Annotated in this window: 58 protein-coding genes (1 of these 58 running past the window's edge); 20 read left to right on the top strand and 38 right to left on the bottom strand. The window is 55.1% G+C overall.

The window, feature by feature from the left end; genetic code table 11:
* Positions 1 to 1,064, bottom strand: the 5' portion of a protein-coding gene (locus tag L977_RS16055) for an MFS transporter (protein ID WP_023337314.1). It extends 355 nt beyond the left edge of the window; 1,064 of the gene's 1,419 nt are visible here — the first part of the coding sequence; the start codon lies at positions 1,062 to 1,064; its stop codon lies beyond the left edge, outside the window.
* A 118-nt stretch (positions 1,065 to 1,182) separates the two neighbouring features.
* On the opposite strand from L977_RS16055, the gene L977_RS16050 reads away from it, so the two are divergent.
* Positions 1,183 to 2,088, top strand: a complete 906-nt coding sequence (locus L977_RS16050) for a LysR family transcriptional regulator (protein ID WP_047626195.1) — start codon at positions 1,183 to 1,185, stop codon at positions 2,086 to 2,088.
* 4 nt (positions 2,089 to 2,092) lie between these two features.
* Here L977_RS16050 and L977_RS16045 read toward each other — a convergent pair whose 3' ends face one another.
* Positions 2,093 to 3,547, bottom strand: a complete 1,455-nt coding sequence (locus L977_RS16045) for a Cu(+)/Ag(+) sensor histidine kinase (RefSeq protein WP_047626194.1) — start codon at positions 3,545 to 3,547, stop codon at positions 2,093 to 2,095.
* A complete protein-coding gene (locus tag L977_RS16040) occupies positions 3,537 to 4,220 on the bottom strand; it encodes a copper/silver response regulator transcription factor (RefSeq protein ID WP_047626193.1) in 684 nt (227 codons plus the stop codon). Before L977_RS16040 ends, L977_RS16045 begins: the two co-directional genes overlap by 11 nt.
* Positions 4,221 to 4,382: 162 nt before the next feature.
* Between L977_RS16040 and L977_RS16035 the strand changes: the two genes are divergently transcribed.
* From L977_RS16035 to silA, 4 genes are read left to right on the top strand one after another with little or no spacing between them, the layout of a single operon-like run.
* Complete coding sequence (locus tag L977_RS16035; protein WP_047626191.1) at positions 4,383 to 5,768, top strand: efflux transporter outer membrane subunit; 1,386 nt, start codon at positions 4,383 to 4,385, stop codon at positions 5,766 to 5,768.
* A gap of 28 nt (positions 5,769 to 5,796) precedes the next feature.
* Positions 5,797 to 6,138 (top strand): cation efflux system protein CusF, encoded by a 342-nt coding sequence (cusF, locus tag L977_RS16030; RefSeq protein ID WP_047626189.1) that lies wholly within the window; start codon positions 5,797 to 5,799, stop codon positions 6,136 to 6,138.
* An 11-nt stretch (positions 6,139 to 6,149) separates the two neighbouring features.
* Positions 6,150 to 7,400, top strand: coding sequence for an efflux RND transporter periplasmic adaptor subunit (locus L977_RS16025; RefSeq protein WP_047626187.1), 1,251 nt, complete (start codon positions 6,150 to 6,152; stop codon positions 7,398 to 7,400).
* Positions 7,401 to 7,410: 10 nt separating this feature from the next.
* Entirely contained in the window at positions 7,411 to 10,551 is a 3,141-nt protein-coding gene (gene silA / locus L977_RS16020) for a Cu(+)/Ag(+) efflux RND transporter permease subunit SilA (RefSeq protein WP_047626186.1), read from the top strand.
* Between the two features lie 42 nt (positions 10,552 to 10,593).
* Here the strand turns inward: silA and L977_RS16015 are convergent, their stop codons facing one another.
* Positions 10,594 to 11,163: a hypothetical protein gene (locus L977_RS16015; protein WP_047626185.1), complete on the bottom strand. Its 570-nt coding sequence runs from the start codon at positions 11,161 to 11,163 to the stop codon at positions 10,594 to 10,596.
* A gap of 382 nt (positions 11,164 to 11,545) precedes the next feature.
* Between L977_RS16015 and L977_RS16010 the strand changes: the two genes are divergently transcribed.
* Positions 11,546 to 11,989 (top strand): PACE efflux transporter, encoded by a 444-nt coding sequence (locus tag L977_RS16010; RefSeq protein WP_014883852.1) that lies wholly within the window; start codon positions 11,546 to 11,548, stop codon positions 11,987 to 11,989.
* A 149-nt stretch (positions 11,990 to 12,138) separates the two neighbouring features.
* Entirely contained in the window at positions 12,139 to 12,501 is a 363-nt protein-coding gene (locus L977_RS16005) for a DUF4406 domain-containing protein (RefSeq protein WP_023330429.1), read from the top strand.
* A 32-nt stretch (positions 12,502 to 12,533) separates the two neighbouring features.
* On the opposite strand, the gene L977_RS16000 is transcribed toward L977_RS16005, so the two are convergent.
* Complete coding sequence (locus tag L977_RS16000; RefSeq protein WP_014883850.1) at positions 12,534 to 13,295, bottom strand: DeoR/GlpR family DNA-binding transcription regulator; 762 nt, start codon at positions 13,293 to 13,295, stop codon at positions 12,534 to 12,536.
* A gap of 86 nt (positions 13,296 to 13,381) precedes the next feature.
* Here L977_RS16000 and L977_RS15995 point away from each other — a divergent pair, with 86 nt between their 5' ends.
* Both L977_RS15995 and tam read left to right on the top strand, forming a co-directional pair.
* Positions 13,382 to 13,966, top strand: a complete 585-nt coding sequence (locus tag L977_RS15995) for a GDP-mannose pyrophosphatase nudK (RefSeq protein ID WP_014883849.1) — start codon at positions 13,382 to 13,384, stop codon at positions 13,964 to 13,966.
* 83 nt (positions 13,967 to 14,049) lie between these two features.
* A complete protein-coding gene (gene tam, locus L977_RS15990; RefSeq protein ID WP_047626184.1) occupies positions 14,050 to 14,808 on the top strand; it encodes a trans-aconitate 2-methyltransferase in 759 nt (252 codons plus the stop codon).
* A gap of 8 nt (positions 14,809 to 14,816) precedes the next feature.
* Here tam and L977_RS15985 read toward each other — a convergent pair whose 3' ends face one another.
* The 7 genes from L977_RS15985 to L977_RS15955 all read right to left on the bottom strand — a co-directional run bounded on the left by L977_RS15985 (position 14,817) and on the right by L977_RS15955 (position 21,404).
* Positions 14,817 to 16,007: a cytochrome c biogenesis protein/redoxin gene (locus L977_RS15985; protein WP_047626183.1), complete on the bottom strand. Its 1,191-nt coding sequence runs from the start codon at positions 16,005 to 16,007 to the stop codon at positions 14,817 to 14,819.
* A 135-nt stretch (positions 16,008 to 16,142) separates the two neighbouring features.
* Entirely contained in the window at positions 16,143 to 17,441 is a 1,299-nt protein-coding gene (locus tag L977_RS15980) for an ATP-binding protein (protein WP_047626182.1), read from the bottom strand.
* Positions 17,438 to 18,178 carry a response regulator gene (locus L977_RS15975; protein ID WP_014883845.1) on the bottom strand — a complete coding sequence of 247 codons (741 nt, stop codon included), beginning with the start codon at positions 18,176 to 18,178 and terminating at the stop codon, positions 17,438 to 17,440. The genes L977_RS15980 and L977_RS15975 overlap by 4 nt, the downstream gene beginning before the upstream one ends.
* Positions 18,179 to 18,222: 44 nt before the next feature.
* Positions 18,223 to 19,218, bottom strand: a complete 996-nt coding sequence (locus L977_RS15970) for an alpha/beta fold hydrolase (protein WP_023330426.1) — start codon at positions 19,216 to 19,218, stop codon at positions 18,223 to 18,225.
* A gap of 146 nt (positions 19,219 to 19,364) precedes the next feature.
* Positions 19,365 to 19,805 (bottom strand): GNAT family N-acetyltransferase, encoded by a 441-nt coding sequence (locus tag L977_RS15965; protein ID WP_047626180.1) that lies wholly within the window; start codon positions 19,803 to 19,805, stop codon positions 19,365 to 19,367.
* Positions 19,806 to 19,857: 52 nt separating this feature from the next.
* Complete coding sequence (locus tag L977_RS15960; RefSeq protein WP_047626179.1) at positions 19,858 to 20,442, bottom strand: hypothetical protein; 585 nt, start codon at positions 20,440 to 20,442, stop codon at positions 19,858 to 19,860.
* Positions 20,442 to 21,404 carry a hypothetical protein gene (locus tag L977_RS15955; protein WP_047626177.1) on the bottom strand — a complete coding sequence of 321 codons (963 nt, stop codon included), beginning with the start codon at positions 21,402 to 21,404 and terminating at the stop codon, positions 20,442 to 20,444. The genes L977_RS15960 and L977_RS15955 overlap by 1 nt, the downstream gene beginning before the upstream one ends.
* Before the next feature lie 177 nt (positions 21,405 to 21,581).
* Between L977_RS15955 and L977_RS15950 the strand changes: the two genes are divergently transcribed.
* The gene (locus tag L977_RS15950) at positions 21,582 to 22,130 is read left to right on the top strand and encodes a GNAT family N-acetyltransferase (protein ID WP_014883841.1); all 549 of its coding nucleotides are present in this window, start codon (positions 21,582 to 21,584) and stop codon (positions 22,128 to 22,130) included.
* On the opposite strand, the gene L977_RS15945 is transcribed toward L977_RS15950, so the two are convergent.
* The 9 genes from L977_RS15945 to sad form a co-directional block, all read right to left on the bottom strand.
* Complete coding sequence (locus tag L977_RS15945) at positions 22,118 to 23,032, bottom strand: bestrophin family protein (RefSeq protein ID WP_023337298.1); 915 nt, start codon at positions 23,030 to 23,032, stop codon at positions 22,118 to 22,120. The two genes, L977_RS15950 and L977_RS15945, sit on opposite strands and share 13 nt — an antisense overlap.
* A 201-nt stretch (positions 23,033 to 23,233) precedes the next feature.
* On the bottom strand, positions 23,234 to 24,685 hold the full coding sequence (locus L977_RS15940) for a tagaturonate reductase (protein ID WP_047626176.1): 1,452 nt from the start codon (positions 24,683 to 24,685) through the stop codon (positions 23,234 to 23,236).
* Positions 24,686 to 24,801: 116 nt separating this feature from the next.
* The gene (locus L977_RS15935) at positions 24,802 to 25,329 is read right to left on the bottom strand and encodes a GNAT family N-acetyltransferase (RefSeq protein ID WP_047626174.1); all 528 of its coding nucleotides are present in this window, start codon (positions 25,327 to 25,329) and stop codon (positions 24,802 to 24,804) included.
* An 82-nt stretch (positions 25,330 to 25,411) separates the two neighbouring features.
* Positions 25,412 to 26,377 (bottom strand): sensor domain-containing diguanylate cyclase, encoded by a 966-nt coding sequence (locus L977_RS15930; RefSeq protein WP_047626172.1) that lies wholly within the window; start codon positions 26,375 to 26,377, stop codon positions 25,412 to 25,414.
* Positions 26,378 to 26,488: 111 nt separating this feature from the next.
* Entirely contained in the window at positions 26,489 to 27,937 is a 1,449-nt protein-coding gene (locus L977_RS15925; RefSeq protein ID WP_045282105.1) for a GGDEF domain-containing protein, read from the bottom strand.
* Positions 27,938 to 28,044: 107 nt separating this feature from the next.
* On the bottom strand, positions 28,045 to 28,407 hold the full coding sequence (locus tag L977_RS15920; RefSeq protein ID WP_047626171.1) for a DUF4186 domain-containing protein: 363 nt from the start codon (positions 28,405 to 28,407) through the stop codon (positions 28,045 to 28,047).
* The gene (gene glsB, locus L977_RS15915) at positions 28,407 to 29,333 is read right to left on the bottom strand and encodes a glutaminase B (RefSeq protein ID WP_047626169.1); all 927 of its coding nucleotides are present in this window, start codon (positions 29,331 to 29,333) and stop codon (positions 28,407 to 28,409) included. Before glsB ends, L977_RS15920 begins: the two co-directional genes overlap by 1 nt.
* Positions 29,334 to 29,395: 62 nt before the next feature.
* Entirely contained in the window at positions 29,396 to 30,985 is a 1,590-nt protein-coding gene (locus tag L977_RS15910; protein WP_047626167.1) for a methyl-accepting chemotaxis protein, read from the bottom strand.
* A gap of 112 nt (positions 30,986 to 31,097) precedes the next feature.
* Complete coding sequence (gene sad / locus L977_RS15905) at positions 31,098 to 32,486, bottom strand: succinate-semialdehyde dehydrogenase (RefSeq protein WP_023330416.1); 1,389 nt, start codon at positions 32,484 to 32,486, stop codon at positions 31,098 to 31,100.
* A 98-nt stretch (positions 32,487 to 32,584) separates the two neighbouring features.
* Between sad and ptrR the strand changes: the two genes are divergently transcribed.
* A complete protein-coding gene (ptrR, locus tag L977_RS15900) occupies positions 32,585 to 33,463 on the top strand; it encodes a putrescine utilization regulator PtrR (protein ID WP_014883831.1) in 879 nt (292 codons plus the stop codon).
* On the opposite strand, the gene L977_RS15895 is transcribed toward ptrR, so the two are convergent.
* The 3 genes from L977_RS15895 to L977_RS15885 all read right to left on the bottom strand — a co-directional run bounded on the left by L977_RS15895 (position 33,417) and on the right by L977_RS15885 (position 35,589).
* A complete protein-coding gene (locus L977_RS15895) occupies positions 33,417 to 33,899 on the bottom strand; it encodes a GNAT family N-acetyltransferase (RefSeq protein WP_047626166.1) in 483 nt (160 codons plus the stop codon). The genes ptrR and L977_RS15895 overlap by 47 nt on opposite strands.
* Before the next feature lie 82 nt (positions 33,900 to 33,981).
* Positions 33,982 to 34,773, bottom strand: coding sequence for a PhzF family phenazine biosynthesis protein (locus L977_RS15890; RefSeq protein WP_047626164.1), 792 nt, complete (start codon positions 34,771 to 34,773; stop codon positions 33,982 to 33,984).
* Positions 34,774 to 34,800: 27 nt separating this feature from the next.
* On the bottom strand, positions 34,801 to 35,589 hold the full coding sequence (locus L977_RS15885; RefSeq protein WP_023337288.1) for a PhzF family phenazine biosynthesis protein: 789 nt from the start codon (positions 35,587 to 35,589) through the stop codon (positions 34,801 to 34,803).
* Between the two features lie 177 nt (positions 35,590 to 35,766).
* Here L977_RS15885 and L977_RS15880 point away from each other — a divergent pair, with 177 nt between their 5' ends.
* Positions 35,767 to 36,963 carry a sugar transporter gene (locus L977_RS15880; RefSeq protein WP_047626162.1) on the top strand — a complete coding sequence of 399 codons (1,197 nt, stop codon included), beginning with the start codon at positions 35,767 to 35,769 and terminating at the stop codon, positions 36,961 to 36,963.
* Positions 36,964 to 37,056: 93 nt separating this feature from the next.
* Here L977_RS15880 and L977_RS15875 read toward each other — a convergent pair whose 3' ends face one another.
* The gene (locus tag L977_RS15875; protein WP_014883826.1) at positions 37,057 to 37,722 is read right to left on the bottom strand and encodes a MarC family NAAT transporter; all 666 of its coding nucleotides are present in this window, start codon (positions 37,720 to 37,722) and stop codon (positions 37,057 to 37,059) included.
* Positions 37,723 to 37,978: 256 nt separating this feature from the next.
* Here L977_RS15875 and marR point away from each other — a divergent pair, with 256 nt between their 5' ends.
* The 3 genes from marR to marB are packed head-to-tail and all read left to right on the top strand — an operon-like array spanning position 37,979 to position 39,065.
* Positions 37,979 to 38,413, top strand: coding sequence for a multiple antibiotic resistance transcriptional regulator MarR (gene marR / locus L977_RS15870; protein WP_014883825.1), 435 nt, complete (start codon positions 37,979 to 37,981; stop codon positions 38,411 to 38,413).
* 19 nt (positions 38,414 to 38,432) lie between these two features.
* Positions 38,433 to 38,813, top strand: coding sequence for an MDR efflux pump AcrAB transcriptional activator MarA (gene marA / locus L977_RS15865; RefSeq protein ID WP_008502237.1), 381 nt, complete (start codon positions 38,433 to 38,435; stop codon positions 38,811 to 38,813).
* 33 nt (positions 38,814 to 38,846) lie between these two features.
* Positions 38,847 to 39,065: a multiple antibiotic resistance protein MarB gene (marB, locus tag L977_RS15860; protein WP_014883824.1), complete on the top strand. Its 219-nt coding sequence runs from the start codon at positions 38,847 to 38,849 to the stop codon at positions 39,063 to 39,065.
* Positions 39,066 to 39,103: 38 nt separating this feature from the next.
* Here the strand turns inward: marB and eamA are convergent, their stop codons facing one another.
* On the bottom strand, positions 39,104 to 40,003 hold the full coding sequence (eamA, locus tag L977_RS15855; protein WP_047626159.1) for an O-acetylserine/cysteine exporter: 900 nt from the start codon (positions 40,001 to 40,003) through the stop codon (positions 39,104 to 39,106).
* Positions 40,004 to 40,197: 194 nt separating this feature from the next.
* Between eamA and ydeE the strand changes: the two genes are divergently transcribed.
* Positions 40,198 to 41,391, top strand: a complete 1,194-nt coding sequence (gene ydeE, locus L977_RS15850; RefSeq protein ID WP_014883822.1) for an efflux MFS transporter YdeE — start codon at positions 40,198 to 40,200, stop codon at positions 41,389 to 41,391.
* A gap of 47 nt (positions 41,392 to 41,438) precedes the next feature.
* On the opposite strand, the gene zinT is transcribed toward ydeE, so the two are convergent.
* The 8 genes from zinT to L977_RS15810 form a co-directional block, all read right to left on the bottom strand.
* The gene (gene zinT, locus L977_RS15845; protein ID WP_014883821.1) at positions 41,439 to 42,080 is read right to left on the bottom strand and encodes a metal-binding protein ZinT; all 642 of its coding nucleotides are present in this window, start codon (positions 42,078 to 42,080) and stop codon (positions 41,439 to 41,441) included.
* Positions 42,081 to 42,132: 52 nt separating this feature from the next.
* Positions 42,133 to 42,831 carry an urea ABC transporter ATP-binding subunit UrtE gene (urtE, locus tag L977_RS15840; protein WP_014883820.1) on the bottom strand — a complete coding sequence of 233 codons (699 nt, stop codon included), beginning with the start codon at positions 42,829 to 42,831 and terminating at the stop codon, positions 42,133 to 42,135.
* A 9-nt stretch (positions 42,832 to 42,840) separates the two neighbouring features.
* Positions 42,841 to 43,638, bottom strand: coding sequence for an urea ABC transporter ATP-binding protein UrtD (urtD, locus tag L977_RS15835; protein WP_023330407.1), 798 nt, complete (start codon positions 43,636 to 43,638; stop codon positions 42,841 to 42,843).
* Entirely contained in the window at positions 43,638 to 44,711 is a 1,074-nt protein-coding gene (gene urtC / locus L977_RS15830) for an urea ABC transporter permease subunit UrtC (protein ID WP_047626157.1), read from the bottom strand. Before urtC ends, urtD begins: the two co-directional genes overlap by 1 nt.
* On the bottom strand, positions 44,711 to 46,285 hold the full coding sequence (gene urtB, locus L977_RS15825) for an urea ABC transporter permease subunit UrtB (protein WP_045268138.1): 1,575 nt from the start codon (positions 46,283 to 46,285) through the stop codon (positions 44,711 to 44,713). Before urtB ends, urtC begins: the two co-directional genes overlap by 1 nt.
* 24 nt (positions 46,286 to 46,309) lie before the next feature.
* A complete protein-coding gene (gene urtA, locus L977_RS15820) occupies positions 46,310 to 47,581 on the bottom strand; it encodes an urea ABC transporter substrate-binding protein (RefSeq protein ID WP_014883816.1) in 1,272 nt (423 codons plus the stop codon).
* A 203-nt stretch (positions 47,582 to 47,784) separates the two neighbouring features.
* Complete coding sequence (locus L977_RS15815) at positions 47,785 to 48,888, bottom strand: cobalamin-independent methionine synthase II family protein (protein ID WP_014883815.1); 1,104 nt, start codon at positions 48,886 to 48,888, stop codon at positions 47,785 to 47,787.
* A gap of 156 nt (positions 48,889 to 49,044) precedes the next feature.
* Positions 49,045 to 49,458, bottom strand: a complete 414-nt coding sequence (locus L977_RS15810; protein WP_014883814.1) for a rhodanese-like domain-containing protein — start codon at positions 49,456 to 49,458, stop codon at positions 49,045 to 49,047.
* A 73-nt stretch (positions 49,459 to 49,531) separates the two neighbouring features.
* Between L977_RS15810 and ftrA the strand changes: the two genes are divergently transcribed.
* The gene (ftrA, locus tag L977_RS15805) at positions 49,532 to 50,539 is read left to right on the top strand and encodes a transcriptional regulator FtrA (RefSeq protein ID WP_047626154.1); all 1,008 of its coding nucleotides are present in this window, start codon (positions 49,532 to 49,534) and stop codon (positions 50,537 to 50,539) included.
* A 228-nt stretch (positions 50,540 to 50,767) separates the two neighbouring features.
* Here the strand turns inward: ftrA and L977_RS15800 are convergent, their stop codons facing one another.
* Positions 50,768 to 51,130, bottom strand: a complete 363-nt coding sequence (locus tag L977_RS15800) for a hypothetical protein (protein WP_014883812.1) — start codon at positions 51,128 to 51,130, stop codon at positions 50,768 to 50,770.
* A 243-nt stretch (positions 51,131 to 51,373) separates the two neighbouring features.
* On the opposite strand from L977_RS15800, the gene L977_RS15795 reads away from it, so the two are divergent.
* Positions 51,374 to 51,604: a DUF2554 family protein gene (locus L977_RS15795; RefSeq protein ID WP_014883811.1), complete on the top strand. Its 231-nt coding sequence runs from the start codon at positions 51,374 to 51,376 to the stop codon at positions 51,602 to 51,604.
* Here L977_RS15795 and L977_RS15790 read toward each other — a convergent pair whose 3' ends face one another.
* Together L977_RS15790 and L977_RS15785 are read right to left on the bottom strand one after the other, a co-directional pair.
* The gene (locus L977_RS15790) at positions 51,605 to 53,569 is read right to left on the bottom strand and encodes a peptidase U32 family protein (RefSeq protein ID WP_023330399.1); all 1,965 of its coding nucleotides are present in this window, start codon (positions 53,567 to 53,569) and stop codon (positions 51,605 to 51,607) included.
* 80 nt (positions 53,570 to 53,649) lie between these two features.
* A complete protein-coding gene (locus L977_RS15785; protein WP_014883809.1) occupies positions 53,650 to 54,177 on the bottom strand; it encodes a helix-turn-helix domain-containing protein in 528 nt (175 codons plus the stop codon).
* Between the two features lie 92 nt (positions 54,178 to 54,269).
* Here L977_RS15785 and L977_RS15780 point away from each other — a divergent pair, with 92 nt between their 5' ends.
* Positions 54,270 to 55,526: a benzoate/H(+) symporter BenE family transporter gene (locus L977_RS15780; protein ID WP_023330397.1), complete on the top strand. Its 1,257-nt coding sequence runs from the start codon at positions 54,270 to 54,272 to the stop codon at positions 55,524 to 55,526.
* Here L977_RS15780 and L977_RS15775 read toward each other — a convergent pair.
* Entirely contained in the window at positions 55,416 to 56,288 is an 873-nt protein-coding gene (locus L977_RS15775; protein WP_047626152.1) for a helix-turn-helix transcriptional regulator, read from the bottom strand. The two genes, L977_RS15780 and L977_RS15775, sit on opposite strands and share 111 nt — an antisense overlap.
* A 174-nt stretch (positions 56,289 to 56,462) precedes the next feature.
* Here L977_RS15775 and L977_RS15770 point away from each other — a divergent pair.
* A partial coding sequence (locus tag L977_RS15770) for an EamA family transporter (protein WP_047626150.1) occupies positions 56,463 to 56,807 on the top strand: 345 nt, incomplete at its 3' end.

The following is a 56,807-nucleotide window of genomic DNA, read 5'->3' as shown; positions in this document are numbered from 1 at the left end:
AGAACCAACCCACCGACAAATATCATCAGCCCAAGGGTCGAAATCAGCGGCGCGGAAATCGTATCAGCCCAACGCCCCGCGTGCGGCGCAATCAGCACAATACCTATCGGCCACGGGGTAAAGAGCAGCGCAGAAACCACCGGACTGTAGCCATACACGCTCTGAAACAGGAACGGCAGCGCGACAAAGGTGATGCCCTGGCTCACAAACGAGGCCAGCGAGGTTAGCGCAGCGAGGGTAAAGCGTCCGTTTTGGAATATGACGGGCGGAAATAAAGGGTGACTTGCCCGCCGAATCCGCCAGATAAAGGCGAGGGCGCTCATCAGCGCGAGAAGTCCCCAGCCGATGGCTTCGTGATTAATGTGCTGCGTGACGCGCTGAAGACTGTTGGCCGTCATGATCGTGGCTCCCAGAAATGTTGCGGAGAGCACCGCGCCTGGCGCATCAAAGGAGGATTTATCACCCGCTGATTCCTTCGGTAAAGCGTGCCATGCCAGCAGCAGGGCGATGCAGCCTGGAATAAGGTTAATGGCGAACAGCCATTGCCAGCTCAGCGCGTTCAGAATCGTTCCGCCCAGCACCGGGGCTATCGCCGTGCTGGAGGCGATGAGCAGGGCGTGCAGCCCCAGAACGCGGCCAAGCAGTCTGCCGGGAAAAACGGATCGCAGGATTGCCGGGGCGATGCTCAGGGTGGCCGCGCCGCCGATGCCCTGCAGAATACGCATTCCGATCAGCACATCCGGGGTCTTCGCCAGCGCGCAGCCGAGAGAGGTAAGCGTAAAGGTAGCAAGCCCGGCCAGAAACACCGGGCGATAGCCCACGCGCGCCGCCAGCGCGGCAAAGATGGCGAGGGTCATGGCCGCTGACAGCAAATAACCGTTGGCGAACCAGACAGCAACATTGGCAGGAACCTGCATTGCGCTTGCCATGGAGGGGAGCGCGATGTTGATCATCGTCCCGTCAAAGACCCCCATCAGCGTGGTGGTCATCACGGCGGCCAGGACCCGGGCGCGCTCATGCCCGGATAAACCTTCATCGCCGGGCAGGTTTGAAAATAGCGTCATCGTCGTTACTCCAGAAAAAGAATAGTAATGACGAAACTATAATCATCAGGTATACAGGGCGGAAGACGCAGCATTTGCACTAAATCGTTGCATATAACGCCTTATCTGAGGATTCCTCGTGACCGATCCTGACTTTAATCTGCTTGTCGCGCTCGATGTCCTGCTGGCCGAAGCCAGCGTGGCGGGCGCGGCGCGACGCTTAAACCTGAGCACCTCCGCCATGAGCCGAACCCTGAGCAGGCTGCGGGAGGTCACCGGCGATCCTATTCTGGTTCGGGCGGGTCGTCAGATGGTGCTGACCCCCTGGGCGGAAGCCACACGGGATCGCGCCCGCAACGCCGTACACGAGGCGAGGGCGGTGCTCCAGCCCTCCAGCGATACGCTGAAGGTCGAGAATCTGGCGCGCCTGTTCACCATCAGAGCCAACGACGGTTTTGTGGTGGCGTTTGGGCCATTGCTTATTGCCGCAGTCGCGAGTGTTGCCCCCGACGTTTGTATCCGTTTCTCCCCGAAACCTGAAAAAACATCGCGCTATCTGCGAGAGGGGCTTGTCGATCTGGAAATCGGCGTGCAGAGCAATATGGGGCCTGAAATACGTCTGCAACGGCTGTTTCAGGACAGGTTTGTTGGCGCAGTGCGCCAGGGGCATCCACTGGCTTCGCGCCCGTCAGTTAGCCTGCAGGATTATATCTCCTGGGGGCATGTGGTGGCCTCGCCCGACGGATCGTTACACGGTTTTGTCGATGACGCGCTGGCGGAACGCGGGATGAAACGTAACGTCGCCAGCGTTGTGCCTGGTTTCCCGACGGCGTTATCCGTGGCGCTGGCCTCCGATCTGATTGCCATGGTCCCGGCGCTGTATTTGCTCAATCAGCCCATGTCAGAACGCGTACACGTCTTTGAACTGCCGTTTAAAACCCGGAGCATTACCGTCTCACAGATGTGGCATCCGCGCATGGAAAAGGATCCCGCGCACCGGTGGCTCAGGGAGAAGGTGCTGGAAGTGTGTCAGCCGGTTCGCTGACCGCTTAAACGGTTTTCTTCGGCACGGAAAGTATAAAGCGCGTCGATACCGCATCGGATTCCACACGGATTTTTCCGTGATGGGCGCTGACGATGGATTTCACGATGGCAAGGCCGATGCCGCTGCCTTCGCCTTTACGCTGTCTTGATGGATCCACCCGGTAAAAGCGGTCAAACAGCCTTGGCAGATGTTCTTCCGGGATCGGCGCGCCGGGGTTGGCAACCACCAGTTCAACATTGTTTTCCTGCTCTCGGAGTGAGACGGTCACCGCTTTTCCTTCAGGCGTATAGCGCAGGGCATTGGATAACAGATTGTTAATCGCCCTTCTGAACATCTGCGGATCGCCTTCTGTCAGGCAGGGCATTCCGTTAAATTTCAGCGTGACGTTACGTTCTTCCGCCCAGGCTTCGAAGAAATCGAACACTTTCATGACTTCAGCGCGCAAATCAAAGATCGCCCGGTCCGGGATGAGCTGATTATTATCCGCCTGCGCCAGGAACAGCATGTCGCTGACCATCCGGGTCATTCGGTTGTACTCTTCGAGACTGGAATACAGCACATCTTCCAGCTCCTTCTGAGAACGGTTCTGGCTCAGCGCAATTTCCGTTTGCGTCACCAGATTGGTAACAGGCGTTCTGATCTCATGCGCGATATCGGCGGAAAAATTGGCCTGGCGGGTAAAGACATCTTCAATTTTTTCAATCATATGGTTGAAAGAGATCACCAGCTGTTCCAGCTCAACGGGCACGCGGGACGGTTCAAGTCGCGCGTCGAGATTCTCTGAGGTGATATTTTTAATGGCGGTGCTGACGTTACGCAGAGGCAGATGGCCCTGGCGTACCGCAATACGAATGACAACAATAATCAGCAGACTGATTGCCGCGGCAATCGCGAAGAGATTCTTCTTCAGGGCATCCAGGTAGTGGAGATGAAAATTAATGGAGAGGCCAATCAGCATCACGTATTCCTGCGATTTGCCCTGCAATGTCGCCGTGCCTGACGAGGCGATAATCCGGTACGTATCCATTTTCATGTCGGGCCCCGCGTGCATGGGAGCAGCAGAGTCCTCCACCGTCCAGAGAAAGACATCCTGGGCGCGACGGTGCTCGTTAAAATCCGGTGTATTCATCGCAGGGCGTAATGCTGCCCCGTGTGCCGAGCTGAACAGGGTATTTCCCTGCGGATCCACAAGCAGAACGGCAACGTTGCGGTAACTGGCGATCGACTCGTTGAGTTTACTGATTTTCTTCCGCTCGGGTTCGGCAGGAGATTGGAGGATACGGTGCATCGCGGTGCTGATTTGCTGCAGATCGCTGATGTCCTGCTCAGCAAAGTGCTTTTCAACGGAATGCACCATAAACCACGTGAAGGCGAAAAACGCCAGGATCGTGGAGAGACTGATAAAAAAGGTCAGCCGAAGAGCCAGCGAAAAAGGGCGTCTGAAAGGCTTAATGCGCATCCGGCGCCTCCAGCATATAGCCCACACCTCGCACCGTCTGGATCAACTTGTGTTCATAATCGTTATCGATTTTTGCCCGAAGCCGTTTTACCGCCACATCAATGGCGTTCGTATCGCTGTCAAAGTTCATGTCCCACACCTGAGAGGCAATCAGGGAGCGGGGCAGCACTTCTCCCTGATGACGCAGGAAAAACTCCAGCAGGCTGAATTCCTTACTGGTTAACAGGATGCGATTCCCCGCCCGGCTCACTTTTCTCGACACGAGGTCAACCGTCAGGTCAGCCACCTTAAGTTGGCTTTCCGCAATCACCGTATTTCCGCGCCTCAGCAGCGTTCTTACCCGGGCGAGAAGTTCAGCAAAGGCAAAAGGCTTAATCAGATAATCATCCGCACCCAGCTCAAGCCCTTTGACCCGGTGTTCAATGGTGCCGAGCGCCGTGAGGAGCAGTATGGGCATTCCTTTCCCGGCCGAACGCAGCATGCGGACAATATCCCAGCCGTTCACGTCGGGAAGCATAATATCCAGAATCAGCAGATCGTATTCCGCAGTCATGGCGAGATGGTAACCGTTGAGGCCATTGTCAGCGTGGTCCACGATAAACCCCGCTTCAGTCAGCCCTTTGCTGAGGTATTCACCGGTTTTCATTTCGTCTTCGACGATCAGTATTTTCATCTTGCTCCCCTGACTGGCTGCTGACGACATTCTATTGTGCTCGCGGCCGTTAACAATGACTTACGTTAAAAATGACAACATTGTCATTATCCTGTCACCCGTCAAACAGGATGCGTTCAGTAGAGTGACCCTAAAAATACTCTGGACTTCATTTGAACCATTATGTTCCTGTTAAAACGACTTAGCATCAGTACGGTATTTTTCCTGGCAGGCTGCGTCTCGCTGGCGCCTGAGTACCAGCGACCCGCGTCACCGGTACCCCAGCAGTTTTCGTTATCCCGAAATGGCCTGACACCTGCGGTGGCGGGGTATCAGGATACCGGCTGGCGTCACTTTTTTGTCGACCCCCAGGTCGTTGGGCTGATCAGCGAAGCCCTGGAAAACAACCGCGATTTAAAAATGGCCGCCCTGAAGGTTGAAGAAGCCCGGGCGCAGTTCACGGTGACGGATGCGGATCGTTATCCTCAGCTGAATGCCTCCTCGGGTATCACCTATAGCGGCGGTCTGAAAAGTGACAAACCTGCCTCGCAGCAATACGACGCAGGTCTTGCAGTAAGCTATGAACTCGATTTCTTCGGCAGGCTCAGGAACATGAGCGAGGCTGACAGACAAAACTTTTTTGCCAGCGAAGAAGCCCGTCGTGCGGTGCATATTCTGCTCATTTCTAACGTGTCGCAGAGCTATTTCAACCAGCAGCTGGCCTATAAACAACGCCGTATTGCGCAGGAGACGCTGAAGAATTACCAGCAGTCTTACGCGTTCGTTGAGCAACAGCTGGTGACCGGCAGTACAAACGTCCTGGCGCTGGAGCAGGCCCGGGGGCAGATTGAAAGCACTCAGGCAGAGATAGCCAAAAGAGAGGGTGAACTGGCGCAGGCCAATAATGCCCTGCAGCTGGTCCTCGGAACGTATCGCGCACTGCCGGGCAACAGCGGCATGAACGCCAGCGATATTGCGCCGGTCAGGCTGCCGCCTCATCTTTCATCAGCGATACTGCTGCAGCGCCCGGATATTATGGAGGCGGAGTATCAGCTTAAAGCGGCCGATGCGAATATCGGTGCGGCACGTGCTGCCTTTTTCCCGTCCATTTCACTGACCAGCGGACTTTCAACGGGCAGCACGGAACTCTCCAGCCTTTTCACAACGGGCAGTGGGATGTGGAATTTTATCCCTAAAATTGATATCCCCCTGTTTAATGCAGGCAGAAATAAAGCCAACCTGAAGCTGGCTGAAATTCGCCAGCAGCAGTCGGTTGTGAATTACGAACAAAAAATTCAGTCCGCCTTTAAACAGGTTGCTGACGCGCTCGCGCTGCGGGAAAGTATTAACCAGCAAATTAATGCCCAGCAGCGGTATCTTGATTCGCTAAATATCACCCTGCAACGTGCCAGAGGGTTATATTCCAGCGGTGCGGTGAGCTATATCGAAGTGCTTGATGCAGAACGTTCTCTGTTCTCCACGCAGCAAACTCTTCTCGACCTTATTTATGCCCGTCAGGTGAATGAAATAACGCTCTTCACCGCACTGGGTGGCGGTTGGGTCGAATAAATTCATTTAATTAAACAGGAAAGTAAAAATGCGTAATTCACTTAAAACCGTTGTCCTCGGTGCGATCGCCGTAATGTTTTCTGCCAGCCTTCAGGCCGAGGTTCATCAGCACGCAGGAATGAATGTTGCCAGTGACGGAACCTCAGAGCAGATTATTAAGGGGACCGGCATTATCAAGGATATTGATCTCACGAGTAAAAAAGTCACTATTGCCCATGATGCTATCCCGGCGGTGGGCTGGCCCGCGATGATGATGCGCTTCACCTTTCTTCAGGCTGACGAGAGTATTTCGGCCCTGAAAGTCGGTAGCCACGTTGATTTTTCGTTTGTCCAGCAGGGCAATATCTCTTTACTGAAGAGCATTAAATAGCGAGAAGTAGCATGGCATCTTTAAAAATAAAATACGCTGCCATGATAGTCAGCAGCCTTATTGCAGGAGGGCTGATATCCGTCACGGCATGGCAGCATATTCACGCCTCTGCAAAACCTGAAAATCAGGTTTCTGAAAGAAAGGTACTTTTCTGGTATGACCCGATGAAGCCAGACGTTAAATTCGATAAACCTGGCAAATCACCGTTTATGGATATGGATCTGGTGCCAAAATATGCGGATGAAAATGATGATAAAAGCGGTGCCGGAATACGCATTGACCCCACGCAGGTCCAGAACCTGGGGTTAAAAACGCAAAAAGTCACTCGCGGAACGCTGAATTATAGCCAGACGATCCCTGCCAATGTCAGTTATAACGACTATCAGTTTGTTATTGTGCAGGCGCGGGCGGAAGGTTTCGTTGAGAAAGTATACCCGTTGACGACCGGCGACCATGTCAGGAAAGGCACGCCGCTGATTGATATCACCATTCCGGACTGGGTAGAGGCGCAGAGTGAGTTTTTGCTGTTATCCGGTACCGGTGGAACGCCTGTGCAAATCAAAGGCGTACTTGAACGTCTTCGGCTGGCCGGGATGCCGGATGAAGATATTCAGAAGCTACGGTCGACCCGAACTATCCAGACCCGATTTACCATCAAGGCTCCCATTGACGGGGTGATCACGGCGTTTGACCTGCGCACCGGCATGAATATTTCAAAAGATAAGGTGGTCGCTCAAATTCAGGGGATGGATCCGGTCTGGATCGGCGCGGCGGTTCCTGAGTCTATTGCTTATCTGCTGAAAGACACGTCGCAGTTTGAGATTTCAGTACCCGCTTACCCTGATAAATCCTTCCCGGTTGAAAAATGGAACCTTCTGCCGAGCGTGGATCCCAGCACCCGTACGCTGCAGGTGCGCCTGCAGGTCTCCAACAAAGACGAGCGTCTGAAACCGGGCATGAATGCGTATCTCAAACTGAATACGCAAAGTCCGGAGATGCTGTTGATCCCGTCCCAGGCCGTTATTGATACCGGCAAGGAACAGCGCGTGATTACCGTCGATGAAGAGGGGCATTTTGTGCCGAAACCGATCCACGTTCTGCATGAATCTCAGCAGCAGTCCGGTATTGGTTCAGGCCTCAACGAAGGGGAGACGGTGGTGGTTAGCGGTCTGTTCCTGATTGACTCCGAGGCCAATATTACCGGCGCGCTGGAGCGCATGCGTCACGCTGAAACAGCAGACAACACGCATTCAGGTCATTAAGGGGACGATGATGATTGAATGGATTATCCGGCGGTCCGTCGCCAACCGTTTCCTGGTGATGATGGGGGCGCTGTTTCTTAGCATCTGGGGCGCATGGACCATCATCAACACACCGGTCGATGCCTTGCCCGACCTGTCTGACGTTCAGGTGATTATCAAAACCAGCTATCCTGGCCAGGCCCCGCAGATAGTTGAAAATCAGGTGACCTATCCGCTCACTACCACCATGCTGTCGGTACCCGGTGCCAAAACCGTGCGCGGTTTTTCTCAGTTTGGTGATTCGTATGTGTATGTCATTTTTGAAGACGGTACTGATTTGTACTGGGCCCGGTCGCGCGTACTGGAGTACCTGAACCAGGTTCAGGGCAAACTGCCTGCTGGTGTGAGTTCAGAAATCGGCCCGGATGCCACGGGGGTGGGCTGGATATTTGAATATGCGCTGGTCGATCGTTCCGGTAAGCACGATCTCGCAGAATTGCGTTCTCTGCAGGACTGGTTCCTGAAATTTGAGTTAAAAACCATCCCCAACGTGGCTGAAGTGGCATCGGTTGGCGGCGTGGTTAAGCAGTATCAGATCCAGGTCAATCCGTTAAAACTGGCCCAGTACGGCATAAGCCTGCCGGAGGTTAAGCAGGCCCTTGCGTCGTCGAACCAGGAAGCAGGGGGATCGTCGGTTGAAATGGCGGAAGCAGAGTATATGGTCCGGGCCAGCGGCTACCTACAGACGATAGACGATTTCAATAATATCGTGCTGAAAACCGGTGCGAACGGTGTCCCGATTTACCTGCGCGATGTTGCTCGCGTACAAACGGGGCCGGAAATGCGCCGCGGTATTGCTGAGCTGAACGGGCAGGGGGAAGTGGCGGGTGGCGTGGTGATCCTGCGCTCGGGCAAAAATGCGCGTGAAGTCATTACGGCGGTGAAGGATAAGCTGGAGACGTTGAAGGCCAGCCTGCCGGAAGGCGTCGAGATTGTGACGACCTACGATCGCAGCCAGTTAATCGACAGAGCTATCGATAACCTGAGCGGCAAGCTGATTGAAGAGTTTATCGTGGTGGCCATCGTCTGTGCGCTGTTCCTCTGGCATGTCCGCTCTGCGCTGGTGGCGATTGTCTCTCTGCCGCTCGGCCTGTGTATTGCCTTTATTGTGATGCATTTTCAGGGACTGAACGCCAACATCATGTCGCTGGGGGGCATTGCCATTGCCGTCGGTGCGATGGTGGATGCGGCCATTGTGATGATTGAAAACGCGCACAAACGGCTGGAAGAGTGGGATCATCAGCATCCGGAAGAGCAGATCGACAACGCCACCCGCTGGAAGGTGATCACCAATGCCTCTGTGGAAGTGGGGCCCGCACTGTTTATCAGCCTGCTGATCATCACCTTATCGTTTATTCCCATCTTTACCCTTGAGGGACAGGAAGGGCGACTGTTTGGTCCACTGGCCTTCACGAAAACGTACTCCATGGCGGGGGCGGCCATGCTCGCCATCATCGTTATCCCCATCCTGATGGGCTTCTGGATCCGCGGAAAAATCCCCGCAGAGAACAGTAACCCGCTGAACCGGCTGCTGATTAACGCCTATCATCCGCTGCTGATCAGGGTTCTCCACTGGCCAAAAGCCACCCTGTTGGTTGCAGCCTTATCTATCTTCACGGTTATCTGGCCGCTGAGCCAGGTGGGCGGTGAGTTTTTACCGAAGATCAACGAAGGCGACCTGCTGTATATGCCCTCGACCTTGCCCGGTGTGTCTCCGGCAGAAACGGCGGCGCTCCTGCAAACCACGGACAAACTCATCAAAACGGTGCCTGAAGTGGCGTCTGTTTTCGGCAAGACAGGTAAGGCAGAAACGGCAACGGATTCCGCACCGCTTGAAATGGTGGAAACCACGATTCAGCTCAAACCAGAGGATCAGTGGCGGCCCGGCATGACGATTGACAAGATTATTGACGAACTGGATAACACCGTTCGTTTGCCTGGCCTGGCTAACCTGTGGGTTCCGCCTATTCGTAACCGCATTGATATGCTCTCCACCGGGATCAAAAGCCCGATAGGTATCAAAGTGTCCGGTACCGTTCTGTCTGATATCGACACCACGGCGCAGCGCATCGAGGCGGTCGCCAAAACGGTGCCCGGCGTGGTGTCTGCTCTGGCGGAACGCCTGGAGGGCGGGCGTTACATTGATGTGGATATTAACCGGGAAAAAGCCGCCCGCTACGGAATGACGGTGGGCGATGTGCAGCTGTTTGTCTCTTCGGCCATTGGCGGCGCAACGGTAGGTGAAACGGTGGAAGGCGTCGCCCGCTACCCGATCAATATTCGTTATTCTCAGGACTACCGGAGCAGCCCGAATGCGTTAAAACAGATGCCTATCCTGACGCCGATGAAACAGCAGATCACGCTGGTCGATGTGGCTGATATTAAGGTTGTTTCCGGCCCCACGATGTTGAAAACGGAGAATGCCCGGCCAGCCAGCTGGATTTACATCGATGCACGGGGCAGGGATATGGTATCGGTGGTGAACGACATTAAGACGGCCATCAGTCAGAACGTGAAGCTGATGCCAGGTACCAGCGTGTCTTTCTCCGGACAATTTGAGCTTCTCGAACATGCCAATAAGAAGCTGAAACTGATGGTACCGATGACGGTGATGATCATCTTCATTTTACTGTACCTGGCGTTCCGTCGCGTGGATGAAGCAATGCTGATCCTGATGAGTCTGCCGTTCGCCCTGGTCGGTGGAATATGGTTTCTCTACTGGCAGGGTTTCCATATGTCAGTCGCAACCGGAACCGGATTTATCGCCCTGGCCGGGGTCGCAGCGGAATTTGGGGTCGTTATGCTGATGTATTTACGTCATGCCATTGAAGCGCAACCGGAACTGTCCCGTCGGGAAACGTTCACAGAACAAGGGCTTGATGAAGCACTTTATCATGGTGCCGTGCTCCGTGTGCGGCCAAAGGCAATGACCGTCGCGGTGATCATTGCGGGCCTGCTGCCAATACTTTGGGGGACCGGTGCCGGTTCGGAAGTCATGAGCCGGATAGCGGCGCCCATGATCGGCGGGATGATCACAGCGCCGCTGTTATCGCTGTTTATCATTCCTGCGGCTTACAAGTTGATTTGGTTGCGCAGGCATAAAAAGCCATAAAAAAATCCCGCTGTAATGGCGGGATTTTTGCGAGATGAATGCTTAACGCGCCTGGCTGATAAGCTTGCGCCAGGCTCTGTTATGCAGAGTAAACAGCAGCATCTTATAAAAGGCGGTGGAAAAAATACAGCTGCCGCTAAGCAGTAACATGACGATACTCACTAGCGCCGCGGTCAGACTGACGCCCGGAGAAGTACTCTCGATCAGCGCGGCAAGCAGATAAGCTGCTGTTAACAAAAGGCTTATCACCGCCAGCGTAAAATGTAACCGCACAGCGCGCATGCTGCCTTTGCCAATCATAAACATCGTCACACCGTTAAGGCCAGCGAACAGCAGGGCGACCAGCACAACCCACACGAATACGCGCTCGGCTGGCTGGTCGAGTGCGGTAAGTATGCCGTAACCCAGCCACAGCTGCGGAATGGCGAAACTGACAATCACCCCGAGCGTACTGACCGCCGCCGGAATACCCATGGTATGTAGGCCTACAGGCTTACCCATTTCTTCGGCCAGCTGCGTCTTGATCTGTTGCAGCTGCGTCGGGGCGGCATTGTTTATGTTGACGGCCACCTTGTTACAGTGTTGCAGTCGACGGGATAAAACATTAAACATTTGAATACTCAGCGATTAGGCACACATGTTGATTTATATGATCGTATGGAAAAGATTCCGCTCAAGAGCATCACGGCATTTTTTAATAAGTATCTCGATAAGCGATAGTAGAAGGGAAGGCAACTATGAAGCTTTTGTTGGCTTCATTACGGGCCTCATACTCAATTTAACATAATATACATTATGCGTACTTGCATTAAGTAAGGCGAAATCTGGCGTTTCATGGCTACGTTGACCTGAATGCTGATACCCTCTGAAAGCGTCTCCGTTGACCATCTCACAGTGCCTTCCGCTTTTGCTCAGAGTTTCAATCCTGCATGTTTAGAAAGAGTTGAACGATGCCTGATATACTTCAGCTTTTGGAAAACGCAGCCCTGAGCAAATGGAAATTGAATTAAATAAAAGCGTTAAAGAACGAATCTTCCATGCTGTCATTTTTGAAGTCATAGCTAACGTTATCATCGCGCTGTCGCTTGCCTGGTTGATGAACGTTTCGATACTCCAGTCTGGATCGCTGTCCGTGATATCTGCACTGACCGCGACGGCATGGAATTTTGTTTTTAATAAACTCTTTGACTCGCTGCAGAAAAAATACCGCTTTCAACGAACCTTCCTTGTTCGTGCTATCCATGCGGTGGGTTTTGAAACAGGACTGATCATCACCTTAATCCCCGTTGCGATGGTTATGCTGGATTTACCCATCACTGAGGCATTTTTCGTTGAGATTGGGCTGGTGCTGTTTTTCCTGCCATACACAATGCTGTTTAACTGGCTATACGATTACCTGCGTTGGATGTTCGTTGGACGGAGGCGTTCGGCTTCATAACAATAGCCCTTCTGTCTAAGTGATCAAATGCTCTGCCATGCATGTTTTTGCACGAAAATGCACGAAATACTTTCAAAACGCGGCGGTAATTTCGTAAGATATCGTCTACAAACGTGCAACTTCATGCAATCACACTGACAGAGGTATCTATGACACAACAGCTCATTTTAATTGCCGGTCCCTATCGAAGCGGCACCGATGGCCTTCAGGCGCGCATTGATGAGAATCTTGCGCGTCTCGAAAACGCCGCATTAGCCGTATACCAGCGTGGTCACGTTCCGGTCATTGGCGAATGGCTGGCTCTGCCACTGGCGAAGGCCGCAGGCTCGACATCGTTGGGAGATGACATCGCAGAATCAATGCTTTACCCCGTAGCTCACCGGCTCATCGCAAAATGCGATGCGATTTATCGGATTGCCGGTGCGTCTAAGGGGGCGGATATGGACATTGAAGTGGCCAGGGAACTTGGCCTCACGATTTATACTACGCTGGAGAGCATTCCTCAGGCTTAACGATGACCGTGCCAGTCAGTCATCTGACTGGCTCATGAGGAAGCCAGTACGACCGATACCCCTTTTTCGGATAGCGTATGCACCCAGCCACGATCGGTATCGTCTTCGACGACAAGCGTATTCGCTAAGGATACGTCGCCAATCACAAACGATGACGCCGTATTGATTTTTTCCGGTGAAGCCAGAACAACCGTCTCGGCCGCTCTGCCGGAAAATGCACGTTTGATGCACGCCTCTTCGAAATCGCCCGTGGTCAGCCCTGCTTCCGGATGGATCCCGGTCACGCCCATAAAGAACAGATCGGCATGAATGTTTTCGATACCTTCGATGGCCGCCGCGCCGACTGCAACAATTGAGTGTTTATACAAACGGCCGCCAATCAGAATCACTTCAATAGCGGGATGATTAACCAGCCCCAGAGCAATGCTCGGACTGTGCGTCACCACGGTAATACGCAAATCAGGCGGTAAGAAAGTAATCAGTTCAGAGGTGGTCGTTCCACCGTCAATGATCACTACCTGGCCCGAAGAAATCAGCTGCGCGCCCTTCTGCGCCACCTTTCTTTTGGCATCCATTTTAACGGACTGACGCTCTGCAAAAGGCACAATAGCGGAAGACGACGGCAGCGCACCGCCGTGAACACGCTGTAAACGCCCTTCTGCCGCCAGCTCGCGTAAATCACGCCGGATGGTGTCCTCAGAGACATCAAAGAGAATGCTGAGCGCTTTAGACTGGACCTGGCCTTCGGCGCCGAGCTTCTCAAGTATCAATTGTTTTCGCTGACTGGTGAGCATTCTGGATTCCTGATATTGCATGATAAATCTTGAAACTGCACGTTAATGCTGTTATTAATCGTTACTCTACGTAAGGAGGACAAAACGTGCAATCGAAACGTGCAGATGTGCGCATCATTAACGATGAAATATTGTCAGATAACTGGTACTTACTCAAAAAATATACCTTTGACCATCAACGACGCGATGGCGAATGGCAGCGACAAACCCGTGAAGTTTATGACCGGGGGAATGGCGCGACTATTCTGCTCTACAACCGTGATAAAAAAACGGTGATTCTGACTCGCCAGTTCCGTTTCCCGGTCTTTATCAATGGTCATCAGGGTGATCTGATCGAGGCTGCTGCGGGCCTGCTCGACAATATGGATCCAGAGAGCCGAATAAAGGCAGAAGCGGAAGAAGAGACCGGGTTTAAGGTGTCGAGCGTGCAGAAAATCTTTGAAGCCTATATGAGCCCGGGTTCCGTTACGGAGAAACTCTACTTCTACCTTGCCGAATATCAGCCAAAGGATAAAACCAGCGCAGGCGGCGGTATCAAAGCGGAGGGTGAGGATATCGACGTGCTGGAGCTCCCCTTTGAGGACGCTTTGCGGGGCATTGAAACGGGCATGATTGTCGACGGGAAAACCATCATGCTGCTCTATCATGTTGCACTGAAAGGCATTCTGTAATGTGACCTTGTTGCGGCACCTGTCCCGGTGCAGGTGCCGGCCTGTGCTATCCTTGCTGGTACACGCAAAAAGGAGATCTAAAGATGGCCGACTGGAACCCTTCTCTTTATCTGCAATACGGTGCTGAACGCACGCGTCCTGCCGCTGAGCTACTCGCCAGAATCCCACTGGATGACGTCGCCACCCTCGCCGATTTGGGCTGTGGTCCGGGAAACAGCACGGCGCTGTTGCGCCATCGCTGGCCGAACGCACAGATTACCGGGGTCGATAACTCGCCTGCCATGCTGGAAGAGGCGCGCAGTGCGCTGCAGGGCTGCCGATTTGTTGAGTCCGATATCCGCCAGTATAAGCCGGACCAGGCGCTGAATTTGATTTATGCCAATGCGTCATTGCAATGGGTTCCAGACCATTACGATCTTCTGCCTCACCTTGTTTCTCTCCTCGCGCTTAATGGCGTCCTGGCGATCCAGATGCCGGACAACTGGCTTGAGCCTACTCACGTAGCCATGCGCGAAGTGGCCCTGGAGCAAGACTATCCTGACCGCGGTAGAGAACCGCTGCCTGGGGTCCATGCCTACTATGACATTTTGTCCGAAGCCGGGTGTGAGGTGGATATCTGGCGGACGACCTATTTCCATAAAATGCGCTCGCATCAGGCCATCATTGACTGGGTCAGCGCCACCGGGTTACGCCCATGGCTCCAGGAACTGAACGAGCACGAACAGAAACGTTTCCTGAAACGCTACCATGAACTACTGGAAGAGCAGTATCCGCTCCAGGAAAACGGGCAGATACTGCTGGCTTTTCCTCGGTTGTTTATGGTTGCTCAGCGTCAACCCTGAGGCGGTAATCAGGAACGGGCTTCTTTCAGCAGCTGTTGAATCACCTGTTCCTGTTTATCGTAATTTCCCTCCCCAAAGGAGGTGTAGCGCAGCTGCCCTTTAGCATCAAAGTAATAATGCGCTGGCCAGTACTGGTTGCCGAAAACATTCCAGATTTGGTAATTATTATCCGTCACAACCCGATACGGCAGCTGCCATTTATTCACCGCATTTTTTACCGACGAAATCGGTTTCTCCCACGGATATTCCGGGGTATGAACCCCAATCACGACCAGACCTTGCGACTGATACTTTGTGGCCCAGTCGCGCACATGCGGAAGCGTATGCTGGCAATTAATGCAGTCCCAGGTCCAGAAATCAATCAGGACCACCTTCCCGCGCAGTGATTCAGACGTGACAGTGTCACCGTTTATCCACCCTGTTCCACCGCTCAACGACGGCAGCTGGCTACTCGGCTCGGTCATCACCACCGGCTGGAGCTTCACCGCTTGTGTAGCGGGTTTTGCCAGATTCAGCAGCGTGGTTTCAAGACGGTCCGCCACCCCATTTGCGCCTTTCAGAACAGACGTCATTCCGGTCGCGTTAAAGACGACAGCCGCTAACATCACCACGCCAGCCCCCTGGCGAAGCTTCGCCATCAGCGCCGATTTTGCTCTCAGAGGTGCCATCAGCGTGCGGCCTCCGAGAACGAGTAAACCCAGCATTAACGCGCATCCACTGCCGTAGGCGGCAAGTAACGCCCCTGTCGCGATGGCTGAATGTCCCGCAATATTAAGGCTGAATATCGCCCCCAGAATGGGACCTGCGCAGGGGGACCAGAGCAACCCGACCGCCAGCCCGGCCAGAAAAGCAGATGCCATGCCGCGTGTTTGTCCGCTTCGGGTGTTCAGGACGTTTCCCGCGCTGACTGCTGGCCCGGCAATTCGCTGGGCAAAGGAGGGAAAAATTAACGCCAGCGCGGCCGTAGCCAGAATGATAAGCGCGATCCAGCGTCCAACGACGGTGGCTTCAGCTATCCACTCGCTGGCGACGGTGACAACCATCGCAACCAGGGTGAACATCACGATCATCCCCGCGAGCAGTGCCATAATATGTCGTCTTTGCCCCTGAAAACCGGCAAACAGGAGGGGAATAACCGGGAGCGTACATGGACTGAGCAGGCTTATCATCCCGCCCAGAAAAGCAATTATCAAAAACATAGAGACCTCACGATACAAGTCCTGCGACGCTGCAGTGAGGCTATTTCATCGTGCGGATGTGTTCAGGATATGTGTAAAAGCGCGGGTTTTGTCTGGCTCTGTATCTTCCCGGAAGGCAGATACAAAGCCATACAATTAACGTCGTGGGAGCGTAACGGAGACATCCAGCCCGCCCTCGGCGCGGTTCGCCAGCTTCAGCTTGCCGTCCAGCTGTGCGGTCAGTTGCGCAGCAATTGCCAGACCCAGTCCGGTTCCACCGGTATCACGGTTGCGCGATGTTTCAACCCGATAAAACGGCTGCAATACGGCCTCCAGTTCGGCATCGGGTATTCCCGGGCCGCCATCTATAATGTGGATCACCACCTCACTGGCGGATGAATCATCAATGACAATGTTGGCGCGCTCGCCAAATTTCAGGGCGTTATCCAGCAGGTTGGTCATCACCCGGCGAAGCGCCTGCGGACGCGTCACAATCGGCAAACGGGATTCGCCCGCCTGAAATTGCACGTGTTTACCGATGTCCTGATAATCACAGGCGATGCTGTTTATCCAGGCATTAAGTTCCAGCTTCAGCGATGTCTCTTCCAGTGATTCTGATGACCGGGCATAGGCAATCCCCTCGCGCACCAGACGCGACATATTATCAAGGTCATCCATTAGCTTGTCGCGCAGTTCAGGTTGTTCCGCCATTTCGACCCGCAGCTTCATGCGGGTAATCGGCGTCTGGAGATCGTGCGAAATGGAGGCCAGAATCTGCGCACGTTCCCGGAGATAAGACTGAATACGTGCCTGCATGGCGTTGAAGGCATGGGCAGCCCGTTGTACCTCAAGCGGCCCTTTCTCGGTCATTGGCGTATTGGCCGCCGGTTCCAGGGCGTCAACCGCGCGGGTAAACTGTGAAAAAGGCCGCACAACCTGCCGCACGGCAAACCAGGAGCAGGCCGCGAGCAGCAACAGTTGCAGGATAAGAACAACGGGCAGCCAGCTGGCGACCGGTGGCATGCGCGGGATCAGATCAATGGTCAACGGCGCACCGTCGTGTAACGTAAGATGTGCCTGGATATGTGAAATGGCGCCAGGAACAGCCGTAAAGCTGAGCGGGTATTGTGCTGCCAGTGTCGCTTTTAAGGTACGGATGGCATCCTGGGAACGCTTATCCGTCGGTGCGTTGCCCGGCTCACCCGGACCGAGGATATAACGATAGTTACCCCGCTCAAGGCGCGGCAGCCACGCCGCCCGTTCAGTGGCCGGTAAGCGGTCTAAAATGGCCACGCTGGTCGCGACATCGTATTCCAGGTTACCGAGCATCACCGTGCGGGCGCTGTGCATTCGTTCTATCATGACCAGCGTCAGGCTCAGGGCGTTGGCCAGCAACAGGCCGGGAAGCACAATGATCAGCAAACGGGCCAACAGTGAGCGTGGCCAGAACCTCATTCGTTCGCCTCTTTGATCGTGACCGGCATGGTAAACACATAGCCCTCGCTGCGCACGGTTTTAATATAGGCGGGTGTACGCGCATCTTCATTCAGGCGTTGACGTACCCGGCTGACCAGCAGATCGATAGAACGTTCAAACAGTTCGGCGTCGCGCCCCTGCGTCAGGTTGAGCAGCTGATCGCGAGTCAACACGCGCTGAGGATGATCGAGGAAAACGCGCAGCAGGCGATACTCCGCCCCGCTGAGCGCCACAATCACCCCTTCCGGGTCTATCAGGTGGCGGGCAACGGTATCGAGCTCCCATTCACCAAACGTCACCAGTCGCCCTGCTTCTGTTACCTGTAAATTGGGCGGCATTGTACGAAAACGGCGTAAAATCGCTTTGATTCGCGCCAGCAATTCGCGCGCAACAAAAGGCTTCACAACGTAATCATCCGCCCCCATCTCCAGCCCCAGGATCCTGTCCGTCTCCTCATTACGCGCCGTCAGCATCAGGATAGGCAGATCTTTATGTTTGCCGACACGCAGTTGCCGACACAGCGTAAGACCGTCATCGCCGGGCATCATGACGTCCAGCACCACCAGGTCGATATGCTGTTTATCCAGCACGGCGCGCATCTCCTTGCCGTTGGCCGCGCCGGAGGCGCGATAACCGGACTTAACGAGATAGTCGACAATCAGTTCACGAATATCCCTATCGTCATCGACGACAAGGATATGGTCAATATGCTCCACCGAAATCTCCAGACTGAAGGGTAACGTATTGAAAATAGCACATTTCAGAGTTTATCTGCGTCGACCACAGCGTTAACGAAATCCTGCGGATCTTCCTGAGGCGGATTGTGACCCACTGTCGCCCCAAAGGTGCGGTGTTCATACTTACCGGTAAATTTACCCGCGTAGGCCTGTGGTGCCGGATGCGGTGCCCCGTTATTTCCGCCTTCGATGGTGATCGTTGGTACGGTGATATTCGGCAGCGCGGCCAGTTTTTGCTCGTAGCTGTCGTATTTGCGCTCACCTTTTTCCAGCCCTAAGCGCCAGCGGTAATTGCTGAGCGTCACCGCGACGTGATCCGGATTATCGAGCGATTTGGCGCTGGCGTTGAAGGTTGCATCGCTAAATTTCCAGTCCGGTGAGGCCTGCGACCAGATCAAACGGGCAAAGTCATGCGTGTTTTTAGCGTAGCCTTCCGCACCGCGCTCGGTGGCGAAGTAAAACTGATACCACCACTGCTGCTCTGCTTTTGGCGGCAACGGTTGTTTGCCAATCTGCTGGCTGCTGATGAGATACCCACTCACCGAAACGAGCGACTTAACGCGTTCTGGCCACAGCGCCGCAACGATATCCGCGGTGCGGGCACCCCAGTCGTAGCCTGCAAATACGGCCTGTTTAATATTCAGGGCGTCCATCAGATTAACAATATCTTTCGCCATCGCAGACGGCTGGCCGTTGCGCGGGGTTTTAGCTGACAGGAAGCGAGTGGTACCGTAGCCGCGCAGAGAAGGCACAATGACACGGTAACCTTTTGCCGCGAGTGCGGGAGCGACTTCAGCATAGCTGTGAATATCGTAGGGCCAGCCGTGTAATAAAATGACCGGTTGACCGTCTTTCGGGCCGATGTCGACATACCCGACGTTAAGGTCGCCGGCGTTAATTTGCTGCGGGTGGTCAAAGGCTGCCGTGAAGCTGGTGCCGGTGACTTCGGCCTGACAGGACATCACGGTGCCAAGAGAAACGGTCAGAGCAAGGGTCGAGTAAGCGAGTTTGCTGAACATATTTGGTATCTCCGATTAAGTTCAATTCACGGGGATATAACAACACCTCAATGTATAGCGGATATGTGCGAAAGCGGGTTTATTGCAAGCCTGTGTATGTATCAGGAAAACAGATACAGTGTGATACAAACACAGGCGTTTTAGCCTTAAAGGGAAAGGCGATAGCGAACGTAATCGTCGGCCTCACCGTATTGATCGTAGAGTTTACGCGCCGGGTTATTCTCCCGGGTGACCCAGTACAGTTTTGACCACCCATCACGCTTACCTTCTGCAATCAGGGCATCTATAAGCGCTTTGCCCGCCCCCGCGCCGCGTTCGACAGCATCAACAAACAGATCTTCCAGGTAGCAAATGGGCGCTGTTGACCAGGTTCCTTCGTGCAGAATACACATTGCGAAACCGATCACTTTTTCGTCCTTCTCTACCACGCGGCAGAACATCGACGATTGCGCTGAGAGCGCCCTCTCCCAGGTTGATGCGGTAACGGATTCCTCAAGATAGCACTCATAGAAATGGGTATAGCCATCCCACAGCGGTCGCCATTGAGAATAATCATCTTCGCGTAGCGGTCTTACCGTAACTGCCATGTGTTCCTCGCAATACCTGTTAATTGCCATAGTGAAACAGCGTAGGGTCGTATCACCTTTTTAATCGCATTTTGCGGGCCAGACGGGCAAGACGCTGCGTACGGCAGTAGAGCGTAAAGAGCACGAACCCTCTTCCATTCATCACCACTCTGCAAAGTACCAACGCGAAGAAGGCAATGACCAGTGGCCAACTACTTCCGTGATGGGCAAGCAAGAGATATACCGCCTGAACGACGGTTATTATCAGCAAAATAAAGAACAGCGCCAGAAATCCCGCTAACCCTGACGTTAATCCCCGAGCCAGAAGTACGCTTGTGATGATGAGCGCGCCAATCATGACCAATGACGGAAAGAAAAAGCTCAGTGCATGGTGTAAAGGTGATAAGCCCGGAAACGCATGGAGAAAAGGCAGAAGATTAAATGCAAAAGCCACTAAAAACAGAGGAAGCAGCACCGCTACCGGATAAGGGTTTTGACGTGGAAGCTCATTGAGTGGCCGGGAAAAATAACGTTCAAGCTCGGGAGTGGAATGGTTCAATAGATGGATATCATGATGAGAAATAGCCTCTTCTAACTCCCTTCCATGCTGCAGAAGATCCTGGAAAACTTTCCCGGTCAAAAAAGTAAGAAATCTCATCAGAATACCGCCAACGACTGAATGGTACCGATAATGTATTTACCCGTACGTGGTATGTTATCGGGCGCGGCAACAACACCGCTTACAGCACTTCCTGCCAGCGCCGCGGCGCTTGTAACCACTTGTCCAAGTTGACGTGTAAGTTCTACCTGTACTGGTCCGGTTGGAAAGCGTTTCGGGTAAAGACCCGCGCGAATGAGAGCCTTAATTTCTTTGTTACTTATTCCTGGGTTCTGCGCTCGAATTATCAGCTCTGTCAATCGCGCACGATCCTGCCGGGGATAGCTTTTTAACCACTCAGTGGCTTTTAAGGAGGAGACAGATTTCATTGCTCGCCATGTAGTAACGGCTTCTTTTAAAGCGCCGCCAGCACTTGCCAACGAAATGATATCCAGGGAAGTCGAGGTAGCAACGTACCATTCTTGTGAATCGAGCCAGGCAACATTTCCGCCACCGTTTTCAACCAAATCATAGATACGATATAGGCCGTTAACGCATTGCAACCCGGTCGCCATGGTGCCTGCATAGCCAATAGCGACTAAAACACCACTCCCTCCTGCTGTAAGGGGGGCTGCCGCCGTACCTGCAAGCATGACGCCACCAGTAATGATCATTGCACCGCATGAAAGTACCGTCGATGCAAGCTCAGTGCCCATAGATGTGGAAGTTACAGCATCAGTTAGGGATTTACCCACACTAGATGTGGATGGTTGTGATGTTGCTTTGGACACAATAATGTGGGTAACAATTCCACTTTGCCCATTAGCATGACGCTTGCCAGAGCGAACCAGGTAGCGTTGAGCACCATCAGAATAAATGATCCCCGCTTGCGCGAATTCGCGATTACAGTCCATAGCGGAGCCAAGCGCTTTGAAATCAAAATCTGCGGCCCCCAACCCTGCCACGCGCGCATAATCATAGCTGGGTAAATTTGTCTCAGGATTCATTCCAGGCAAAACCATACATTTCTCCTTATGTGTGTGGGCAAGCTGCTTTCAGCTAATCTGACGGAAATCAAACGATCTGTAGTGCAAAATATTGGTAGAAAATAAGTTACAGCGCAACTAACCAGAATCTGATAGAACTGAAAATACCAGAACCCAAACAAAAACATAACGCTTAAATACGGAGATCCGCGGATGACAATACCTACGCTCACGACTGAACGCTTACTGTTAAAACCGCTGGTTGCCGAAGATGCTGTCCAGATACAGAAGCTATATCCGCGGTGGGAGATCGTGCGTTATATGGTCTCTTCGGTGCCCTGGCCTTACCCGGATAACGGTGCGGAAAATTATGTTAACAACGTGGCGCTGCCCGATATGGCAAAAGGGATTGCCTGGTTCTGGAGCATCCGGCGTCGCGAAGTACCGGATGAACTCATGGGTATTATCTGCCTGTACGATATTGAAGATAACAACCGCGGATTCTGGCTGGCACCGGAGTTTCAGGGTAAAGGCTATATGCGGGAGGCGAGCATTGCGGCGACGGATTACTGGTTCAATACGCTGAACAAAGCGGTGTTGCGTGCGCCGAAGGCCGCCGCCAACAGCCGCTCACGTCGTATTTCAGACAGCAGCGGCATGCGGCTTGTCAGAACGGAAAAGAAAGCCTACGTCAGCGGTATGCTGGACTCCGAACTGTGGGAGATCACCCGCGACGAGTGGAACGCCCGTCAGGTCAGCTGATAATGCTTATCTGGCATCAGCCTTTCCGGAATGTTCTCTTCATCGTTCATCTGCAGCAGATCGCGTTCCATATTGTTGCAGATGGCGTCCAGCGGCAGGTCGTTATCTTCCGTACCAAACGGATCTTCCAGCTCTTCTGCCAGGGTATCCAGCGAGATAAAGGTGTAAGAGATCAGCGCGGAGACAAACGGTGTCATGTAATGCAGGTCCACAACCAGTGCGAACGGCAGCATGATGCAGAACAGATATACCGTGCGGTGCAAAATCAGCGTATAGGCAAACGGCACTGGCGTCGTCGCGATACGCTCGCAGCCGGAAAGGACGATGGACATGTCGTTCAAGCGGTTGTTCAGGCTATGGAAAAGAATGTCCGAAAGCTGACCGTTACGCCGCCGCACGGCAAGCCACTCCCCCATGATCAGTAGAATACGGTTGGCCGGCGAGTTGGCAGCCATCACGTGACGTAAATCATCCGCAGCAAGATAACGAGCGAGTTCGTCAGCGTTAAGTTCCCGGCGCAAGGTCATACGCAGGCAGTTGGCAAAGGCAATCTGCAGGCGAACAAACTCACCCAGATGTTTATCGTCAGGCAAGGTGTTTTTTACCTCGCGAAACAGCGAGCGTGCCGCTATCATCAACTGCCCCCAGAGCAGTCGAGCCTCGACGTAACGTGAATAACAGGCGTTGTTTCTGAAACCCAGAAAGATAGCGATCGCCACGCCGAGAATGCTGAAGGGCGCGACGGTAAATTTGATGCCCAGCGAGGTGTACCACGGCAGCATCAGGATCACGGCGATAGAAAGCAGGAAGTTGAGCAGCAGTCGGGTATAGATTTTGGGAAGTACCGAACCGTGCCAGACAAAAATCAGTTGTAGCCAGTGCTGTTTAGGACGAACAATCATAGTGAGTTTCAGGCAAGAAAAGAGCGTGGCTATTAAACGTGATCCCCCTCACGGTTGCAAGCATGTTAACGGGACATTGCATTTCCCCATCTGCAAAGCGAAACATGCACGGTGCTGATTTTCTTTTTTAAAAACGGAGTAAATAGTATGTTGTAACTAAAACAGATTCTATTTAAACCCGGCCGCAGCCGGGTGACGTGATTAGCAAAGTGGTTTCACCACTGCGCGCATTCCCTTCAGCAGAATGGCATCAAGATCCAGCGTCACCTGGTCCACCAGGCCGTTCACCTGCGTCAGGTCCAGCTCCCAGTGCTCTCTCTCGCTCAACACAGCCTGCACCAGTTCACGGGTACTTATCTGATTATCGCGGTGCCGCGCCCATAACTGCTGATAGCATTCCAGCCAGTACGCATCATCCTGTACCGGATAGCCCTCCCCGTTACGCTCCGCGCGATAAAACGCAATCAGGGCCGCTAACGCAAACGTCAGACGGGGTGGTAACTGCCCCCTGACCTTCTGCCCGGCCAGCAATTGCGGCAGAATGCGGGTGCGGTATTTAGTCATGCCGTTGAGCGCAATCGAGAGCAACTGGTGTCTGATGTAAGGGTTCCGAAAACGCCCTGTTACCGCGCTGGCGAACGATTCCAGTTCATCACGTGGCAGATCGAGGACCGGAATAATTTCCTGATAAATCGCTTTTTCGACGAAGGCACAGATATCTGCATCATTCATCGCCTCACCGACCGTATCCAGCCCCGCCAGGAACGCTACCGGCACCAGTGCCGTATGCGCACCATTCAGGATGGCGACTTTACGCTCTTTGTAGGGTTTGATGTCATCCACAATCAGCACATTAAGCGGATACTTATTCAAACGCAGTTCTCGGGCAAGGAATGCAGGCCCCTGAATAACAAACAGATAGAAGTGTTCTGCGGTATCCAGGAACGCATCGTGATATCCCAGCTCAGCTTCCAGCGCGGCCGCTTCATCGCGCGGGTAACCGGTCACGATACGGTCAACCAGCGTTGAGCAGAAATGGTTTGCTTCATTTAGCCACTGGATGAAAGCGGCAGGCAGCGCCCACTCCTGCGCATAACGCAAGACCAGTTCACGCAAGGCGTCTCCGTTGTAGTCTATCAGCTCACACGGAATAATGATCCAGCCCTTATCGGTCGCACCATTGAAGTGGCTGAAGCGCTCAAACAGCAGGCGCGTCAGTTTCGCCGGATAGCTCACGGCAGGCGCATCGTCGAATTTGTCACCCGCGTGATAGCCGATCCCGGCCTCGGTGGTGTTAGAGAAAACAAAACGCATATCGGGGTTGTGGGCCAGTTTCAGGAACGCATCATACTGGCTGTAGACGTCGATCTCCCGGTTAACCGAGCGGATAAGACGGCTCTCACTTACCGTTTCGCCCTGCTCATTCAGGCCGCGAATGATGGTGGTATAGAGGCCATCCTGGGTGCTCAGCGAGGGCGGGAAAGCACTCTGAATGGGGCGAACGATAACCACACCGGCATTGAGATCGGTATGTTCATTTAGCAGGTCAATTTGCCAGTCGACAAACGCACGCAGGAAGTTGCCTTCACCAAACTGGATGATGCGTTCAGGGTATTGAGCACCGGGAAAATCACGACGGTTAAGCGTGTTCACAATGGGTTCCTTTTATGATTAGTCATACAGCCTGATAAGATTGGTACGATAACTTATCAAAACTTTCCGACCAGGAACCCTGTTTCGATCAATTCACGGCGTAGTTGTGACGAAAATTATAAGAATTTGTAGAACACGGACGTAGCCGTCATGGCACCGTCCGGCATCAGGGCGTACCGCGGGATCTCACCGACCTTTTGCCAGCCGGCACGCTGATAAAACGTCTCAGCGCCGCTGCCGGTGGAGGTATCGAGTACCAGAACCGAAATATTTCTGGTGCGGGCTTCAGCCTCAAGCGCTTCCATCAGCGCCATCGCGGCCCCTTTGCGACGCGCTTTTTCATGTACCAGAAGTTTTGCAACATCGGCACGATGAGGTTGATTCTCAGGCTGGTCGGTAATCAGTTGCACCGTTCCGATAACGCCCAACTGGGGATCAACGCTGGCAAGCACAACGCGCTCATGGCGCCCTACGCTTTCAGCAATACCGAGCCAGAATGAACGGGCCTTCTCGAGGCTAAACGGCAACATGAAGCTGACGGATGCGCCGCCGGTCACGCAGTTTTCGAGGATCCCGGCCAGCGCATCAAGATGAGTGAGAATGTCGTCACGGGTGAAGTTTTGGATATGCAGTGAGGTATTCATTGTTTGTCCTTACGTTGAATACCCACACTTTGCATTTAACATTTTCTTAACGCAATCGGGTCAGTCATACGCTTTTATTATATCACCGCCCGCGCTGCCGCTGCTGCTTCATGGCATACATTTTTGCATCGGCATCGTTGAGCCACTTTTGCAGGTCGTTACTGTTGTGATCAAATTCACTCAGCCCCCAGGAGAACTTCAGCGACCATGGGTGTAACTTGCGCGCATTGTAGTTTTCGACCTGCTCGGCGAGATACTGCATGGCAATCCACGCCCCCTGCTCATCCGTGTCGGCAAACAGCACCGCAAACTCATCGCCACCGAAACGAACCAGCAGATCCGCTTCACGGAAAGAGGTACGCATCAGTTGCGCCATGACTTTAAGCGCCTTATCCCCCTCCTCATGCCCGTAACGATCGTTAATCTCCTTAAACCGATCCAGATCCAGCCATCCGAGCGTCAACGGCTCAGCACGGCGTCGGGCAATGGAAAGCGTGAACCGCACAAGCTGATTAAAGCCGCGTCGGTTGAATAACCCGGTCAACTCATCCGTGGTCGCCGCGCTGATGGCGGCAAACTCATCCTCAGCCAGCGCGCCCAGGTCACCCAGTACGGCGAGATCGACCGCTGAAAACTCGCGAGGAGCGTAATCAATCAGGCAAAGCGAGCCAACGCTTGCGCCGTCTCGTAAGCGCAGCGGGAAGCCCGCGTAAAAACGCACGCCGGGCTCACCGGCCACCAGCGGGTTATCCGCGAACCGGTCATCCTGACGCATATCCCCTACCACCAGCGGAGCTTCAGCGAGGATCGTATGGCCACAGAAAGAGATGTTACGCGGAACGGAACCGGGTGCCTGTCCATCCGCCGATTTCACGATCAGCGAGTGCTCATCAATAAGATTGACCATCGCCAGTGGCACCTGGAAAAAGCGTTTCGCCAGGCGCGTTAAGCGGTCAAACGCCGGGGAACTGTCGATCTCAAGCAGACCCGATTCGCGCAGCGAGTGAAGTCGGTCTGTTTCATTTTCAGGTGTTGCAGGTGCTTTCATAATGTCTCCTGACGTAAAGCGTTACTCAAAGCGTAGCTTAAACAGAGACATTGTCAGTGTGCGAATATCCTGTTAAGCCGCTATCTAATTCACGTCAATGCCTTATAACGATTAACGCAGCTCAGTTTCATTCCCGGCACTGGCGGCAAGTTGCTCATCCGCCAGCCGGGCGCTGGTACGATTTCGACCCGCCTTTTTTGAACGATAAAGATGATCGTCCGCCTCGGCCATCAGCTTGTTGAAGACCTCCGTCAACTGCCATGACTCCGCCTTTCCGCTTCCGAGGCCAATACTGACCGTCAGGTAAAGCGTCTGCTGACGCCAGGTGAAAGGATGGCTGGCCACGGTACTCCTGATACGTTCCGCCAGTGCATAGCCGTGTTGTTCATCGCCCGAATTAACGACCACAGCAAACTCCTCTCCCCCCATGCGGGCCACCATCCCGTCTTCACCAACGACCTGCTGAACCTGGCGGGCAAAGGATGCCAGCACGCGGTCGCCGCACTCATGACCGTAGTTATCATTGATGCTTTTGAAGTAATCAATATCGAGCAGCATGACGGTCAGAAAACGTGGATGACGGTGCGTTTCTTCGCGTTTTAGCGCCTCGTAAAGCCCGGAACGCGAGTAGACGTGGGTCAGAAAGTCATAATCCGCCCGCAGGGATACCTGACGGATCAGGGAATTAATCGCCGCCATGCTGACGGAGACCATCACCGGGCAGATGGCCATCGTGGCAATACCCAGCCGCGCAGAAAACATCATCGGGGTCGAGAGCGGTGTCGCCACGGCGATATTTATGATGGAGTTGGCGACCAGAATGATTTCAATCGCCCCTGTAATAAACGTCAGCAGGCAGGTCGCAGGCAGCGAGTAGCGTACCGCACACCAGATAAGCGCAGGCAGCGGAAATGCGAGGCTTCCCGCTCCGCCAATCACCACCGAGGCAGCCACCGAAACAACCAGCGCGATGATCGGTAACAGTTTCTCCAGATTTACCCTGAGTTCCCGCACCGGCAAACCGAGGGTAAGTATGCACGGCACAACGAGTACGCCAGTGGAGAATTGTTCGCTAAACCAGTCGGCAAACAGCGGCCAGAAGGTATGACTGTCTATCCCCACGGACCCGAACGCACCGAGCAAGGCACACAGCAGCGCAGCAATCAGGCAGTAGTTAAACAGCCGTAATGCGTTGAGCGGATCGGGGGTTTTCTTCATCAACCGTCTGTCACGCTGAACCAGCACGGCGACAACGACGATAAAGATCATATTAGACAGGTTTATGACCACCGAGGCCATTCCCCAGTTAGTCGTCACCGCGTCGTACATCAGCATCGCGACATAACATACCGCGTAGTAATGCAGGCGATGCAGAAACACATAACGGGCAAAGATCCCTGCCATAACGCCATTCAGCGGCCAGAACAGGGATAAGGCCTCGACCAGCCGCAATTCCGCGCCCACAAAATAAAAGAGAGTGGTGAGAATAAATATCGCCGAGGCATTACGCAGCGGCGTGTCGGGTTGGAACAACCTGAAGGCGGTGAGAGCAGAACGCATTAAATATCATTCCATATGAATGCTTATGGCAAATATTGCGGTCGTCAGCATGATCGGGACTAACTTAACCTGCATCTATAACACAATTACAACAGGATCATAACTCGTCAAATTTGGCTGTTCATCTGTATCACCAGCCAGTGGTGGATCACGCTGACGATATAATGTTGTTGCTGCGCAGTCAGTTGCACGCCCTGGGGAATATTATGCCATTTTGCCAGACAGCCCCGGCAGCAGGTCGCCGTGGCATGCTGGGCGATAAATACCGGGTGACCGCGCATGGGCGTCTGTTTACCGTCGTTGGCAGGTTGCGCCGGTACAAGGCGTTTTTTAACGAAATCCGCAGCATGCTGGTCAATGGTGTCGGGTCCTTTGTCCCAGCAGTACTGCCGTTCTTTATTGCCTAAACGAAAGCGCGAGCGAAACGTCGATCGCGCCAGGCGGGAAAAAAGCGGATCCAGGTCGGACATCAGTATACGGAACGTCCCAGACGTTGGGTCAGTTTCTCCAGCACCGCCACACCGGCAAGTGAATTTCCCGTTTCATCCAGCTCCGGGCTCCAGACGGCAATCGCCATTTCATGCGGCACAATCGCCACGACCCCGCCGCCAACGCCGGATTTGGCCGGAAGCCCAACCCGCCAGGCAAACTCGCCCGCGTTTTGATACATGCCGCTGGTCGCCATCAGGGCGTTGACCTGCCGCGCCTGCAGTGGGGAAACGACGTCCTGATCGAGATGCGGCGCGTGCCCCTGGTGCGCCAGAAACAGGAACGTCTGGGCCAGCTCAACGCAGCTCATTTTCAACGCACAGTAGTGGAAGTAGTTTTGCAGTACGGTCGCCACGTCGTTATGAAAGTTGCCGAAGGATTTCATCAGCCAGGCGATGGCCGCGTTACGGGCGGAGTGCTCAAACTCCGAGCGGGCCACTACCGAATCATAGGCAAGATCGTCAACGCCCGAGAGCTGACGAACAATCTCCAGCATTCGCTGACGCGGTGCGCTGAGACGGCTTTGCAGCATATCGCAGACCACCAGCGCCCCGGCATTGATAAAAGGGTTACGCGGTTTACCCTGCTCGATTTCAAGCTGAAGCAGCGAGTTGAAAGGCTGGCCGGACGGATCTTTACCGACACGCTGCCAGATCTCGTCTTCCTCGTACTGGCGCATCGCCGCAACCAGGCTCAGCACTTTCGAAATTGACTGAATCGAAAAACGTTCAGTGGCATCCCCTGCCTGGTATCGCTGTCCGTCGATGGTACAGATCGCAATCCCCAGCCTATTACCGCTGACCGAGGCAAGAGCCGGAATATAGTCGGCAACCTTACCCTTTCCCAATAACGGACGAACCTGCGCCAGAATCTCGTCCAGCATCTCATTATGGATGACCGCAGCCACTCTTTGCTCCTTGCCCTCAGGCTAAAACGGGCTGCGAGTATAACAGAGGCTTATGTATTGCGTCAGGCGCTAAGACGAAAACGCGAAACGGCCTGCAATAAAAGATCGGATTGCTTTTGCAGTCGCTCAGAGGCCTCTGAGGCGTCAGAAACCAGCAGATCCGTCTGGCGGGAAACCTGATTCAGCGCCTGAAGCTGACGCGTCATCTGGTGAATACTCTCCCCCTGACTGAGCGTAGCGGTTGAGATTTCATTCAGCAAACTGCTTAAATTGCCGACCAGACCGGTGACCTGCTGCAAATTGTCTTCCATCAAATTCACCGCGCGGGATCCGTCTTCAATGCCCTGCAAAGAGCGATTGATAAGTTCCTGGATGGTCTGCGTTGAGTGGCTACTTTTTCTGGCAAGCAGGCCGACTTCCCGGGCGACAACGGCAAACCCGCGCCCGTGGTTACCGGCATGGGCGGCTTCAATGGCGGCGTTTAACGCCAGAATATTGGTCTGAAACGCCACGCTGTCGATCATCGCCACGATCCCGCGCATTTCAGAAGATCGCTCGACGATCGCCTGCATGGACGCATTCACGGTCGACATCATCTGGTCACCGCCTACCGCGGCCTGACGCGCTTCGTCCGCGCGCGAGCTGGCGAGTCTGGCGTAGCCGGTATTCCCTTCCACATGCGTTTCCAGCGTCGCGATATGGGTCGTGACCTCTTCCAGCTCTTTTGCCTGACGCGCCGATTGCTGATACAGCTTCTGATTCCCCTGCGCCAGGGAGCCGATATTTTCAACCATTGCGGTCGTGGCATGGCTGACCTGGGTCACCAGCTGCTGCAGACCGTGCTGCATGGTGGCGATACTGTCGCTAAGCTGCCCCGTCTCACGATTAAAACGCCTGACGGCAGGCGGCGTACCGGATAGATCTCCGGCTGCCAGCTGGTTAATATGCGCAATCAGTCGACGTAACGGCGTGATCACCCACCTGGACATGCCGAACCAGACGGCAACCGCGATGGCGAGCAGTAAAACCGGCGCAAACAGGAACAACGTCTGCAGCCTTGAAAGCTGCGTCATAAGTCCCTGACGCCCCTGCATGGCCTGCTTCTCGCTGGCCTGCTGATAACGGGCGTAGTTATCGTTGAAGTCGCTCTGAAACGCCTGGGCCGGGACAGCAAAAAAGGCATCAATGGTGTGGGTTCTGACAAGCGCTTCCGATTGCTCTTTAATGGCACCGTAGAAAAGCTGATAGCTGTTCACCAGGGCCTCATCTTCCGGAGGATTGAGTGCCCGCCAGGCTTGCCACGCCTGCTGAGAAACCGCCAGCGACGCTTGCGCCTCATCCATCAGACTGTGCCAGCTTCCTTCTGAACCGGTCTCTTTATCCTGCATAAACCAGACGCCGGAGCGGTTAAGCAGATCGCTTGCCGCCAGCAGGGAGACACGCGCCAAATCAAGCTTGCTCTGTTGCTGATACGCCAGCAGATTTTGCCGCTCGTTGCGCTGAGCGTCCTTCAGGGAGGCGTTAAGCAGAAAAGATGAGGAGAGTTGCAGTGCGGAGAAAAGGCCAATAATACAAAAGATACCCGTCAGCAGGCCAAATTGACGTGGGATACAGCGCTGCGCAATACGACGAAAAATTTGCGTTAGGTTCATGATTTTCTTCAGTAACAAGACGTTAGACGCGTGCGAGTCTACGAAACGAAAATGACAGAACCATTGCAAAGAAATGACAGTGGCCCTCAAACTGAGGGCCACTACAAACGAATTACACTCTGTTCTTCCACACCGTCTGCACGTTACAGAATTCATGCAGGCCGAAATGGGAGAGCTCGCGGCCAAAACCACTCTTCTTCACACCGCCAAAGGCCACGCGCGCATCGCTGGCGCTGTAACCATTGATAAACACCCCACCGCACTCCAGCTCGCGAGAGAATTTATCCGCAAGCGCGGCGTCGGCGGTGAAGACCGTAGCAGAGAGGCCAAAGTCGCTGTCGTTTGCCAGCGTCAGGGCGTGCTCAGCATCTTTCGCGACGGTAATAGCCGCTACCGGACCAAACAGCTCCTGGCGGAAGGCCGTCATCGACGGCGTGACGTTCGCCAGCACGGTAGGCGCGTAATAATTCCCCTCGCCGCTGATTTTCTCTCCGCCCAGCAGCAGCGTGGCCCCCTCAGCCAGGGTGGCCTGAACCTGCTGATGCAGTTCATCGCGCAGGTCAAAACGCGCCATCGGGCCAATGTAGTTCTCTTCTTCATCGGGTGTGCCCATCTTCAGGGCGGCTACGCCCGCGACGAAGCGTTGGGTAAAGATATCCGCAATACCCTCTTCAACAATAAAGCGTTTGGCGGCCGCGCACACCTGCCCGGTATTCTGATAGCGACCCGCCACCGCCGCTTTCACGGCGAGATCCAGGTCAGCGTCGTTGAGCACGATGAACGGGTCAGAGCCGCCCAGCTCAAGCACGCATTTTTTCAGCGCAGCACCTGCCTGGGCACCAATTGCGGCCCCGGCACGCACGCTGCCGGTAACGGTCACCGCCGCAATGCGACGGTCGTTAATCGCCTGGCTTACGCCGTCATTGGTGGCATTAACCCAGCCAAAAACGCCTTCCGGGAAACCGGCATCCGCAAAAATCTGTGCGATAAGATCCGCCGAGCCAAGCACGTTTGGCGCGTGCTTAAGCAGATAGCTGTTACCTGCCAGCAGGATCGGCACCGCCCCGCGCAGTACCTGCCAGAGCGGGAAGTTCCACGGCATCACCGCCAGAATCGGCCCCAGCGGGCGGTATTCAATAACCGCGTTGTGGTTTTCCACCTGGGTTGGCTCTGCATTCAGCATGGCCGGGCCGTGTTCCGCATACCAGTCACACAGACCCGCAGATTTTGCCACTTCCGCCCGCGCCTGCAGAACCGGTTTGCCCATCTCCCGGGACATCATCCGGGCCATCTCTTCCGCACGATGACGCAGCGCAGCACCGAGATCGCGCAGCTTCTGCGCCCGCCGGGCGACGCTTTCGCTCCGCCACTGACGAAAACCGGCATCAGCCCGGGCGATAGCCTGTTCAACCTCTTCCTGCGTCGCCCACGGGTACGCGGCGATCGTTTCACCCGTAGCCGGGTTAACAGACAGGGCATGTGTAGCAGATGAATAAGTCATGATGTTCTCCACGCATTTCGGTTGATTAATTGTGGCTCACTCTGCTATTTCTTAGAAATGAATAATACTAACCACCTTATTCACGAAACGAGAATGCTATGGATTTAACCCAGCTTGAAATGTTTAACGCCGTCGCGCTGACGGGGAGCATCACCCAGGCGGCGCAGAAGGTGCATCGCGTTCCCTCGAACCTGACAACACGAATCCGCCAACTGGAAGCCGATCTCGGCGTTGAGCTGTTTATTCGTGAGAACCAGCGTTTGCGGTTATCTCCCGCCGGGCATAACTTCCTGCGCTACAGCAGACAGATTCTAGCGCTGGTGGATGAAGCGCGTATGGTCGTCGCGGGGGATGAACCACAGGGGTTATTTGCTCTTGGCGCGCTGGAAAGCACCGCCGCCGTGCGCATCCCTGAATCGCTGGCGCAGTTTAACCAGCGTTATCCGCGCATCCAGTTTGCCCTCTCTACTGGCCCTTCCGGAACGATGATTGAGGGTGTACTGGAGGGAACGCTGAGCGCCGCCTTTGTTGACGGGCCGCTGTCACACCCGGAACTGGAGGGGATGCCGGTCTACAGGGAAGAGATGATGCTGGTCACGCCTGCCGGGCATACGGAGGTCACACGCGCCACGCAGGTGAGCGGCAGCGACGTTTATGCCTTTCGCGCCAACTGCTCATATCGCCGACATCTGGAGAGCTGGTTTCATGCAGACGGTGCGACACCTGGCCGCATTCACGAGATGGAGTCCTATCACGGCATGCTCGCCTGCGTCATTGCGGGCGCGGGCATCGCGCTGATGCCGCGCTCCATGCTGGAAAGTATGCCAGGACATCATCAGATTGAGGCCTGGCCGCTGGCTGAAAACTGGCGCTGGCTCACCACCTGGCTGGTGTGGCGACGGGGGGCGATGACCCGCCAGCTGGAAGCGTTTATAGCGCTGCTAAACGAACGTCTTCAACCAGCGCCTTCTCCATAAACAGGCTAAGCGGGTCGTCAACATAGGGGGCAAATGCCGGGCGCAGTTCGTACCCGCACTGTTCATACAGACGAACCGCGGCGTGTTGTTTTATCCCTGTCTCCAGCCGTACCGTGTGGCAATGACGGCTCAGGGCCTCATCTTCAAGGGCAGCCAGCAGCCTCTCTCCCAGAAGCTGTCCCCGGTGGGTCGGGTCAATATAGACCCGTTTCATCTCACCGGTTCCATCCCCGTTAAGCACGATGGCGCCACAGCCAACAGCCTGAAGCTGCTGGTCACGAATGATCATCAGGATAAGCGATGCGTCGGGCAGCGCTGAAAGATCGAGCAGATGATTGCTCTCTGCGGGATAGAGTTCGCTCTGATAGCGGTCAAGGGCTGCAATCAGTGTGAGGATGTCCGGATGACGAGCGGATTCAGAGGTAATGGAATACATGGCAGGCTCCTTGCTGTTTTTATTTTAAAATAGCGCAGCTCTGCCATGGTGCTTCATAGTATTAACTTATCGCGCTGCCCGGCTAGCGCAAAAAGATACGGCCTTTCAGATACAACGTGGCCTTACCGGCGATCAACACGCGATCGCCCTTCAGTTCACAGCGCAGATCGCCGCCACGATACGACATCTGACGTGCGTTAAGTGACGTTTTACCCAGCTTTTCGCTCCAGTAGGGGATCAGCATGCTGTGCGTGGATCCGGTAACCGGATCTTCCGGCACCCCTTCGCCCGGGCAGAAAAAGCGGCTGACGAAGTCATAGTCTTCTCCAGGCGCCGTTACGCAGACCATTTTCCCCAGCGGAACCATTGCCGCGATATCCGGCGTGAGCGCCTCCACCTGCTGCTGGCTCTCCAGCACCACGATATAGTCTCGTCCGGCGCGTACCTCTTTCGCCTTTGTGATGCCCAGCGCGGTGAACAACGCTGCCGGGGGATTATCGACGGCCTCCGTCGGCCACGCAGGGAAATTCAGCGTCAGCCAGTCGCCGCTGCGCTTGACCGTCAGCTCGCCCACGAAGCGCGTGGTAAAGTGAATTTCGGTATGCGGATAATCCAGATATTCAAAAATCACGTGTGACGCCGCGAGGGTCGCGTGTCCGCACAGGTTAATTTCGTGCAGCGTGGTAAACCAGCGCAGTTCAAACCCGTCGTCGGTTCGCACAAAAAAGGCGGTCTCAGACTGATTATGCTGCTGCGCCATTTTAAGCAGCGTCTCATCGGGCAGCCACTCCTCCAGCGGGCAAACCGCCGCCGCATTACCGCCAAACGCCCTGTCGCTGAAGGCATCCACCAGATAAAAATCAATTTCCTGCATTGTCTCTCCCTCTCTTGTTATCAGTTTTTAGCGCAGATACACCGTGCCTTTCAGGTAGCACGACGCCTGACCGCTCATCAGCACCCGTTCCCCTCTCAGCTCACAACGCACGTCACCGCCCCGCGCCGACACCTGACGGGCAAACAGGGTCGTTTTGCCCAGTGTTTCACTCCAGTAGGGGATCAGCATCGTGTGCGCGGACCCGGTGACCGGATCTTCCGGGACGGAAACGCCCGGTGAGAAGAAGCGGCTGACAAAGTCATATTCCCCCTCGCCCGGTGCCGTCACGCTAACTTTGTGCTCACCCGGTGTCATCGCAGACAGGTTCGGCATAAGGGCTTCAACCTGCTGGCGGTTTTCCAGGACGATCACCCACGCGCGCCCTTTACGGGCGTCAACGTAGTGGCGGATACCCAGCGCCGCGATCATCTCTGGCGGTGGCGTCTCTTTATGTGTCGGACACGCCGGGAAATCCAGCGTCATCCACTCTCCCTCCCGGCTGACCGTCAGGCGGCCAGACGCGGTGTCGAAGTGGATCCGCGAGTCGGGGTAATCCAGTTCATGAAACAGGACGTACGCGGCGGCCAAAGTGGCATGCCCGCAGAGATTGACTTCGGTGAGCGTTGTAAACCAGCGTAGCTCAATGCCCCCTTTGCTGCAGACGAAAAAGGCCGTTTCCGATTGATTATGCTGTTGCGCCATTTTCAGTAGCGTTTCATCGGGTAACCATTCTTTCAGCGGACAAACCGCCGCCGGATTGCCACCAAACGAAGTATCGCTGAACGCATCTACCAGATAAAAATCAATCTCCTGCATTGTCTTACCGCCTGTTTTTGTTGTGTTGTTCTTTTATATTCAATGAAAACACCCTCCCCGGCTACCGCTTTCACAAGGTAAATATTGAGATCTGCGTCACATAATGGTTGAGTTTTCGCCGTTTGACGTTTTAAGATCGTCTCCTCTTCTTTCCAGCAACGAATCTCCGACATCCCTATGACAACGAACACAGTTTCCCGCAGGGTTGCGTGGCTACGCGTGGTCACGCTGGCCATTGCCGCGTTTATTTTCAACACCACAGAGTTTGTTCCGGTTGGGCTGTTGTCTGACATTGCCGACAGTTTCCAGATGGAAACGGCTCAGGTGGGCATTATGTTGACCATCTACGCCTGGGTGGTGGCGCTGATGTCATTGCCGTTTATGCTGCTGACCAGCCAGATGGAGCGGCGCAAACTGCTGATCGGTCTCTTCGTGTTGTTCATCGCCAGCCATGTTCTGTCGTTTATGGCGTGGAATTTTACGGTGCTGGTCATGAGCAGGATTGGCATTGCATTCGCCCATGCGGTGTTCTGGTCGATCACCGCGTCGCTGGCTATACGCCTGGCCCCGGCGGGTAAACGCGCCCAGGCGCTGAGCCTGATTGCCACCGGCACCGCGCTGGCGATGGTGCTGGGTCTGCCGATTGGCCGCATCGTGGGGCAATACTTCGGCTGGCGTACGACCTTCTTCGCGATCGGCATGGGGGCACTGGTTACGCTGGTGTGTCTGATTAAGCTGCTGCCCGCGCTGCCGAGCGAACACTCTGGCTCGCTGAAAAGCCTGCCGCTGTTGATGCGTCGCCCTGCGCTGCTGAGTATCTATCTGCTTACCGTAATCGTGGTGACCGCCCATTACACGGCATACAGCTACATTGAACCGTTTGTTCAGGTGGTGGCAGGCTTTAGCGCCAATTTTGCCACCCTGTTACTGCTCATCCTCGGCGGTGCGGGCATTATCGGCAGCGTGCTGTTTGGCAAGCTGGGTAATCAGCATGCTTCCTTGCTTGTGAGCGGCGCCATTGGCCTGCTGCTCGCCTGCCTGCTGTTGCTGATGCCCGCCGCGGGCAGCGAAAGCCATCTGGCGATCCTGAGCCTGTTCTGGGGCGTGGCGATCATGATCATCGGCCTTGGCATGCAGGTAAAAGTGCTGGCGCTGGCACCGGACGCGACGGACGTTGCCATGTCACTGTTCTCGGGGATATTTAATCTGGGCATCGGCGCGGGCGCGCTGGTGGGAAATCAGATTAGCCTTCATGTCTCGATGTCGGCGATTGGGTATCTGGGCGCTATTCCGGCCCTGGTCGCGCTTATCTGGTCAGTGCTCATCTTCCGCAAATGGCCGGTGGCGCTGGAGGAACAGAGTCAGCACGGGTGACGTTTGTTTGTGCCGGGTGGCGCTGCGCTTACCCGGCCTACAAGCCTGTAATAACCCAGGCGGGTAAGGCGAAGCCGCCACCCGGCAATCACCTCAGTGGTAAGTTTTAATAATCTCCAGCACGCCGTTAATAATAAACTGCACGCCCATACAGACCAGTAAGAAGCCCATCAGACGGGAAATAGCTTCAATACCGCCCTTACCTACCCAGCGCATAATCGCACCGGAACTGCGCAGTGACCCCCACACAATGATCCCGATAATCGCAAATATCAGCGGTGGCGCAACCGTCAGGACCCAGTCCGGGAAGGTGGCGCTATCACGTACCGTAGAGGCGGAACTGATGATCATCGCGATGGTACCCGGCCCCGCCGTGCTCGGCATAGCCAGCGGCACAAAGGCAATATTTGCACTCGGTTCGCTTTCCAGCTCTTCGGATTTGCTTTTGGCTTCCGGCGACTCATGCGCTTTCTGCGCCGGGAACAGCATGCGGAAACCGATAAAGGCGACAATGAGTCCCCCGGCGATGCGAAGGCCAGGGATGGAAATCCCGAAGGTGTTCATCACCACCTGCCCCGCATAGTAAGCCACCATCATGATGGCAAACACATAGACGGAAGCCATCATTGACTGATGGTTACGCTCGGCGCTGTTCATATTCCCTGCCAGCCCGAGGAAAAGCGCCACCGTCGTTAACGGGTTTGCCAACGGCAGCAGCACCACCAGCCCAAGACTCACTGCTTTAATTAAATCCAACATAATGCATCGTCGTCCTTATCCATATTCATCCCCGCAAGTATAGGGGGAAAGTGTGACGTTAAGCCATCTGCGCAACGTAACGATTATTTTCCGTAAGTAAGGATAACCCTGAGTTATCTATATGATTTGAAAGCGTTCAAAAAAAGTTCATGAAACGTTTTAGCAATTCGTGGCATCGGCTGATTCATTCAGTTGACTTATACTTGCCTGAGCAATAATATCTGCCGTGACTAAACTACTTGCCAGGGCAACCATTGTGAAAAGCACCAGTGATATCTTTAACGACGTTGTTCCGCTGGGTCGTCTTATTCATATGGTCAACCAGAAAAAAGATCGCCTGCTCAATGACTATCTGTCACCGCTGGATATCACCGCAACACAGTTCAAAGTGCTGTGTTCCATTCGCTGCGAAGTGTGTATCACGCCAGTTGAGCTGAAAAAGGTGCTCTCTGTCGATCTGGGTGCGTTAACCCGCATGCTGGATCGTCTCGTCTGCAAAGGATGGGTAGAACGAAGCCCTAACCCGAATGACAAACGCGGCGTGCTGGTCAAGCTCACCTGCGATGGCGCGGCCATGTGCGAGCAATGTCATCAATTAGTAGGACAAACACTGCATCAGGAACTAACAAAAAACTTAACGGCAGATGAAGTGGCAACCCTTGAGCTTTTGCTGAAGAAAATACTGCCGTAAACAGAAAAGAGGTATGACGATGTCCAGACGCAATACTGACGCTATCACCATTCATAGCATTTTGGACTGGATCGAAGATAACCTGGAATCGCCGCTCTCCCTTGAAAAAGTGTCAGAGCGTTCAGGTTACTCCAAATGGCACCTGCAACGGATGTTCAAAAAAGAGACCGGCCATTCACTAGGTCAATATATTCGCAGTCGCAAGCTGACGGAAATTGCCCAGAAACTGAAAGAAAGCAATGAGCCGATCCTTTATCTGGCAGAGCGTTACGGATTTGAATCACAGCAAACCCTGACGCGTACGTTTAAGAACTATTTTGACGTGCCGCCTCATAAGTACCGAATCACCAGCGTACCCGGAGAATCCCGATACCTGTATCCGTTAAAACATTGTAGTTAATCATCGCCTGTAAAAGACGTAACCGAGGAAATCATGAAAGTTATCGCCTCCGCCGCCCTCGCCTTGCTGGTGCTGTTTTCCAGCCAGACCTTCGCGGAGCAAACCCCAGGTGCAACGCAGCAAAATAATCGTGGCACGATGATTTTGCCGTCAGCACATGACCAGTCACCCTATGATTTCAACCACATGGGGACTGGTAGCGACAAATCCGACGAATTAGGCGTGCCTTATTATAATCAGCACGGCTTCTGATTCGTTTTTGCCCCGCCACTGCGGGGCTTTTTTATGCTCTAGCCTCTGACGCGCGCCGCCCGCCGTACCCGCAAGCCAAACACGTTGATATACAGCCCCGCCATAATCAGCACGGCCCCCAGCAACTGCAGCGCGCTCAGCGTTTCATCCAGCAATAGCGCCGCACTGGCGAGCCCAACCACCGGCACCAGCAGAGACAGGGGCGCCACGCGCCAGGTTTCATAACGCCCCAGCAGCGAACCCCAGGTCCCATAGCCCACAATCGTGGCGACAAAGGCCAGATAAATCAGAGAAAGGATCGTGGTCAAATCGATATCGACCAGGCTTCTCAGCATCACATCCGGACCATCCAGAATAAACGACGCCGCCAGAAACGGGATGACCGGAATTAACGCGCTCCAGACCACCAGCGACATCACCTGCGGCCGCGCCGCGTGCTGCATAATCAGCTTGTTGAAGATATTCCCGCACGCCCAGCTCAGCCCCGCCGCCAGCGTAAGCATAAAGCCCAGCAGCGCCACATCCTGACCATTCAGGCTGGCTTCAATCAGCACCAGTACGCCAAACACCGCCAGCGTAATCCCCGCCAGCTGTTTGCCCTGCAAACGTTCGCCAAATACGAACGCACCGAGAATGATGGTAAAGAACGCCTGCGCCTGCAAAACCAGCGAGGCAAGACCGGCAGGCATACCAAACTTGATGGCGCAGAAGAGAAACGCGAACTGGCCAAAGCTGATGGTCAGGCCATAGCCCAGCAGTAATTTGAACGGGATTTTTGGACGCGCAACAAAAAAGATCGCCGGGAACGCCACTAACATGAAACGCAAACCGGCCAGCATAAGCGGGGGCATATTGTGCAATCCCAGCTTAATGACGACAAAATTGAGCCCCCATACTACGACCACCAGCAACGCCAGCAGTCCGTCTTTACGCGTCATACCCTGCCCCTGAATTATTAATAATTTGTTAACACTTCAAGGTAACAGAAAAAAGGACGCTGCGAGAAGATCATTAATTCTGGCAGGCAGCTGAAGCACTTACGGATAAACCAGGTGCTATACAAGCCCCTTATGTCATGGTAATCCTGTTAACACACCTCTAATAAAAGCATAAGCAACTGTCGGGCAGAAATATGAAACCATCTCTCAGGCGCTCAACCGCAGCGCTGCTGGCATCGTCATTGTTGTTAACCATCGGTCGGGGAGCGACGCTGCCGTTCATGACCATTTATCTCACGCGCGTCTACAACATGAGCGTCGAGAATATTGGTTATGCCCTGACGATTGCGCTGACCATCGGCGTGGTGTTCAGCCTGGGATTTGGCATTCTGGCGGATAAGTTTGATAAAAAACGCTACATGCTGATTGCGATCGTGGCGTTTATTGCCGGATTTGTCGCGATCCCGCTGGTGGATAACGTCACGCTGGTGGTGCTGTTCTTTTCCCTGATCAACTGCGCCTACTCCGTATTTTCGACGGTGCTGAAAGCCTGGTTCTCCGACGTGCTCACCTCAAGCCAAAAAGCGCGTGTTTTCTCGCTCAACTATAGCTTCCTGAACATTGGCTGGACGGTCGGCCCGCCCATCGGCACCCTGCTGGTGATGTACAGCTTACAGCTGCCCTTCTGGCTAGCCGCTTTTTGCGCCGCGCTGCCGCTCGCGTTTATCCATTTCTTTGTGCAAAAAAGCGTCGCGCTGGATACCGCCGAGGAAAAAATGCCCTGGCAGCCGTCGGTGTTGCTGAAAGACCGCGCCCTGTTCTGGTTCACCCTCTCCGGCCTGCTCGCGTCGTACGTGGGCGGATCGTTCGCCAGCTGCATTTCACAGTATGTTCTGGCCGCCCACGCCGACAGCGATTTCGCGCAGAAGGTCGTCGCCGTGGTGCTGCCCGTAAACGCCGCCGTGGTGGTGACGCTGCAATACGCGCTTGGGCGCAAGATTTCCGCCAGCAATATTCGCCCCCTGATGACCGCCGCGACGCTGTTTTTTATCCTGGGGCTGGGTGGCTTTATGCTCTCCGGGGAGAATCTGATTTACTGGGGTATCGCTGCCGCGATCTTTACGCTGGGTGAGATTATTTATGCGCCCGGTGAATACATGCTGATCGACAACATCGCCCCGCCGGGGATGAAGGCAAGCTATTTCTCCGCACAGGCGCTGGGCTGGCTGGGCGCGGCCGCAAACCCGATGATCACCGGGATTATCCTGACCAACCTTCCGCACTGGTCGCTGTTTGTGATTATGATGGTCGCCATCGTCATTGCGTGGCTGATGATTTTGCGTGGGATGAGCGTGAAGGCGTGGTGCGAGTCACCCAAGGTAGCGTAGCAACTTGTAGGCCGGGTAAGGCGTAGCCGCCACCCGGCATTAAAGCATCAGTGGTGCAACATTTCTTCTACCACCTGCTCTTTGTACATCTCATTCGGATAATAGGTCGGCCAGTTATCCATCTCTTTCAGCAGCGCCTCGTGGGAGGTGTTGCCCATAAAAATATGGAAGTGCGAGGACGCTTTCGGCCCGATGGTATGGTCGCTGAACTGCACAAACTTCGGCGCCGTGCTGCTGGCATCCTGACACTCAAACAGATAGCGAACGCCTTTTTTGCCTGACGCATAGGTCAGAATTTTGTAGCCGCTGTAATTATAATGGCAACGGCTAACCGCTTTGCCCTTGTGGAACTCCATCACGTTATTTTCAATGCCAATGGCATCCACGTCCGTCGCATAGCCCTTACGATAATAGGCTTTCACCTCGTCGAAGGTTTTGCTTTTATCCTTCTGCGCTTTCTGTTTAAAGACCGGATCCAGCGATCCATCCAGCAGGAAAGGATAAACGGACTGCCAGGTACCGTCCCAGTCAGACAGCGCTCTGTCCTTCACGTCTTTATCCTCAAACACGCCGTTCGCCGCTTTCTGCTCCGCTTCGGTCATCTGATGACCGTGCGAGTGCGCTAACAGCTGGCCGCTGACCAGCAGCGCCCCCAGAGTCATGATCCATTTACCAGCATGTGCAGCCAAAATAACCCCCTCATTCCGTTTTAAAAGAATGAGAATGTTATATTATAACATTTCAAATCGCAACCAGCCCGCGAACGCCCTCCTGCGCCATGTTTTCACCCCGTCCACGCTGGATAATGGTGCCGCGCGACATCAGGAGATAGCTGTCGGCCAGCTCGGCGGCAAAGTCGTAAAACTGCTCGACCAGCAGGATCGCCATATCGCCTCTGTTCGCCAGCGTGCGGATCACCTGGCCAATCTCTTTTATCACCGAAGGCTGAATGCCTTCCGTCGGTTCATCCAGAATCAGCAGCTGCGGGCGGCTTGCCAGCGCACGGCCAATCGCCAGTTGCTGCTGTTGTCCGCCGGAGAGATCGCCTCCGCGGCGGTGCTTCATCTCTTTGAGTACCGGGAAAAGCTGCCAGATCTCCTCCGGTACCTGCTTCGCCTCGCGGGCGGAAAAGCGCGACAGCCCCAGCAGAAGATTTTCTTCCACGGTCAGGCGCGGAAAAATCTCGCGTCCCTGCGGGACATACGCCACACCAGACTGTACCCGCTGGTGCGGTTTGCTGTGGGTGATCGTCTTACCCTGCCAGATGACCTCCCCGGTTTTCGCCGGGATCAGCCCCATCAGACACTTCAGCAACGTCGTTTTCCCGACGCCGTTGCGCCCCAGCAGGCAGGTGACTTCTCCGGTGGCGGCCTCAAAACTGACGCCGCGCAGGATATGGCTGCCACCGTAATACTGATTCAGTTCGTTAACCTGTAACATCTTCTCTCCTTAGCGCCCCAGATAGACCTCAATCACCTGCTCGTTGGCCTGCACCTCGCGAAGCGAGCCTTCGGCCAGCACGCGCCCCTGATGCAATACCGTCACGTGGTCGGCAATGGTTTCGACAAAGCCCATGTCGTGCTCCACCACCATCAGGGAGTGCTTACCCGCCAGGGTTTTGAACAACTCGGCGGTGTATTCCGTCTCTGCGTCGGTCATCCCGGCGGCGGGTTCGTCCAGCAGCAACAGATGCGGATCCTGGACCAGCAGCATACCTATCTCCAGAAACTGCTTTTGCCCGTGCGACAGTAGCCCGGCGCGGCGATCGCGTTCGTTGCCAAGACGCAGTAAAACCAGCATCTCATCGATGCGATCGCGTTGCTCACCGTTGAGTTTTGCCCGCAGGCTCGCCCAGACGGATTTATCGGTTTTCATGGCGATCTCAAGGTTTTCCCACACCGTCAGCGCCTCAAAGACCGTGGGTTTCTGGAACTTTCGCCCGATCCCCTGACGGGCAATGGCCGCAGGCTCCAGCGCGGTCAGGTCGATCGATTGATCGTAAATAGCCCTCCCGCTTTTTGGTCGCGTTTTGCCGGTGATCACATCCATCAACGTGGTTTTACCGGCTCCGTTGGGGCCAATCACGCAGCGCAACTCGCCCACGCCGATATTCAGCGAGAGATCGGTCAGCGCCTGGAAACCGTCGAAATTGACGTTAATGGCCTCAAGCTGAAGCACCGGATCCGTCTGGTCACGGTAGCGGTCGCCGGGCAACTGGCGGGTAAATAATCCTTCCGTTGGCTGCATTATTTCTCTCCCTTACGAAACAGACCGTAGACACCGCGTGGTAAGAACAGCGTGACGGCGATAAAAATCAGCCCCAGGAACAGCTGCCAGTACTCCGGCATGGCGACGGTGAAAAAGCTCTTCGCCCCGTTCACCAGCGCCGCGCCAATCACCGGCCCCACCAGCGTGCCGCGCCCGCCCAGCGCCACCCAGATGGCGGCTTCTATCGAGTTCGTCGGCGACATTTCACCGGGGTTGATAATGCCCACCTGCGGGACATAGAGCGCCCCCGCCAGGCCACACAGCACCGCGGAGAGCGTCCAGACCAGCAGTTTGAACCCGCGCGGGTCGTAACCACAGAACGTCAGACGGTTTTCTGCGTCACGAACGGCGGTCAGGATTCGGCCAAATTTGCTTTTTGCCAGCGCAAATCCCGTCCCCAACGCCAGGAGCAGCAACAGTACGGTCGCCAGAAACAGTGCAATACGCGTGGAGGTTTCCGTCACCGAAAATCCGAGCAGCGTGGTAAAGCCGGTGAAGCCGTTATTGCCGCCAAAACCGGTCTCGTTGCGAAAGAACAGCAACATCCCGGCATAGGTCAGCGCCTGGGTCATAATCGAGAAATAGACCCCTTTGATCTTCGAGCGGAAGGCAAACCAGCCAAACACCAGCGCCAGCAGCCCCGGCACCATGACAATCAGCACCAGCGCCCAGGCGAAGTGTTGGGTGCCCCACCAGAACCATGGCAGCTCACTCCAGGAGAGAAATGACATAAACGCGGGCAGACCGTCACCCGCCGCCTGGCGCATCAGATACATGCCCATCGCATAACCGCCGAGTGCGAAAAAGATACCGTGCCCAAGAGACAGCATACCGGCATAGCCCCACACCAGATCGAGCGCCACCGCAACGGTGGCATAGCAGAGGATCTTACCCGTCAGCGTCAGCATCCAGGTCGATAACGCCAGCGGATGCGTTGCAGGCAGTAAGGCGAAAAACGGTAATATCAGCAGACACGCCACCAGCAGGCTGCCTGCGGTCTGCGTTGTGCGTGGCGCTTTGCGCGCCAGCGTTAAGGTAAGCGGCTGGCTCATCAGTCAATAACCCTCCCTTTCAGCGCAAATAACCCCTGAGGACGCTTCTGAATAAACAGCACGATCGCCACCAGAATCACGATCTTGCCCAGCACCGCGCCCATCTGTGGTTCAAGGATTTTATTGAAAATGCCCAGACCAAAGGCCGCGGCCACGCTCCCTGCAAGCTGGCCCACGCCACCGAGCACCACCACCAGGAACGAGTCGATGATGTATCCCTGGCCCAGCTCCGGTCCGACGTTACCCAACTGGGATAATGCCACGCCGCCTAACCCGGCAATGCCGGAGCCCAGCCCGAATGCGAGCATATCGACACGCCCTGTCGGCACCCCACAGCAGGCAGCCATGCTGCGGTTTTGCGTCACCGCGCGCACGTTTAGCCCCAGACGGGTTTTATTCAGAATCAGCCAGGTAAAGAACAGTACCAGCAGCACAAAACCCAGCACCACAATACGGTTCCACGGCAGCGTCAGGTTGGCGAAAACCTGTACCCCGCCGGAAAGCCATGCCGGGTTCGCCACCTCCAGGTTCTGGGCGCCAAACGTCATGCGCACCAGCTGGATAAGCATCAGGCTGATGCCCCACGTTGCCAGCAGCGTTTCCAGCGGACGACCGTACAGATGACGGATCACGGTGCGCTCCAGCACCATTCCGATTGCCGCCGTCAGGCAGAACGCGACCGGTAAGGCGATAACCGGATAGAGCGCCAGCCACTGTGGCGCGAGGCTGGTCATGGCCTGCTGCACCATCCAGGTGGCATACGCGCCCAGCATCAGCATTTCACCGTGCGCCATATTGATGACGCCCAGCAGGCCGTAGGTGATAGCCAGCCCCAGCGCGGCCAGCAGCAGCACCGAACCGAGGGAAAGCCCCATAAACGCCTGACCCAGCAGATCGCCCCACATCAGGCGGTGCGTTATCTGGTTAAGGCTCTCTTCGGCAGCGGCGCGAACGCCGGCGTCCGGCTCGGTCTGCGCCTGGGTATACGGGGTGAGTCGGGACACCACGTCCGGATCGTCGGACTGGCCTAACAGTTCAGCAGCGTGGCGACGCACCTCCGCCTGCGGGCTTGCCAGCTGGAGATTCGCCGCCGCCAGCAGCAGCGTCTGACGCGCTACCGCATCCGTTTCACGGTTTACCCGATTTTCCATAAAAGCGAGCATCGCAGGTTGCGCATCTCGCTGCAGTTGACGGGCCGCCGCCCGCCTTTCCATGACACTGTCACTTACCAGCTGATGCGTAGCGATAGCCGTGGCAGCAAGTACGCGCAGTCGGTTCGTCAGCCGGACCGCTTTGGTCTGCCCTTCAGTCGCCTTTGCTTCACCGAGGGGAACCATTCCGCCATTACGCTGCGCAAAAGCGTGCTTTTGGCTGTCGGTATACAGGTTTTCCTTTTGCAACGCCTGAAGCAGCGGCAGCCTGGCGGCATCCGGCGCGGCGGCCCACTGCGTCAGTAATTCCGCCTGCTGGGTGCGGCTGGCGGCAACGAAACGATCGGCATCCGATGCCTGCGCCATCCCTGGCAGCAGTCCGGTAAGCCATATAAGAGCGACGATCGTGCGCATGACGTTCATGGCTTGTCTCCCTGAGGTGATGGCTTAGTTGCTGGCGGTTTTCATCGGCTGGTCGGGCTTTTTGTCATTCCCGGCGATGAACGGACTCCACGGTTGCGCGCGGACCGGCTGTTCCGTCTGCCACACCACGTTGAACTGACCGTTGCCTTCAATTTCACCGATCATGACAGGCTTATGCAGATGATGGTTGGTGGCATCCATGGTGAGCGTAAAGCCAGAAGGCGCTTTAAACGATTGGCCGGCCATTGCGGCACGCACTTTATCTACGTCGGTCGTGCCCGCTTTTTCCACCGCCTGCGCCCACATATGGATCCCTACGTAAGTGGCTTCCATTGGGTCGTTGGTGACGACAGTGTCGGCATTCGGCAGTTTGTGCGCTTTCGCATAGGCTTTGTAATCCGCCACGAAGGCCTGGTTAGTGGGGTTGTCCACGGACTCAAAATAGTTCCACGCCGCCAGGTTACCCACCAGCGGTTTGGTGTCGATACCGCGCAGCTCTTCCTCACCAACGGAGAACGCCACTACCGGCACGTCGGTTGCTTTCAGCCCCTGGTTTGCCAGCTCTTTATAGAACGGCACGTTGGAATCGCCATTGATGGTCGAGACCACGGCAGTTTTGCCGCCTGCGGAGAATTTCTTGATGTTGGCGACAATCGTCTGGTAGTCGCTATGACCAAATGGGGTGTAAACCTCTTCGATGTCCTTATCCTCAACGCCTTTCGAATGCAGGAACGCACGCAGGATCTTGTTGGTGGTGCGCGGGTAGACGTAGTCGGTGCCCAAGAGGAAGAAGCGTTTCGCCGCGCCGCCGTCTTCGCTCATCAGGTATTCCACCGCCGGGATGGCCTGCTGGTTCGGTGCGGCACCGGTATAAAAGACGTTGGGTGACATTTCTTCACCCTCATACTGCACCGGATAGAACAGCAGGCCGTTCAGTTCCTCAAAGACAGGCAGCACCGATTTACGCGAAACGGAGGTCCAGCAGCCAAACACCACCGCGACTTTATCCTGGCTCAGCAGCTGACGCGCTTTCTCGGCAAACAGCGGCCAGTTTGAAGCGGGATCCACCACCACCGGCTCCAGTTTTTTCCCCAGTACGCCCCCTTTGGCGTTGATCTCGTCAATGGTCATCAGCGCGACATCTTTCAGCGGGGTTTCGGAGATGGCCATCGTGCCGGACAAAGAATGCATGATCCCCACTTTGATGGTATCGGCCGCCTGCACACCAAAACTCATTCCCATCGCCACGACGGACGCGGATAACGCAAAGGCTTTTAATAAGGTACGACGCTGCATATTTTCACTCCTGAAAAAGAACGCTGTGCAAAAACGTCCGTTACGGCATGGACGCGGAAAAAAAATGTGTCAGCGAAGCAGGAGCAAAAAGGATGCCAGAATGAACATTGCGCTATGGCGGGAGATTGAACGCGGGATGTAAAGAGAACGACTCAGAATGGCACAGCGCTGCACTTTTATAATGCAGCGCTGGGGCGGTGTTTTTACCAGACTTCACTGGCGATCTGTGTCACCAGACGGACTTTGTCCCACTGCTGAGTTTCACTGAGGCTGTTGCCCTCTTCGGTCGAGGCAAAGCCGCACTGAGGGCTGAGGCAGATCTGCTCTTTGGCCACGTATTTTGCCGCCTCTTCCAGACGGGCTTTAACCCCTTCCGGGTTCTCCAGCTCTCCATTTTTGGTGGTTATCAGACCCAGCACCACCTGCTGCTTGCCCGGGCGAATAAAGCGCAGTGGCGCAAAATCACCGCTGCGGTCGTTATCATATTCCAGGAAGAAGGCATCTACGTTCACCGTACCGAACAGCACTTCCGCCACCGGCTCGTATCCCCCTTCCGAAATCCAGGTTGAACGGAAGTTGCCGCGGCAGACATGCAGCCCGATGGTCAGATCGTCCGGTTTACCTTCCAGCGCCTTGTTCAGCACGCGGGCGTAGATCTGCGCAAGCTCATCGGCATCATCTCCGCGCTCGCGGATCTGACGACGCTGATCGTCCGAACAGAGGTAGGCCCAGACGGTGTCGTCAAGTTGCAGGTAACGGCAGCCTGCATCATAGAAGGCCCGGATAGCGTCGCGCCAGGTGGTCGCCAGATCGTCAAAATAGACGTTCAGGTCCGGGTAAACCGTCGCGTCGATATCTTTGCGGCCGCCGCGGAAATGAAGCACGCTTGGGCTGGGAATGGTCATCTTCGGCTGCGCATTACCGCTGATGCTTTTCAGATAGCGGAAATCGTCCAGCATCGGATGATCGCCAAAGCCCAGCTTGCCGGTGACGCGCACGCCGTGGGCTTTGGTCTGTACCCCGTTGAACTGAATACCCTGCTGCGAATCGTAACGCTCAACCCCCTGCAGGCCATCGAAGAAATCGAAGTGCCACCAGGCACGGCGAAATTCACCGTCGGTCACCACATGCAGACCGCACGCACACTGCTGCTCGACGACGTGGCGAATGGCATCGTCCTCCACCGCGCGAAGCTGTCCGGCATCTATCTCACCGCTGGCGAACTTCAGGCGGGCCTGTTTAATGGCATCCGGACGTAAAAAACTGCCTACTACATCGGCGCGGTATGGGGCGTGCTGTCGTTGCATGGAAATCTCCTCTGTCTGACGGTAATAATTGCCGGCAGTGATAATTCATTATTTGAATCTTTAGACTTCTGGATGTCTAAATGTCCAAAAAAGATGTCATACCTCACCGGCTCCGGCAAACGAGAAAATTTCACGGGTGTTGAAAAAAATTCATCTTCACAGGGCGGAAACAGATCCCTGACTGGCAAACGCGTAGCGTTCATCTTCCCAGCCGGTGATCCCGCCCAGCATGATTTTGACCGGCAACCCGAGTCGCGCCAGCTTCAGCGCAGCCCTGTCCGCACCGTTACAGTGCGGCCCCGCGCAGTAAACGACAAACAGCGTGCCGTCCGGCCACCGGGCCATGCGTTCAGCAGTAATCTGGCTCCACGGCATGTGCAGTGCCCCGGGGACATGACGACGGGCAAATTGTTCCGCACTCCCTACCACATGCAGCAGCACAAAGTCCTGCTCATGACTGGCGATGGCATGATGCACATCGGCACAGTCGGTTTCGACACTCAGGCGACGCAGAAAATGGGTAACGGCTTCCTGCGGCTCGGCAGCCGGAAATTCAGTAACATAGCTCATGATCCTTCCTCATCTTTGGCGTTTGTGTTAACACTACTCTATCCACAAATTCAGCCCATGAATGCGCTTGCTTATGCCAGAAAACAGCAAAAAGATGACAAACTTAAGACAGGTTACCCGCCCTCAGGTGGTGGTGCTGGCGTATGACGGCCTCTGTACCTTTGAGTTTGGCGTGGCGGTTGAGATTTTTGGCCTGCCACGTCCTGAGCTGGGCGACGCCTGGTATCGCTTTGCTGTGGCAGGTGTGGATAGCGGAGAATTGCGGGCGACGGGCGGGATCCGCATGGTGACTGATGGTGATTTGAGCCTGCTTGAGTCTGCGGATCTGATCGTGGTTCCCGGCTGGCGGGGGCTGGACGCGCCGGTTCCCAGGGCCCTGTGCGACGCATTGCGCCAGGCCAGCGCACGTGGATGCCAGCTGCTGTCCATCTGCTCGGGTGTGTTTGTGCTGGCCGCAACGGGACTGTTGAGCGGGCGCAAAGCCACAACCCACTGGCGCTACATCGAGGCGCTTAAAGTCCGCCACCCTGACATCGACGTGGTTGAAGACGTACTTTACCAGGATGAGGGGGATATTCTGACTTCTGCTGGTAGCGCGGCGGGCATCGATCTCTGTCTGCACGTCGTCCGCCGGGATTATGGCATGGAAACCGCCAACAGCGTGGCGCGTCGGCTGGTTATTCCTCCCCACCGGGATGGTTCGCAGCCGCAACAGCTGAGCCGCCCGGTGGCACAGCTACGGGAGAGCCAGCGTCTGGGACAGCTGTTTGATTTCCTGCACAACCATCTCGTTGAACCGCACAGCGTCGACTCGCTGGCGCGTCGGGTGGGCATGAGCCAGCGTACCTTCCTTCGTCGCTTCGAGGCGGCAACGGGAACGACACCGTCGCGCTGGCTGATCAATGAGCGTCTGTTGAGAGCAAAAGATTACCTGGAAAGCAGTCGGTTGAGCATCGACAGCATCGCTGAACAGACCGGTTTTGGACAGGCGGCGACGTTGCGCCACCACTTTCGTCAGCAATTTGCCCTTTCGCCGGCCCAGTACCGCAAGCAATTTTCGCGTCCAGGTCCTGCCCGCTGAGGGATCCCCACAACATAATACCGACACAGACGCCCCTCTCCCTGAGGGAGAGGGCTGGGATGAGGGGCACATACGCGAAATGGCAAAAAAAAACCGCCATTATCTGGCGGTAAATGCTTGCATGGATAGATTTGTATTTTGGTCTCTACGTCCCCGACGCTCCATGGTCGGGCTGCGGATCCCTTACAAACTAACACTGATTAACTTAACGAAAGCTAAACAGCTCTATTAACTCGCCTTCGTGTTGATTTGCAAATAACGCATCAGACCCTGTTCGGCGCTCTGTTTTGCTTCATCATTAATCGCTTCGAGATAAAACGAACGCGAAACACCATAGGGGGCTTTTTCAGAAGGATACACCGCAAACTGGAATACTTTTCCTCTTGCCTGATGCAGGCAATCTAATTCCCAGCGTTGATCGTCTACTTTTTTGCTATTGCAGGCTACACGCCCGTAATCGCTGGTTAAATATGAACCAACACGGGTTTCTGCGGACTGAATATATTCTGGTTCGTCATTCCCGATATAGCGAACCCCTGCCGTAGCACCCACGGCAGCCACGAGGAGCGCAAACGCGATTATTTTTTTCATTTATTAAGACTCATTCCTTAGCCAGAGAATCCCTATTATATAGGATTATCCCTAATTCAAACGCCTGTTTATGGTCCAGAAGTGGTAGTTGACAGTGCTTTAGGCGCATTTAGGATATTTCTTAAAAAGAATTCTGAGCCAACACTATTTGACATTTTCTTTGCCGTACTTTGAATTATTGAATAATAACACTAAGAAATAATCGCCATGATTATCCCCGCAACGTCACTCAGCGGTGAAACCATGATTAAAAAAGGGTTATCTCTCGTCATGCTTATTTGTGCGCTGTTTTCAGGGCAGCTTATGGCCGGGCACAAAGGGCATGAATATGTATGGGTAAAGAATGTGGGGCATCAGCTGCGGCACGAGGCCGACAGCGATGAATTACGCAGCGCAGCGGAAGAGTCAGCGGAGGGTTTGCGCGAACACCACCTGTGGCAGAAATCGCGCAAACCGGAGACGCACGTAAGGTAGTTAGCTCCCCTTACGTTTTGGCAGGGTTTTCATCAGATCGTCAGGACTGACGGAAGCGACAATGCTGCCCGGCTGCGGCATTTTGAAAATATGGTTTTTCATCTTGCCAATAACATGCATTTCGCAGGGACGGCAGTCAAACTTCAGGGTAAGGACTTCATCACCGTTGACCAGCTGCATGGGCGTCGCTTTCCAGCTCTTAATATTGCCTTTTGCCTGTTTCGGGCACAGATTGAAGGCGAAGCGGAGACAGTGCTTGGTGATCATCACCGGCACGTCGCCCTTCTCTTCATGCGCTTCATAGGCCGCGTCGATCAGCTGCACACCGTGGCGATGATAGAATTCACGCGCCTTATGGTTGTAGACGTTCGCCAGGAAAGATAAATGCGTGTCCGGGTATACCGGGGCCGGAACAACTTCTGCTTTACGGCTACCGCGTGGATACTGGGCCAGACGCGCTTCATCCAGCAGCTCTGCCGTTTCACGGCGGAACTGGTTAAGCAGGCTGTTCGGCACAAACAGCGCGTCCGGCAGGTTAACCTCGATAGCGCGCGCGTAGTAAATCGTCTGCCCCAGCTTCGCCACGCCATCCTTCAGGCTGTTAAGCGCTTTTTCCGCATTGTTTGCCACCTCGAACAGGCCATCCAGCGTATGCGTCACGCTGATACCGTCTTCACAGGTCATGGTCAGAATCAGCTGTTCTTCCCAGCCGCCAAGCTCGATATCCACCGCGATACGACGCTCGCTGGAGGTTTTCAGCAGCGCCTGCTGCCAGTTATGATCGAGGTTACGGTTAAGTGGCGCGTTCGGACGCGCCTTGTAGAGATCGGCAGGCATTTCATTCGGCCATACACGATAGCGATTTTCACCGGTTTTTTCGACCGTATTAGCCCTGAAGCCCACCACTTCACGCTTAATCATCACGTTCAGGCCATCGCCATTCGCCAGCGGCTCCGTCACTTCAACATCAAGATGATCTTTCGCCACCTTCAGCACTTCACCGACCGGTAAACCGATGAACTTCGGTGAGTCGAACGCGCCGATATCGCCTTTACGGGCGTTCACGAAATAGTCCGTGCTGCCGCGGTGGAAGGTTTTGTCCGTCGACGGAATAAAGAAATGCTCGGTACGACCTGCCGACGCGCGCGCCAGATCGCCGCGGTCTTCGATGATGGCGTCCAGCATCTGACGGTAGTGCGCGGTGATATTCTTCACGTAGCTCATGTCTTTATAACGCCCTTCAATCTTGAAGGAACGGACGCCCGCATCAATCAGCGCGCCCAGGTTGGCGGTCTGATCGTTATCCTTCATGGAGAGGAGGTGTTTTTCGAACGCCACTACGCGGCCCTGATCGTCTTTCAGGGTATACGGCAGACGGCAGGCCTGCGAACAGTCGCCACGGTTGGCGCTACGGCCCGTCTGGGCGTGGGAAATGTTGCACTGACCGGAATAGGCCACGCACAGCGCGCCGTGGATAAAGAACTCGATCGTCGCGTCTGTCGCCTGGTGGATATCACGGATCTGATTCAGGTTCAGCTCACGGGCCAGAACGATCTGCGAAAAGCCGACGTCGGAGAGGAACTTCGCCTTCTCCACCGTGCGGATATCACACTGGGTACTGGCGTGCAGTTCAATCGGCGGAATATCCAGCTCCAGAACCCCCATGTCCTGAACAATCAGGGCATCGACGCCGGTCTGATAGAGATCGGCGATCAGTCGTTGCGCAGGCTCCAGCTCATCATCATGAAGAATGGTGTTCAGGGTCACGAACACTTTCGCCCCGAAACGGTGGGCGAACGGCACCAGGTCGGCAATATCGCGCAGGCTGTTGCTGGCGTTATGGCGGGCACCAAAGCCAGGGCCGCCAATATAGACGGCGTCAGCGCCGTGAAGGATCGCTTCACGGGCAATGGCGGCGTCACGGGCCGGGCTTAAAAGTTCAAGATGATGGGATTGCAGGCGCATACTTCGTCGTTATCCGTTATGGTCAAAATGGCGGCTATTGTAGTCAGAAGTCTACGACAGCGAAACAGTTTTGCGTAGCCTCAGCGGGGATAATGGATCAGAGAGTGAAAATGCACCGGCCGGTCGCTGCTGTTGCGGTAGGCATGCGGTTTATCACCGGCAAAACGGACGCCCGAGTCGGCATAAACCGTCTGCCATTCGCCGTCGATTTTCATCTCCAGCTCTCCGCTAATGACCACCACATGTTCAATCACGCCCGCCTCATGGGGCGTGGATTCGCTCAGGGCACCCGCCGCCAGCGTAATAGAGAAATGATCGAACCTCAGGGTCTCATCCCACGGAAAGAGCGGTTTGACGACCATCGCCTGCTGCTGGGGATCAAACACAGCCTGCCTGTCTGCCTCTGGCGTGATGAACGCGGAAAACGGAACGTTCAGCCCGGTGGCGATTTTCCACAGGGTCGATACCGTCGGGCTGGATTCATTGCGCTCAATTTGGCCGAGCATCGCTTTCGACACGCCGGCCTCGTCCGCCAGCTTTGACAGGCTCCAGCCGCGGGCCTGACGCAGTGTTTTCAGTGTTGCTGCAAGATGTTGTGTGATGTCCATGTTCCCTCCTGGTGCCGATGATCATACCACTTGTACGCTATAACGCACAGTGCTACCGTAATACGGACGTTATAACGCACAACGGAGTTGCCATGCGCCCTTCCTCTCATCTTATTCCAGTCACGCTGGCTGGATTTGTCGCCGTCCTGGTGGGTTATGCCAGTTCGGCCGCCATTATCTGGCAAGCCGCCGCCGCGGCAGGTGCCAGCGCGCAGCAAATCGCGGGCTGGATGACCGCGCTGGGGATTGGGATGGGTGTCAGCACGCTGGCGCTCTCCTGGTGGTTTAAAGCGCCGGTACTGACGGCCTGGTCAACCCCCGGAGCCGCCCTGCTCGCCACCAGCCTGCAAGGGGTGACGCTGTCTGAAACTATCGGTGTGTTTATCTTCGCTAACGCGCTTATTTTACTCTGCGGTATTACGGGGCTTTTCGCTCGTCTGATGACGCTGATCCCCCATTCGCTCGCGGCCGCCATGCTGGCAGGCGTGCTTCTGCAGTTTGGCCTGCACGCGTTTGCACATCTTGACGGCCACTTTCTGCTGTGCGGTAGCATGATTGCCGCGTGGCTGCTGGCAAAAGCGCTGGCGCCGCGCTATGCCATCGTGGTTACGCTGCTGGCAGGTGGTCTCGTGGCATGGATAAGTGGTGACGTTGCCACCGATAAAGTCAGCCTCTCCGTTGTGATGCCTGAGTTTATTGCCCCCGACTTTACTTTTACCAGCCTGGTGAGTATCGGTTTGCCCTTCTTCCTGGTGACCATGGCCTCGCAGAATGCGCCGGGCTTCGCCACGATGAAAGCTTCCGGCTACTCGCTGGCGGTCTCACCGCTCATCATCGTTACCGGTGGCCTGGCGCTGCTGCTTTCCCCCTTTGGCGTCTTCTCCATCTGCATCGCAGCCATTACCGCCGCCATCTGCCAAAGCGCTGATGCCCACCCGGATACGACTAAACGCTGGCTGGCGGCCATTGCAGCCGGTGGGTTTTATCTGCTGGCTGGGGTTTTCGGCGGGTCTATTACCGGGATCATGGCTGCACTGCCGCTGAGCTGGATCCAGACCCTGGCGGGGCTGGCGTTGCTTGGAACCCTCAGCGGGAGTTTATTTCAGGCCCTGAATCATGAAGCCGAACGTGACGCAGCCATCGTCACGTTTCTGATGACCGCGAGCGGTGTCACCCTTCTGGGCATCGGTTCGGCATTCTGGGGGCTGGTGCTGGGCGGGATATGCTATGCCCTGTTTTCACGCGCTCGCCGCGCGCAGCTGGGACGGCGTCATACCCATCACGCTGCGGAAACGGTTACTGAAGTGGCTGGCGGAGTTAAATCCGCAGGCCAGCGCGATGTCCGTTAGTGGCATTGCGCTATGCTGCACCAGGTTTTTTGCTTTTTCCATGCGTCGCTGCATCACGTACTGATGCGGTGCCAGCCCCGTCGACTGGCGGAACATGCGGGCAAAATGGTATTCGCTGAGGGCTGCCTGCGCCGCCAGCTCGGCCAGGGTTAACGGCTGGCCAAGATGCTCTTCTATGAAGGCCAGCACGTTGCGCAGAACGAAAGGCGATAACCCGCCGGTGACGACCGGCAGCTTCCACTGAACGTTGGAGTAGTTTTGCAGCAGATGGGTCATCAGCAACGTGGATGCTGTACTCAGGGTGAGCTGATTGGCCTGCTGCTGCCAGTCGCAGCCAAGTAAAAACTGGCGATACAGCGCGGTGATCTTCGGGTCACTGCCAAAAATGCGTTCGTCCAGCGTCAGCGACAGCGGCCGCTTATCCCAGATTTTTTCGCCCACGTTGCGCAGGTGTTCATCGGTGCAGTAGAGATGGACAAACGACAGGTCATCACGGATATCCCACGTCGATTCACTCTCTTTCGGCATCAGGCAGAAACGGTCCGGTCCCCCGCCGTTCTTCCAGCCGCCCGGCGTTTTTTGATAGCTCTCATAACCGTCGGCCACGTACAGGCTCAGGGTGTGATGATTGCTTTTAACCGTTATCGTATCGTGCTTGTTGTACCACGCCGCCAGTTGAATACCCGAGTTCAGCGAGACCGTCTCCCGCAGGACGGCATTCTGCTGACTAAGCGTTTCAAAGGTATCGTAAGCGTGAGACATAACCGTTAGCGCGTGAGTGATCGAACTGTCAGTCTAAGAATTGTTGTTCCCCGTTGCCAGTCCCCCGGAGAGAAAAAAGCGCAAGATTTTGCAAGTCTGCCGCAAGCTGGTGAAAGCCCACGGCGCATTTCAGCGCCATACTGCGGGCTTTCGTGGTTTGAGAAGAGAAATGATATGAACGCATTATTATACGGACTGGTCGTGGTCATCTGGGGAACCACCTGGATTGCCATTTTCCTGCAGCAAGGTCCCGTGGCGGCCCCGGTGTCGATTTTCTGGCGTTTCGCCGTGGCCAGCGCCACGATGATGGTGGTGTTACTTGCCCTGCGTCGACTGCGTAAGCTGGCGCTACGGGATCACCTTTTTTGCATGCTTCAGGGATGCTGCGTTTTCTGCTTTAACTTCTGGTGCTTTTATACCGCGGCCGCGCACATCAATACCGGGCTGGAATCCGTCATCTTCTCCATGGCGGTGCTCTATAACGCCATTAATAGCTTTATTTTCTTTGGGCAGCGCCCG

Source organism: Enterobacter sp. ZOR0014, from assembly GCF_000798855.1.
GTDB lineage: Bacteria > Pseudomonadota > Gammaproteobacteria > Enterobacterales > Enterobacteriaceae > Enterobacter > Enterobacter kobei.
This window is presented reverse-complemented; position numbering and strand designations above follow the sequence as displayed.

Coding starts and splice junctions, on each gene's coding strand:
- cusF (WP_047626189.1), top strand. CDS start 5,797: ATGCGTAATTCACTTAAAACCGTTGTCCTCGGTGCGATCGCCGTAATG.
- L977_RS16015 (WP_047626185.1), bottom strand. CDS start 11,163: ATGTTTAATGTTTTATCCCGTCGACTGCAACACTGTAACAAGGTGGCC.
- L977_RS16000 (WP_014883850.1), bottom strand. CDS start 13,295: ATGCTCACCAGTCAGCGAAAACAATTGATACTTGAGAAGCTCGGCGCC.
- L977_RS16025 (WP_047626187.1), top strand. CDS start 6,150: ATGGCATCTTTAAAAATAAAATACGCTGCCATGATAGTCAGCAGCCTT.
- urtC (WP_047626157.1), bottom strand. CDS start 44,711: ATGAGCCAGCCGCTTACCTTAACGCTGGCGCGCAAAGCGCCACGCACA.
- L977_RS15785 (WP_014883809.1), bottom strand. CDS start 54,177: ATGGACATCACACAACATCTTGCAGCAACACTGAAAACACTGCGTCAG.
- L977_RS16035 (WP_047626191.1), top strand. CDS start 4,383: ATGTTCCTGTTAAAACGACTTAGCATCAGTACGGTATTTTTCCTGGCA.
- L977_RS15960 (WP_047626179.1), bottom strand. CDS start 20,442: ATGAGATTTCTTACTTTTTTGACCGGGAAAGTTTTCCAGGATCTTCTG.
- ptrR (WP_014883831.1), top strand. CDS start 32,585: ATGGATTTAACCCAGCTTGAAATGTTTAACGCCGTCGCGCTGACGGGG.
- L977_RS15800 (WP_014883812.1), bottom strand. CDS start 51,130: ATGAAAAAAATAATCGCGTTTGCGCTCCTCGTGGCTGCCGTGGGTGCT.
- L977_RS15950 (WP_014883841.1), top strand. CDS start 21,582: ATGACAATACCTACGCTCACGACTGAACGCTTACTGTTAAAACCGCTG.
- L977_RS15810 (WP_014883814.1), bottom strand. CDS start 49,458: ATGAGCTATGTTACTGAATTTCCGGCTGCCGAGCCGCAGGAAGCCGTT.
- L977_RS15890 (WP_047626164.1), bottom strand. CDS start 34,773: ATGCAGGAAATTGATTTTTATCTGGTGGATGCCTTCAGCGACAGGGCG.
- eamA (WP_047626159.1), bottom strand. CDS start 40,003: ATGACGCGTAAAGACGGACTGCTGGCGTTGCTGGTGGTCGTAGTATGG.
- L977_RS15945 (WP_023337298.1), bottom strand. CDS start 23,032: ATGATTGTTCGTCCTAAACAGCACTGGCTACAACTGATTTTTGTCTGG.
- marA (WP_008502237.1), top strand. CDS start 38,433: ATGTCCAGACGCAATACTGACGCTATCACCATTCATAGCATTTTGGAC.
- L977_RS15880 (WP_047626162.1), top strand. CDS start 35,767: ATGACAACGAACACAGTTTCCCGCAGGGTTGCGTGGCTACGCGTGGTC.
- L977_RS15980 (WP_047626182.1), bottom strand. CDS start 17,441: ATGAGGTTCTGGCCACGCTCACTGTTGGCCCGTTTGCTGATCATTGTG.
- L977_RS16040 (WP_047626193.1), bottom strand. CDS start 4,220: ATGAAAATACTGATCGTCGAAGACGAAATGAAAACCGGTGAATACCTC.
- marB (WP_014883824.1), top strand. CDS start 38,847: ATGAAAGTTATCGCCTCCGCCGCCCTCGCCTTGCTGGTGCTGTTTTCC.
- L977_RS15965 (WP_047626180.1), bottom strand. CDS start 19,805: ATGGCAGTTACGGTAAGACCGCTACGCGAAGATGATTATTCTCAATGG.
- L977_RS15925 (WP_045282105.1), bottom strand. CDS start 27,937: ATGCGTTCTGCTCTCACCGCCTTCAGGTTGTTCCAACCCGACACGCCG.
- L977_RS15935 (WP_047626174.1), bottom strand. CDS start 25,329: ATGAATACCTCACTGCATATCCAAAACTTCACCCGTGACGACATTCTC.
- L977_RS15930 (WP_047626172.1), bottom strand. CDS start 26,377: ATGAAAGCACCTGCAACACCTGAAAATGAAACAGACCGACTTCACTCG.
- L977_RS15910 (WP_047626167.1), bottom strand. CDS start 30,985: ATGAACCTAACGCAAATTTTTCGTCGTATTGCGCAGCGCTGTATCCCA.
- urtD (WP_023330407.1), bottom strand. CDS start 43,638: ATGCAGCCAACGGAAGGATTATTTACCCGCCAGTTGCCCGGCGACCGC.
- urtA (WP_014883816.1), bottom strand. CDS start 47,581: ATGCAGCGTCGTACCTTATTAAAAGCCTTTGCGTTATCCGCGTCCGTC.
- sad (WP_023330416.1), bottom strand. CDS start 32,486: ATGACTTATTCATCTGCTACACATGCCCTGTCTGTTAACCCGGCTACG.
- urtE (WP_014883820.1), bottom strand. CDS start 42,831: ATGTTACAGGTTAACGAACTGAATCAGTATTACGGTGGCAGCCATATC.
- L977_RS15970 (WP_023330426.1), bottom strand. CDS start 19,218: ATGTTCAGCAAACTCGCTTACTCGACCCTTGCTCTGACCGTTTCTCTT.
- L977_RS15875 (WP_014883826.1), bottom strand. CDS start 37,722: ATGTTGGATTTAATTAAAGCAGTGAGTCTTGGGCTGGTGGTGCTGCTG.
- ftrA (WP_047626154.1), top strand. CDS start 49,532: ATGCCAGAAAACAGCAAAAAGATGACAAACTTAAGACAGGTTACCCGC.
- L977_RS15795 (WP_014883811.1), top strand. CDS start 51,374: ATGATTAAAAAAGGGTTATCTCTCGTCATGCTTATTTGTGCGCTGTTT.
- tam (WP_047626184.1), top strand. CDS start 14,050: ATGGCCGACTGGAACCCTTCTCTTTATCTGCAATACGGTGCTGAACGC.
- L977_RS15885 (WP_023337288.1), bottom strand. CDS start 35,589: ATGCAGGAGATTGATTTTTATCTGGTAGATGCGTTCAGCGATACTTCG.
- L977_RS15780 (WP_023330397.1), top strand. CDS start 54,270: ATGCGCCCTTCCTCTCATCTTATTCCAGTCACGCTGGCTGGATTTGTC.
- L977_RS16010 (WP_014883852.1), top strand. CDS start 11,546: ATGGAAATTGAATTAAATAAAAGCGTTAAAGAACGAATCTTCCATGCT.
- L977_RS16005 (WP_023330429.1), top strand. CDS start 12,139: ATGACACAACAGCTCATTTTAATTGCCGGTCCCTATCGAAGCGGCACC.
- L977_RS15955 (WP_047626177.1), bottom strand. CDS start 21,404: ATGGTTTTGCCTGGAATGAATCCTGAGACAAATTTACCCAGCTATGAT.
- L977_RS15790 (WP_023330399.1), bottom strand. CDS start 53,569: ATGCGCCTGCAATCCCATCATCTTGAACTTTTAAGCCCGGCCCGTGAC.
- L977_RS15775 (WP_047626152.1), bottom strand. CDS start 56,288: ATGTCTCACGCTTACGATACCTTTGAAACGCTTAGTCAGCAGAATGCC.
- L977_RS15920 (WP_047626171.1), bottom strand. CDS start 28,407: ATGTCCGACCTGGATCCGCTTTTTTCCCGCCTGGCGCGATCGACGTTT.
- L977_RS16045 (WP_047626194.1), bottom strand. CDS start 3,547: ATGCGCATTAAGCCTTTCAGACGCCCTTTTTCGCTGGCTCTTCGGCTG.
- silA (WP_047626186.1), top strand. CDS start 7,411: ATGATTGAATGGATTATCCGGCGGTCCGTCGCCAACCGTTTCCTGGTG.
- urtB (WP_045268138.1), bottom strand. CDS start 46,285: ATGAACGTCATGCGCACGATCGTCGCTCTTATATGGCTTACCGGACTG.
- L977_RS15985 (WP_047626183.1), bottom strand. CDS start 16,007: ATGTTTTTGATAATTGCTTTTCTGGGCGGGATGATAAGCCTGCTCAGT.
- ydeE (WP_014883822.1), top strand. CDS start 40,198: ATGAAACCATCTCTCAGGCGCTCAACCGCAGCGCTGCTGGCATCGTCA.
- L977_RS15895 (WP_047626166.1), bottom strand. CDS start 33,899: ATGTATTCCATTACCTCTGAATCCGCTCGTCATCCGGACATCCTCACA.
- L977_RS15815 (WP_014883815.1), bottom strand. CDS start 48,888: ATGCAACGACAGCACGCCCCATACCGCGCCGATGTAGTAGGCAGTTTT.